Here is a 55,817-nt window from a genome sequence, read left to right as displayed (position 1 = left end):
TAGTAGACCAGGAACAGTTGAACCAGCAACGGCGTGCCACGGAAAAAGAAGATGTAGGCGTAGGGCACAGCGCGCACGTACCACAGCTTCGAAGAACGGGCGATGCCCAGCGGAATTGCCAGCAGCAAACCGGCGATCACGGCGATGGCCACCAGCTCCAGGGTCAGCGTCGCGCCCTGGGCCAGTTTCGGCAGCCACTTGATGATGACTTCCCAATTCATTGAGCGCTCCTCGCGAAGCCGCGTGCGGCGCGTTTCTCCAGCAGGTGCATGCCGATCATCGCCAGCACGGTCAGGCACAGGTACATGAGCGCCGCCACCATATAGAAGGTGAATGGCTGCTTGGACACGGTCACGCCGATCTGCGCGTGACGCATGATTTCTTCCAGGCCAATGACCGACACCAGCGCGGTGTCTTTCATCAGGATCATGAACAGGTTGCCCAGGCCGGGCAGGGCGATGCGCCACATCTGCGGCATGATCAGTTTGGTGAAGATCCGCCATTTCGACAGGCCCAGGGCCACGCCAGCCTCGCGGTGGCCTTTGGGAATGGCGAGGATCGCGCCGCGAAACACTTCCGTGGCGTAGGCGCCGAAGCACAGGCCCAGCGCAATGACGCCGGCGGCGAAGGCGCTGAGTTCCAGTCCGGGATTGCCGATAAACTCACCGAGCGCGCGCATGGCGTTGACCGTACCGAAGTAGATCAACAGCACCCAGAGCAATTCCGGGACGCCGCGCACCAGGGTCGAATAGGTTCCGCCAAGCCATTGCAACGGCTTGTACGGGGAAGTCTTGGCCAAGGCGCCGAGCAGACCGAGCACCAGCCCCAGGCACAGGGCCGAGAGTGCCAGTTTGACGGTCATCAGCGCGCCGGCGAAGAGCGCCGGGCCGAATCCGTAGAGGTCGATAATCATGGATTTCTTTTCAAATCGCGGCAGGCAAGGCCGGGGATCGGCACCGTCATGTGACGGCGCCGATCCGGCAGGTCAGGATCAGTAGATGCTGAACGGGAAGTACTTGTCGTTGATCTTCTTGTAGGTGCCGTCGGCAACGATTTCCTTCAGCGCAGCGTTCAGCTTCTCGCGGATCGGGTCGCCTTTACGTACAGCGATACCGATCTTGTCGCTTTCTTCCACCGGATCGCCCTTGAATTCATAGGCTTTGCCGGCGTCGCTTTTCAGCCACTCGTAGTTGACGTATTTGTCGGCGAGGATGCCGTCCAGACGACCGGAGGTCAGGTCGAGGTAGGCGTTTTCCTGGGTGTCGTAGAGTTTCACTTCGACGCCCGGCATGTTGTCTTCCATGAAGGTGCCGGCGAGGGTCGCGCGCTGGGCGCCGATCACTTTGCCTTTCAGGGAGTCCTTGTCGGTCTTGAACTCTTTATCCTTCGGCGCGATGAACTGCAGCTTGTTGGAGTAGTACGGGTCGGTGAAATCCACCGCTTGCTTGCGCTCGTCGGTGATCGACATCGAGGAGATCAGGAAATCGAACTTCTTGGCGTTCAGGGCCGGGATGATGCCGTCCCAGTCCGAAGTGACGACGGAGCATTCAACTTTCATCTTGGCGCACAGGGCGTCGCCGATGTCTTTGTCGAAGCCGACGACGTTACCGCTGGCGTCTTTGTTGTTGAACGGCGGGTAAGCCGCTTCGATGCCCATCTTCAGGGTCTCGGCCATGGCACCGGCGCTGAACGCGAGGGTGACGGCGGCGGCCAGGAAGACCTTTTTGTAGTTCTGCATGCGGGTAGCTCCGTTAGCGGTTGCTGGACATGAATTGTTTGCAGCGCGCCGAAAGCGGGTTTTCGAACACCTGCTGTGGCGATCCTTGCTCTTCTACCAGGCCCTGGTGGAGGAACACCACTTCGCTGGAGACCTGACGGGCAAAGCCCATCTCGTGGGTCACGAGCAGCATGGTGCGGCCTTCTTCGGCCAATGCGCGGATGACATTAAGTACTTCCTGGACCATTTCCGGGTCAAGGGCGGAGGTGGGCTCGTCGAACAGGATCACCTTGGGCTGCATCGCCAGCGTGCGGGCAATCGCCGCGCGCTGTTGCTGGCCGCCGGACAGTTGCGCCGGATAGGCGTGGCGCTTGTCGGCGATGCCGACCTTGGCCAGCAGCGCTTCGGCGACTTCGATGGCTTCGGCCTTGCTCTGGCCGAGCACGCGGCGCGGGGCTTCGATGATGTTGTCGAGCACGCTCATGTGCGGCCACAGATTAAAGTTTTGAAACACAAAACCAATCTCGGAGCGCAGGCGGTTGATCTGCTTGCCGTCTGCGGCAACCAGTTCGCCATTCTTGGCGGCCTTGAGCTTGAGTTCTTCCCCGGCCACCAGGATCTGGCCCTGATGCGGGTTTTCCAACAGGTTGATGCAACGCAGGAACGTGGACTTGCCGGAACCGGAGGAACCCAGGATCGAGATCACATCGCCGTCGCGGGCGGTCAGCGAGATGCCTTTGAGCACCTCAAGCTGTCCGTAGCGTTTGTGCAAGTTGCGGATTTCAAGCGCGGGCGTGGCCTCAGCCATGTGCGTTCCTCATATATGTTGCGCTCCTGCTGTTGGTTGGCCTTCCTGGCGAGGCGGCCAAGCTAGCATAGCGTTTCAATGGCAGCCAACAGCGCTACGAGCGGTAAACGGATGGCGTGTGGCAGGTTGTCGCATCGGCGCAGCAGACTGTCGCCCCATCAACAACCGAACGGGTGTTTGAACGTGGATTCCCGTGGGTGTCGCTTAAAAAAAGGCGCGATGTTGCCACCTTTGGCGGGGTGTTGGAAGCGCTATCCGGCCGATCGTTCCTCATTCGCCCTTTTATTGTGCATCCCGCACTTTTTCAGTGTGTTTCTGGTGCGCTCGTTCGTTTGAAAAGTGAGTCGCAGGGTAACGCTTTGGCGAAAGGCCATTATTCTCAAGGACTTGCGATGACTGTCCGGTCGCGCGGAAAACCGCACGGCAGAAGAGTTTGAAACATTTTGGCGCATTTATTGCGTGCAGAATCCGGAACGCCCCGTTGGATTCTTTTTACGAGAAGGAACGCCAGACGGGCCGGACGCAATCGCTTTCCTCGCAAAGGTAGTTCCAATGAGCAGTACCCAAAGCTCCAATGGCCTCGAACAGGGGCTCAAACCGCGTCATGTGACCATGCTGTCGATCGCCGGGGTGATCGGTGCAGGTCTGTTCGTCGGCTCCGGCCACGCCATCGCCGCTGCCGGTCCCGCTGTTCTACTGGCTTACGCCGCTGCTGGCGCGCTGGTTGTGTTGGTGATGCGCATGCTCGGCGAAATGGCGGTTGCCTCGCCTGACACTGGCTCGTTCTCGACTTACGCCGACCGCGCTATCGGTCACTGGGCCGGTTTCACCATCGGCTGGCTGTACTGGTGGTTCTGGGTTTTGGTGATTCCGCTGGAAGCCAACGCCGCCGCAACCATCCTGCACGCCTGGTTCCCGGGTGTGGAAATCTGGGCCTTCGCCCTGATCATCACCATGCTGCTGACCGTGACCAACCTGTTCAGCGTGAAAAATTACGGTGAGTTCGAATTCTGGTTCGCCCTGCTCAAAGTCGTGGCGATCATCGGTTTCATCATTCTTGGCGTCGCGGCCATTTTCGGCTTCCTGCCGAACAGCCAGGTCAGCGGCGTTTCGCACATCTTCGACACCCAGGGCTTCCTGCCGAACGGCATGGGCGCGGTGCTGGGCGCGATCCTGACCACCATGTTCTCCTTCATGGGTACCGAGATCGTGACCATCGCGGCCGCGGAATCGAAGAACCCTGGCAAGCAGATCTCCAAGGCCACCAACTCGGTGATCTGGCGGATCGGCTTGTTCTACCTCGTTTCGATCTTCATCGTCGTGGCCCTGGTGCCATGGAACGATCCGGTTCTGGCCAGCGTCGGTTCCTACCAGACCGTGCTTGAGCGCATGGGCATCCCGAACGCCAAGATGATCGTCGACATCGTGGTTCTGGTCGCTGTAACCAGCTGCCTGAACTCGGCGCTGTACACCTCTTCGCGCATGCTGTTCTCCCTCGGCAAGCGCGGCGATGCCCCGGCCATGGCGACCCGCACCAACAAAAGCGGCACCCCTTACTGGGCGGTAATGCTGTCCACTGGCGCGGCGTTCCTGTGCACTTTCGCCAACTACGTAGCCCCGGCGGCGGTGTTCGAGTTCCTGCTGGCCAGCTCCGGCGCGATCGCGCTGCTGGTGTACCTGGTGATCGCGATTTCGCAACTGCGCATGCGTAAACAGCGCATGGCTCGCGGCGAGAAAATCGTCTTCAGCATGTGGCTGTTCCCGGGCCTGACCTACGCGGTGATCGTGTTCATCGTGGCGGCCCTGACCATCATGCTGTTCCAGGATGCCCATCGCGTGGAAATCCTCGCGACCGGCCTGCTCAGCCTGCTGGTGGTCGCGGCCGGTCTGCTGGTGGCCCGCCGCCGCAATCTGGAAAAGCGTGGCGCCGCGGTGCTGAACTGATCCGCAACGCGTAACGCAAAACGGCCGCTGTCAGTGATGACAAGCGGCCGTTTTTGTTACTGCGAGCGGTTTATTCGCTCTTCTCTTCCTGCGCTTCCACCGACTGACCGTAGGTGTCCAGCGCAATCCCGAAATCGCTGATGAACTGCGGTTCGCTCAGCCAGGCCTGGGCGGTCTCGCGATCCATGCCATCGGCCCACATGCGGTAGTCGATCAGCATGTCGGCGGCCAGGTGAGTGGCGGCCATGCCTTCGTTCTCGGCATTTTCCATGTCCAGCAGTTCAGGATGGTCGACGATGATGAACGCCAGCTCACGCAGCAGCGTCAGCAGCATTTCGTTGCGGCTGACGGCTTCGGCGTCGCGCATCTTGCTGAACATCGCCAGGGTGTATTCCGGGATCGGCTCGGCCAGGTGACCGAGGTCATCGTCCTGCGCCAGGGGTTTGCGACCGACCATGCGGATCTGCTTGGCTTTGGCCTTGGCGCGTTTGGCGCGTTTCTGTTGCTTGTTCAGGGATGCCATGGGAACTCAGTTTTTCTGTTGGGTTTGTGCGGCGATTGCGTCGGACGCGGCCACATAGTCTTTCTGGAAATCCGGCGATTCGATCCACGCCAGAGCGCCAGCCTCGTCAGTCTCGGTGGCCCACTGGCGGTACTCGATCAGCGCGGCGAGGATGAAGTCCATCGCGCCTTCTTCGCCTTCCTGCTCGTACACCAGCTCCAGCAGCGGGTCTTCGAGGAACGCGGTGCACAGGGCCTGCTGGCTGATCTTTTCGGCGTCGATCATTTTCTTGAACAGTTCGGTCAGGTCCACCGACTCAAAATCGATGCGGTCGTCGTTCGGGTCCAGCTCGACCGGCGCTTCCGCACGTTTGGTGCGGTTCTGCTTGGCCTTGGTCTTGGCCCGGGCGGCGCGTTTTTGCTGCTTGTTGGCGGAAGCCATGGTGTGTGTTCCGTGGTGCGTTAAAGGGCTTGGCTGCGTGGGATCTTGCGCCCCGGTGTGTCGGAGGCCAGTTCGCCGGTCTGCAGCCAGGTCAGAGCGATGGGCCATAGTGTGGCTTGGTATGCGCTGCGAAAAAAGGCGAAATGTCCGACTTGCTGTTCGCCGATGTCCTGCGGCTCGATTCGCAGGTGGGTCTTTTGCGCATTGTGGAAGTAAGCCAGCAGGCGTTCGATGGCGGGAATCGTGCCGTAGGGATCGTCACTGATGCTGATTGCCAGGGCTTTGGCCCGGACGTTGGCGAAGGGCAGGTTGCGGATCGTTCTACCGCTCGGACGCCGCTCATAACGTGCGGCAGGTGTGCTCCAGTCGCGCACCACGCCGGCGGGCGTGTCTTCCAGCCAGCCAAGTCGCTTGCCCGGAAAATATCCACAGAACAGCGTGACCAGCGGCATCAGCAGATGCCATTTGCCGAACATCCGCCAGCGATGCTCGGGCGCGTAATCGCGCCAGTAAGCGAACTGCGCGCCGACGGTCACCAGTCGTCGGATTATCTTCCCGGACGCCCCCAGGCCTGCTGCGCAGCCGCCGAAGCTGTGCCCGACCACATCGATCGGCTGACCGGGAAACTCTCGCTGCGCGCGTTTGAGCATCGCCTCGAAATCCAGCGCGCCCCAATCCGTCCACGAAGCCTGCAAATGCCTCATCGACTTTGGCCGCGATTCACCAATGCCGCGGTAGTCGAAAATGATCACGTCGAACCCATTGGCGAACAGATACGCCGCGAAGCGCGAGTAGTGGCGGCAGCGCACGGACGTGGCGGCGTTGATGATGACCACGGGGCGTTGTGGATCCGGTGACGCGTGACGCCAGGTGAAACCGCCGAGCAGATAGCCGTCGGCGGCGGGCTCTTGGAAAGGCTCGCTTTCTGCTGACAGCTGACCGAGTGGCAGTGGCACGCTTTGGAGGTTCATGGCGATTCAGACTTTCGGGGACGGGTCGAGGATGAACTTCAAGCGGGTGGGTATGCAACGAATTGGAACGCAGTGAGTACCCAATTCGCGGGTTCATCAGGCAATTGCTGATTCGAGACGCAATGCGGCGCGAATCGTTGGTGGAATTTTCTGTAGTCCTTTTCGTATCAACCGCAACTCCCAATCGTTCTAAAACCCACCCCGCAAGACAAAATCTAAAAAGAGGTAACGATTGGGTTCCGCGAGAGCCCGGGAGTCGTCCTCATGAAACGCGTTCTTTCATTCGTGCTGCCCGTTGCCGCTGCTGCGGTGCTGCTGTTTCCGATCATGGCGCAGGCTGCGAGTCTGGCTCCGATCGACAGTTCCGCCGTGCAGGTTCAGCAGCAGGAGCAAAACGGTGTTCGTTATCTGGCCGGCGGGATTGGTGAAGATGAGTCGAAAGCCATTCAGCAATCCGCGGGCTACAACCTGCACATGACCTTCGCTGTCGGTACGCAAAACGAATATACCGCCGATGTCGACGTGGCGATCCAGAAAGCCCCCGGTCAAACCGTGCTGACGCTCAATCAAACCGGGCCATTGGTGTACGTTCAGTTACCGCCAGGCAAGTACACGGTCGTCGCCACCCGCAAGGGTGAAACGCGTCGGGATGTGGCGCAAGTAGGCGGCGGTGCTGCGCGCAATCTGGTGTTCCACTGGAACGACAACAGCTAACGTCGCCGACGGTCACGCCCGGGTGGCGTGACCGTCGCGGTGCGTCCCATCCAGATCAGAAGCCAGGCAGCGCCCGACAGGAAGAGTGCGAAGAGGCAGTGCGTGGCAACAGTGAACCAGAAGTCGAAGGACTGTTCGGCCTGTGAATACACGGCGAAGTGTTTCCCCCGCGCCATGTTGCTGATGCGTCCCTGAATCAGGCCGTTCACCGTTTCATAAGTGATCAGGCCTACGCAGAGGGTCAGTACGATGCCGAGAGCGATCATCAGCCAGTCGGTGCGCTTCGCGGGTGGCGCGGGGTGGGGCAGGGGGACGCGGGTTCTTTTCTGGTTCATCGCGGTGATGACCCTCTTCCGTAAGGGTTGAGCAACGTATCGCCAATTCCGGCCTGCAAGAAGGGCGGAATCGGGCCGTGATCAAATCGCAGGCATAAAAAAACCCTGAATCTTGCGATTCAGGGTTTTCGGTATTTGGTGCCCAGAGACGGAATCGAACCGCCGACACGGGGATTTTCAATCCCCTGCTCTACCGACTGAGCTATCTGGGCAACGGGGCGCATTAAAAGGGTTTTTCGGATTTACGTCAAACACTTTTTTAAAATTTCTTAAATTAATTCCGTCGCTTACGATCCGACCCCCGATTTCGCGGGGTTTACTCTGCGGGCGGAACGTAGCCTTCGGCCTGAGCGTATTCCTCGCCGGAGAAGTACTTGTCCATTTCGCCCTGAAGAAATTTGCGGTCTTCGGCGTTCATCATGTTCAGGCGTTTTTCGTTGATCAGCAGGGTCTGGTGTTTCTGCCAGTCAGCCCAGGCCTTGGCCGAGACGTGTTCGAAAATATCCTGGCCCTTGGCGCCCGGGTACGGTGGGCGCTCCAGACCTTCGAGTTGTTCTTTGTACTTGCGGCACATTACGGTGCGGGTCATGTCGACTCTCCTGCATTCAAGACGGCGGCCGCGCGTTCGAGCAAGGTCTTGACCGGGGCGGCGAGGCCCAGGCGCGGCGGGGTGGCGAGGTTATACCAGAGCCAGTCGGTCTCGGCCACGTGACCGCCGGCTTCCTGCACCTGAACCAGCCAGGGTTCGATGGACAGCTGGAAGTGGCTGAAGGTGTGGACAAGGCTCGGCAGTGCCTGCTGCTCGCCCAGTTCCAGCGAGTGTTGCGCGGCGAGGTGTTGCAGGTCGTCGAGGTCGTCGAGTTCCGGCAGGCTCCACAAACCGCCCCACAATCCGCTGGACGGGCGGCGATAAAGCAGAATCGCGCCGTCCTCGTTGGCCAGCAGCGGCATCAGCGTGCGTTTCTGCGGGATGGCCTTGCGCGGCTTGGGGATCGGGTAGCGCGTTTCCAGCCCCAGCATGTGCGCTTCACAGCCGTTTTTCAGCGGACACAGCAGGCAGCTCGGTTTGCTGCGGGTGCAGAGCGTGGCGCCCAGGTCCATCATCGCCTGGGTGTAGGCGTTGACCCGATCCTGCGGCGTGAAGCGCTCGGCGTTGGCCCACAGTTGCTTGGCGACCTTCGGCTCGCCGGGGTAACCCTCCTGCGCGGTAAAACGCGCCAGCACCCGTTTGACGTTGCCGTCGAGGATCGGCGCGCGCAGGCCCATGCTGATGCTGGCGATTGCGCCGGCGGTGGACAGGCCGATACCCGGCAGCTCGGTGAGTTTCTCGACATCCCGGGGAAACTCGCCGCCGTACTGGCCGACGACGATCTTCGCGGTCTTCTGCAGATTGCGCGCGCGGGTGTAGTAACCGAGCCCGGTCCACAGGTGCAGCACTTCGTCTTCCGGCGCTTCGGCCAAGGCTTCGACCGTCGGCAGGGCGGCCATGAAGCGGTCGAAGTAATTGAGCACGGTGCTGACCTGGGTCTGCTGCAACATGATCTCGGACACCCACACCCGGTACGGGTTGATGTTCTGTTGCCAGGGCAAATCATGGCGGCCGTGGCGGTCGAACCATTCCAGCACCGCCGTGGAAAACTGCTCCGCTCTCATCGCTTGAACAGCCCCTTCAATGCGTTTTTCAGTTCCGGGCTGACTTTGTCGCCCAGTTTCTCGTCAATTTTTTCGCTGATCTTGTCGCCGGCCAGTTTGCTCGCGACCTGGCCCATGCGTTCGTTGTCCACGCGGCAGGCCTTGGCACCCAGCTCCAGCGGGCCTCGGCAACGCAGCGGCCATTCGATGCCGACGAATTTGTCGCCGACCTGGCAGGCCGGATCCGGCATGGCGCTGGTATCGCCTTCGACGATGATGCCGACGCGGTAGTCCATGCCCAGCACCTTGAGGTCGATATCGCCATCACCGTTGACGCTCATGCCGGGGATGCGCACTTTCAGGTCCGGGTTGCTGGCCACCCCGTTGCGGAACGTGAGGTTGCCCTTGAGCTCCTGGAACGGTGTGTCCTTGCCGCGCGGTTCGCTGCTCAGGGATTTACGGTTGAGGGTGGCGATGCCTTTGCACAGTTGCTGCTCAAGGTTGGCGTTGAGCAGCACGCCGTTGTTGATCACGAAACTGGCGTTACCGTTGAGGGTTTCGATCAGCGCCTGCTGGCTGTTGCCGCTGCCGGTAACGGTGCTGGTGAGATTGACCAGACCTTTGACCGGAGGATTCTTGCCCTGGCTTTCGAGGATTTTCTCCACCGGCACCCGGTTGATCCGGGTTTGCAGGTTCAGCACCGGCGCCGTCTGGCGCACGTCCAGTGTGCCCTTGGCTTCGAAGTCGCCGTTGTACAGCTCGCCGCGCAGGTTCTCCAGGGTCAGCAGGCCGCCCTGGCCGGTGGCTTTCAGTGCGGCGTTCTGGATCGGTAACTTGTCGAGGGTCAGCTGGCCGAAGGTCAGGTCGGCGTTGACGTCGAGCTTGCTCAGGCGCTCAACAGGGAGCAGGCGCTCGGTGCTCCAGGCGCTTTTGCTCGGTTTTTCCGGCAGCGGGGTGCTGCCGGCCCCGGCCATCGCATCGGCTTCGGTGCTGGCGACTTCGGCCTGACGGACCTGGGTAGCGGTGTTGGCTTTTTCCGATTTCGGCGGCAGGTAGCGGTCGACGTTGAAGGTGTCGGCCTTGAGGACCGCCCGCAGCGATTGCTTGGCGAAATCTTCGACGGCGATGCGGCCGCTGAAGCTGCTGTCGTCGAGTTTCAGGTTGATGTTGTCCAGCGCCAGGCTGGTCGGCGTCGCGGCGACACGGCTGACCAGTTCAACCTTGCTCAGGCTGCCTTCGGCCATGGCTGGCAGGGTCTGGCCGATGCTGTCGACGAATTTCGCCAGATCGAACTGGGCAATGGAAATTCCGCCGCTGATCTGTGGCGTCTTGTCCAGGTCATTGGCCTTTAACTCGCCCAAGGCACGCAGCTGATTGACCGAAAGCTTGATGCCGGTCCATTCGGCGACGTTGGCGGCCTTGTCCAGCAGCAATTGCCCTTGGGCGGCGAAGGTCACGGTCTTGCCCTGCAACGGATCGCCGGCGACTTCGCCGGACAGCTTCAGGTCTTCGAACTTGTAGCGTTGCAGGGCGCGCTCGAAGCGCAGCTCGCCGTTGAGCTCGGTGCGCACCCGCAGCACTGGCTGGTTGGTGCCGAGGAACGCGGTGGCCTTGACCGGGATGTTGGTCGAATCGTGAACAGCGCCGGTGCTCAACTGGATGCTTTCGGCGCTGAATTGCTTGCCGGTCAGCTCGTCGTTGTATTCCACGCGGGCGTTGTTGACGGTCAGGCTGTCGATGTCGAGGCGAATCGGCTGGGCCGGTTTTTCCACCGGGGCCGGTGTTGCTGGAGAGGCTTCCCCGGCGGTCGCAGGCGGTGTGCTTCCGGCGGGAGCCGGCACCTTGCCGATGTCTTCCCAGTTGCCGTGACCATTCTTGTCACGGTTCAGGCGCAGGTTCAGGCCTTCGACGCGCACGTCGCTCATTTGCACCTCGCGTCGCAGCAGCGGCAGCACGCGCACGGACAGGCCGAGCATCTGCAGATCGGCGAACGGTTCGGCAGGCTTGGCCAGGGTCGCGACGCTGGCCTCGTGCAGTTCCAGGCCCAGCCACGGGAACAGGCTCCAGCCAATGTCGCCATTGAGCGTCAGCTCGATGTGGGCCTTGTCGCGGGCAATCTGGCGGATCTCGTCCTTGTAGTCGTTGGGATCAAACAGGTGGGTCAGGGCGAAGCCTGCCGCCACAATGATCAGCAACAGCCCGAGAAGTACCAGACCCAGGATTTTGCCGAACGCTTTCATGGGCGAGTCCTTGTAAGTAGTCGATTTCGTAATTTAGCCGGGGAGTATAGCGCTGCATCAACCCTCGCTGTCGCGGTGCCCCGTCAAGGCTGCTGAGCCGCGATATACAGCGCTTCGACAACGATCGGCATCGGGGTTCCCGAAAGGCCTGAGATCAGATGACATGAAAAAGGTGATATCAGTTTGGTTTTTCTGTCACGTGCAAATGGTAACCTTCGCCCGTTCGTCCGCCCATCTGCGACTTAACGTCGCGCTTTCAAGGAGCTTCACCCGCAAAAAACGGTCATGCCTGCGTGCATAAAGGCCGGGGTGGGCAGTGGCTGGCGAACCATACTAATAATTGGGGGATACACAATGAGCACGACCATTACGGCGGACGGCTTCAAAGCCGATCAGCCCGGGTTCCTGTCCAAGGAACGCATCATCGCCAAGCCCGGTTTCAACCGTTGGCTGGTCCCGCCGGCCGCTCTGGCCATTCACCTGTGCATCGGCATGGCCTACGGCTTCTCGGTGTTCTGGTTGCCGCTGTCCAAGGCGCTGGGCGTCACTGCTCCGGTGGCTTGCGCACCGGACATGAGCTTCATCGCACAAGTCTTCTCGTCGCAATGCGACTGGCCGATCTCCATGCTCGGCTGGATCTACACCCTGTTCTTCATCTTCCTCGGCTGCTCGGCAGCGATCTGGGGCGGCTGGCTCGAACATGCAGGTCCTCGCAAGGCCGGTGTTGTATCGGCACTTTGCTGGTGCGGCGGTCTGCTGATTTCTGCGCTGGGTATCTATACCCACCAGATCTGGCTGATGTGGATCGGCTCCGGCGTGATCGGCGGTATCGGTCTGGGCCTGGGCTACATCTCGCCAGTGTCGACCCTGATCAAGTGGTTCCCGGACAAGCGCGGCATGGCGACCGGCATGGCGATCATGGGCTTCGGCGGTGGCGCGATGGTCGGTGCGCCACTGGCGACCGCTCTGATGAGTCATTTCGCTTCGCCAACCGGTGTCGGCGTGTGGCAGAGCTTCGTGGCCATGGCCGCGATCTACTTCGTGTTCATGATCGGTGGCGCGCTGGCGTACCGCGTACCGCCAACCGGCTGGAAGCCTGAAGGCTGGACCGCGCCGGCGAAGAAAGCGTCGAACGCGATGATCACCCACCGTCACGTTCACGTGAATGTAGCGTGGAAAACTCCGCAATTCCGTCTGGTGTGGCTGGTGCTGTGCCTGAACGTGTCCGCCGGTATCGGCATCCTCGGCATGGCTTCGCCACTGTTGCAGGAAGTGTTCGGCGGCAAGCTGCTGGGTAACGATCTGCCGTTCGGTCAGCTGGACGCCGGTCAACTGGCTTCCATCGCTGCAATTGCGGCCGGTTTCACCGGTCTGCTGAGCCTGTTCAACATCGGCGGCCGTTTCTTCTGGGCCTCGTTCTCGGACTACCTGGGCCGCAAGAACACTTACTTCGTGTTCTTCGCACTGGGTTTTGCGCTGTACGCGCTGATCCCGAACCTCGGTCACCTGGGCAACGTTGCGCTGTTCGTGGCGGCGTTCTGCATCATCCTGTCGATGTACGGCGGTGGTTTCGCCACCGTTCCGGCGTATCTGGCCGACCTGTTCGGTACGCAAATGGTCGGCGCGATCCACGGTCGTCTGCTGACCGCCTGGGCTGCCGCTGGCGTGCTGGGTCCGGTGCTGGTGAACTACCTGCGTGAGTATCAGCTGAGCATCGGCGTTGAACGCGCCGCCGCTTACGACATCACCCTGTACATCCTCGCCGGCCTGCTGGTGCTGGGTTTCCTGTGCAACCTGCTGGTGCGCCCGGTGGCCGACAAGTACTTCATGACCGACGCTGAACTGGCGGCCGAACAGGCGCTGGGCCACGACAAGGGTGCTGACGCCAGCACCGTGCTGGAGTGGAAAGCCGCGCCGGGCAGCAAGCCGTTGGCGATCGCTGCGTGGCTGGTGGTGGGGATTCCGTTGGCGTGGGGTGTGTGGGTGACCCTGCAGAAGACGGCGGTTCTGTTCCACTAAGTAGCCAAGCGCTGGCCTGAAAATCTTCAGGTCAGCGCCAAATCCTGTGGGAGCGAGCCTGCTCGCGATAGCGGTCTGACAGTCGACAGTGATGTTGAATGTACGACCCTCATCGCGAGCAGGCTCGCTCCCACAGTTGTTTTGGGCTGTCCGAAATGGCTTGTATGGACATGTCTATCCCCGACAGCACGGGGTTCTATCCGTCAGTCATTCCACCTATCGTGTTTCTGTTTCGGCCCCGCGCCCCTATAATGGCTGCCTTTTTCGCCCAATGATTTTGCGGAGCTGGTGATGGCCGAACGTAAGGCGTCTGTCGAGCGCGACACTCTGGAAACCCAGATCAAAGCCTCGATCAACCTTGATGGCACCGGAAAGGCCCGATTCGATATCGGTGTTCCTTTTCTTGAGCACATGCTGGATCAGATCGCCCGTCACGGGCTGATCGACCTGGATATCCAATGCAAGGGCGATCTGCATATCGACGACCACCACACGGTGGAAGACGTCGGTATCACCCTCGGCCAGGCCTTCGCGCAAGCCATTGGCGACAAGAAAGGCATCCGTCGCTACGGCCACGCCTACGTGCCGCTCGATGAAGCGCTGTCGCGCGTGGTGATCGACTTCTCCGGCCGTCCGGGTCTGCAGATGCACGTGCCGTACACCCGCGCCACCGTTGGCGGCTTCGACGTCGACCTGTTCCAGGAATTCTTCCAGGGCTTCGTCAACCACGCGCTGGTCAGCCTGCACATCGACAACCTGCGCGGCACCAACACCCACCACCAGATCGAAACCGTGTTCAAGGCATTCGGCCGCGCGTTGCGCATGGCCGTCGAGCTGGACGAGCGCATGGCCGGCCAGATGCCTTCGACCAAAGGCGTCCTGTAATGCAGACGGTTGCAGTTATCGATTACGGCATGGGCAACCTGCACTCGGTGGCCAAGGCCCTCGAGCACGTCGGTGCCGGCAAGGTGCTGATCACCAGCGATGCGGCAGTGATCCGCGAAGCTGACCGTGTGGTATTCCCCGGTGTCGGTGCGATTCGCGATTGCATGGCGGAGATCCGTCGCCTCGGTTTCGATTCGCTGGTGCGTGAAGTCAGCCAGGACCGTCCGTTCCTCGGCATCTGCGTCGGCATGCAAGCCTTGCTCGACTCCAGCGAAGAAAACGACGGCGTCGACTGCATCGGCCTGTTCCCGGGCGCGGTGAAGTTCTTCGGCAAAGACCTGCATGAAGACGGCGAGCACCTGAAAGTCCCGCACATGGGCTGGAACGAAGTGAAGCAGGCGGTGGATCACCCGCTGTGGCACAACATTCCGGACCTGGCGCGTTTCTACTTTGTGCACAGCTATTACATCGCCGCCGGTAACCCACGGCAGGTGGTCGGCAGCGGTCATTACGGCGTCGATTTCGCTGCGGCACTGGCCGAAGGTTCGCGTTTCGCCGTGCAGTTCCACCCGGAGAAGAGCCATACCCATGGCCTGCAATTGCTGCAGAACTTCGCGGCGTGGGACGGTCGCTGGTAAATGGCCGTCAAGAAATCCAAACCGCCGATCCTGACCCTCACTCCCGAGCAGGAGAGCGAGGCCAACCGCAAGATTCAGCGGTTCATGGAGGATCGTTTCGAACTGGACCTGGGTTCGTTCGAGGCGGCGGAAATTCTTGAGCTGTTTACCCGCGAAATTGCTCCGCACTATTACAACAGGGCGATTTTCGATGTGCAGACCCACCTCAAGGAGCGGTTTGAAAGCATCGAAAGCGACCTGTGGGCGCTCGAGAAAAACTGATTTCCGAGCCAAGCTGAACATTCAAATTTGAAGGTTTGCCAGATGCTGATTATTCCCGCTATCGATCTCAAAGACGGTGCCTGCGTACGTCTGCGCCAGGGCCGCATGGAAGATTCCACAGTGTTCTCCGATGACCCGGTGAGCATGGCTGCCAAGTGGGTGGAGGGCGGCTGCCGTCGTCTGCATCTGGTCGATCTGAACGGCGCTTTCGAAGGCCAGCCGGTCAACGGCGAAGTGGTGACCGCGATCGCCAAGCGCTACCCGACCCTGCCGATCCAGATCGGCGGCGGCATCCGTTCGCTGGAAACCATCGAGCATTACGTCAAGGCTGGCGTCAGCTACGTGATCATCGGCACCAAAGCGGTGAAGGATCCGGCGTTCGTTGCTGAAGCCTGCCGTGCGTTTCCGGGCAAGATCATCGTTGGTCTGGATGCCAAAGACGGTTTTGTCGCCACCGATGGCTGGGCTGAAATCAGCACCGTGCAAGTCATCGACCTGGCCAGGCAGTTCGAAGCCGACGGCGTGTCCTCGATCGTTTATACCGACATCGCCAAAGACGGCATGATGCAGGGCTGCAACGTGCCGTTTACCGTTGCGCTGGCTGCTGCCACGAAGATCCCGGTGATCGCATCCGGCGGCATTCACAACCTGGGTGACATCAAGTCGCTGCTCGACGCCAAGGCACCGGGCATCATCGGTGCCATCACCGGCCGGGCGATCTACGAAGGCACTCTCGACGTCGCTGAAGCGCAAGCTTTCTGCGACTCGTACCAAGGCTGAGGACTGACCATGGCGCTGGCCAAACGCATCATCCCTTGCCTGGACGTGGACAACGGCCGGGTCGTCAAAGGTGTGAAGTTCGAGAACATCCGTGACGCCGGCGATCCGGTGGAAATCGCCCGTCGCTACGACGAGCAGGGTGCCGATGAGATTACCTTTCTCGACATCACCGCCAGCGTCGATGGCCGTGACACCACGCTGCACACCGTCGAGCGCATGGCCAGCCAGGTGTTCATCCCGCTGACCGTCGGCGGCGGCGTGCGGACCGTGCAGGATATCCGCAACCTGCTCAACGCCGGTGCGGACAAGGTGTCGATCAACACCGCTGCCGTGTTCAACCCGGAATTCGTCGGCGAAGCGGCGCAGCATTTCGGCTCGCAATGCATCGTCGTCGCCATCGACGCCAAGAAGGTCTCCGGCCCGGGCGAAACCCCGCGCTGGGAGATCTTCACCCACGGCGGCCGCAAGCCGACCGGCCTCGACGCGGTCGAGTGGGCGAAGAAAATGGAAGGCCTGGGCGCCGGTGAAATCCTCCTGACCAGCATGGACCAGGACGGTATGAAAAACGGTTTCGACCTCGGCGTGACTCGCGCCATCAGCGATGCGCTGGGGATTCCGGTGATCGCTTCCGGTGGCGTCGGCAATCTGCAGCATCTGGCTGACGGCATCCTCGAAGGCCACGCCAGCGCGGTGCTGGCGGCGAGTATTTTCCACTTCGGCGAATACACCGTTCAGGAAGCAAAGGCCTACATGGCTCACCGCGGTATCGTAATGCGTTAAACATCCATACAGGCCAGTGGACAGCATGGCGTACCCAAGGCACTCTTGGGCACGCCATGGATTTCGGTAGCCCGACATGATCAAACGCCTGCTTCTCGCCCTCGCCAGTGCCTCTGTGTTGTTGATCAACAACGGCCACGCCGAAGAAAGTCCCGACACCGATCTGGTGCTCCTCACCGAAAACTTCCCGCCGTACAACATGGCGAAGAACGGCAAGAATTTCGCCCAGGACGAAAACATCAACGGCATCGCCACGGACATCGTGCGCGAGATGTTCAAGCGTGCCGGCATCACTTACAGCCTGACCCTGCGCTTCCCTTGGGAGCGGGTCTACAAGCTGGCGCTGGAGAATCCCGGTTACGGCGCGTTCGTCATGGCGCGGCTGCCGGATCGCGAAAAACTCTTCAAGTGGGTCGGCCCGATCGGCCCGGACGACTGGGTCATGCTGGCCAAGGCCGACAGCAAGATCACCCTCGAAACCCTCAACGACGCGCGCAAATACAAGATCGGCGCCTACAAGGGCGATGCGATTGCCGAGACCCTGACCAAGCAGGGGTTGAAGCCGGCAGTGGTGCTGCGTGATCAGGACAACGCCAGAAAACTGGTCAGCGGCCAGATCGACCTGTGGGCCACCGGCGACCCGGCCGGGCGCTATCTGGCGCGGCAGGATGGCGTGACCGGGCTGAAAACCGTACTGCGCTTCAACAGCGCCGAGTTGTATCTGGCACTGAACAAGGACGTACCGGACGAAGCCGTTGCCAAGCTTCAAACCGCGCTCGATCAGATGCGCAAGGAAGGCGTGGTCGACGAAATCATGGGGCGCTATCTGTAGCGGTCGACGAGCCCGGCGACGATTGCGCAACAACGTCGGCGCCGCTCGTGATGGTTTCCGTCGACGGGTTTGCCGCCATGACAGGCATCGGGGTTGCTGTCTCGACGGCTTCTGGCGGGTATTCACTCATGACAAGACGGGTGTCATCGGTGTAACCAAGCGGGACGGTGACTTCAGTGCCATCCTCCCGGAACAGCTCGTATCGACTTTCCATCTGATACACCGCGACCGATTTGAGTTTCGCCGCCATGGCGATGATGACCCGAGGGCCCGATTCGCTCCACTCGCTGGAGGACGTTTCGGTGTGAGTGAAATCCCGCGGCAGGCACGCCGAAAACTTTGTTGCCCGGATATCACTGAGCATCGCAGCCGGCCAGGCCTTGGTGAATTCGACGGCGGTATGGCGATTGAATAGCCGCATGGCCGCTGCATTTTGCGCCCTTGGCGCTTTCCATTTGATCGACTGAGCCTGCTCCGTGGCATTTCGGCCGTACCCGACCAGCACATATTGGTCGGTTCTTTTCAGATCGTAGTAACGCGAATGGTGAAATCCATCATTGGGTTGAGCGTAATCCCTGACTGCAAACCACGGCAGGCGGGCAGTCTGCGTGACCCTCGCCACTGCACTTTCGGGACTCATGTGTGCAGTCAGTACCGGAGCTTCTGCAGGTACGCTGACTTGAACCGGAATCGGTATCCGTAATGCATACGCGAAAGGGCCGGTTGCCGGTTTGTTGTGGCTCGGGGCGCCGATGAAGGTGCCGGGCGCAAAGCAGATTTCGCCCGCCGCGGCGGTCGGGGGATCAATGCTCCAGGCGCTGAAGTTCAGCTTTGCACCACTGCCTTTGTCATCCCAGAGCAGATCGCCGAGGTCGGCAGCAACGACCAGATCGGCCCTGACGCAACGGATGGCGTTGAGTGAGGGTTTGCCGTGATCGCTGGAGCAGGTCATACCCAGCGCGACATAGCCTTGCGGCGCGATCGGGCGCCAGATCGAAGTGCGCGTCGCGGCTCCCGATCCGGATTCTTTCCAGACAAGTTCGAAGTCGGTGGGTCGGCTGAGTGCTTTGCCCTTGGTGTTACCGTCGTCTTGTAACGTTGCCTCGCAGACCACTGCGGCGACAATTTCGCCGTTGATGGAGGTGGTGTTGGGGATGAGGATGTCTCCCAGCGGAAAGTATCCCGGCAGAAGATCGGGGGCCGGCGCAGGGCGCCAGAAGGTGGCGGGCCTGGCCCGTGTGCCGTTGCTGTTCCAGATACGGTTGAATTCGCTGGTGAAGTTGATCAGCAGGTTGTCGAGCCTGATCGGCTCCATTGGCCTGTCTCGCAATGAAGCATTGTCGTTGGTAGTCATAGTCAATCCTGATAATTGAATGGCAACTCGAAAGAGTTGCGACCTGTGGCAGGTCTGACTATCCGGAAAGAGGGCAGGCGTCAGGCGGTAACTATTTATGGGCGTGTGTCGGTTTGTTACCGATAAATCCCGTCTTTGCCATGCGCGGCCGTGGCGCGATTGCTGCGCACACTGATCATCTGCTTGATGTCGATCCACTCGATGCCTTGGGCTTTCAGCTTCGGCAGTTCCCGCTCCAGCACTGCCAGCGTCTGTGGATAAGGGTGCCCGATCATCACGGCCGAACCCTGCTTGTGCGCCAGACTGATCGCTGTCTGCAATTGAGTCAGGATCGCCGCTTCTGTGCGCTCGTCATCGAGAAACACATCCCGCGAAACACTCGCCAGATCGATCTTTTGCGCTTGCTGCGCTGCCACAGTCTGCGCGCTGGTGCGGCTGTCGACGAAGAACTTGTGGCGGCGCTGCAACTCGCCCATCAACCACTCCATGGCCACCGGCTGTGCGGTCATGCGACTGCCCATGTGGTTGTTGATACCGGCGGTGTAGGGGACCATTTTGAACGCGGCATTCAGCCGTTTTTCGAGTTCTTCGATGGGCAGTTCGGGATGCCAGGCGAACGGGCCGGTGGCCGGGTCCATCGGCATGTGCAGGATCACGACCTTGCCGGCGCGATGGGCTTCGCGGGCGAATTCGGTGGCGTGCGGGGTGTCGGGCATGATCGCTGTGGTGACCGGGCCGGGCAGGGCCAGCACGCGGCGATCCCGGGGCAGGTTCTGCCCCAGGTCGTCGATGATCAGCGTCAGGTAGGCTTTTTGAGGTGTGGGTCTGGCAGGTTCTGCGTAAGCAGCACCCGCCAGACAGCACAGCAGGACAAAGAGGAAACGCAAAGACATCCTCAACGGCCGGACGTGATGCTCAGGCCTTTGAGCAGGCTCAGGGCCTGGGCCAACTGGTAATCGTCATCCTGCGGCATCGCCTTGGCCTTGCCGCCGGAGCCGGTCGGTTTGTCCGCGCCGCCGTTGCCGTTGCCCAGGTGACCTTGCAGGTCGGCTTCCTTGAAGTAGTCGCTGTCCGCCTCGTTGGTGATCTTGGCGCGGCGCACTTCGATGTCCGGGACGATGCCCTGGGCCTGGATCGAGCGGCCGTTCGGCGTGAAGTACAGCGCCGTGGTGATCTTCAGCGCGCGGTCGTTGTTCAGCGGCAGCACGGTCTGCACCGAGCCCTTGCCGAAACTGGTGGTACCCATGACCACGGCGCGTTTCTGATCCTGCAGGGCGCCGGCGACGATTTCCGAAGCCGAGGCACTGCCACCGTTGATCAGCACGACCATCGGCACCGCTTCGCTTTCGTCCTTGCCGGTGGCGGAGAAGCGCAGTTCGGAATTGGCGATTCGGCCCTTGGTGTAGACGATCAGGCCTTTGGTGATGAAGTGATCGACCACTTCCACCGCCGCTTGCAGCACACCACCCGGGTTGTTGCGCAGGTCGAGGATGATGCCGTTGAGTTTCTTGCCGTTGTCCTTGCGCAGCTTGGCCAGGGCCTTGGAGACCTCCTCGCCGGTCTTGACCTGGAACTGGGTGATGCGGATCAGGCCATAGCCGGATTCGAGCAGCTGTGCCTTGACGCTCTTCACCTGAATCACCGCGCGGGCGAGGGTCACGTCGAACGGCGTGCCGCCGTCGCGCACCAGGGTCAGGGTGATCTTCTGGCCGATCTTGCCGCGCATCTTGTCCACGGCTTCGGTCATGGTCTGGCCGCGGGTCGGCGCCCCGTTGATCTTGACGATGAAGTCGCCGGCCTGGATGCCGGCCTTCGACGCCGGGGTGTCGTCGATTGGCGACACGACCTTGATGAAGCCGTCTTCGGCGCCGACTTCGATGCCCAGACCACCGAACTCACCGCTGGTGCTTTCCTGCAACTCGGCGAAGTCTTCAGGGCCGAGGTAGGCGGAGTGCGGATCGAGGTTGCTGAGCATGCCCTTGATCGCGTTTTCCAGCAGGGTCTTGTCGTCCACCGGCTCGACATAGGCGGCCTTGATCCGGTCCATGACCTCGGCAAAGGTGCGCAGCTCTTCCAGCGGCAACGGCGCCTTGGAAGTCGCGGCAGTACCTGCCGGAGCGACGGCCGGAGCCGGTTGAGCGGCGAACGCCAGAGGCGCGCCGATCACCAGGGCGATCGTCAGGGCCAGCGAGGTAAGGCGGGACAAATGCAGCATGTCGAACGAACTCCTGAATTAGATGGCGTGCTTATCCTTGCGCACGGCACCATTGCGCCGGATCACTCGGGTGACCCTGCTGACGAATTGCGAAATACAGCGCTGGTGTGTCCTGGCCGCCACTGTTACCCACAGTGGAGATGGACTCACCGGCTTTTACCACGTCACCTGCCGACTTCAGTAGCGTCTGGTTGTGACCGTAAAGACTCAGAAAACCGTTGCCGTGATCGAGGATCACCAGCAGCCCGGCGCCGCGCAGCCAGTCGGCAAACACCACGCGCCCGCCGTGTACGGCATGCACCTGGCTGCCGGCGGAGGCGCTGATCATCACGCCGTCCCACTTGGTGCGGGCATCGTCGCCACGGGTTTCGCCGAAGCGTGCCAGCAGTCGACCATCAACCGGCCATGGAAGTTTTCCCCGACTTGATGCAAAAGGGCCACCGAAGGTCTCGCCGCCGCTGGACACCAGAGCGCCGGGTGTCGATCTGACCGGTTTGCGTGGGGCGTCGGAGTTTTCCGCCTCGGCCTCACGCAAGCGCTTTTTTTCGGCTTCCTGCTGGGCGATGAGCGCTTTCTGCCGCGCTTCTTCTGCCTCACGAGCCTGGCGGGCCAGGGTTTCTTCAATGGTTTTAAGGACTTTAGACAGGTCTGCCTGATCCTGCTCGCGGGCGGCCAGTTTCTGGTCCCGGGCTTTCACGTCGTCATTGAGCTTGGCAAGGGCCTGCTGGCGCTCCTTGCGGACCTTGTCGAGCGCTTCGCGCCGAGTGTCGAGATCGCTTTGCTGCGCCAGCAACTGCGCCTGCTGCACGCCGATGTCTTTTTCGACGTTGGCCAGTTGGCGCAGGGTTTCGTTGAAGCTTTTAAGCTGCTCCAAGCGAGCCTGGCTCAGGTAGTCGTAATAGGTGAGGGTGCGGGCGAATTTCTCGGGATTCTGCTGGTTGAGCAGCAGCTTGAGGTATTCCTGGCGACCGTTCTGGTAGGCGGCGCGGGCCTGGATGGCGATCAGTCGCTGCTGTTCAGTGCGTGCGCTCTGGAGTTTTTTTTTCTCCGCATCGAGCCGCTGCAGCTCGGACTCGCTCTTCTTGAGCTCTTTCTGCAGGGCTTCGACCTGCTTCTCGAGCTTGCCCATCTCGGTTTCGGTGCCCTTGAGCTCCTTTTGTACCCCGGATTTTTCCTCCTGGAGCTTGCCCAGCAGTTTTTTCAGCTCGGCAATGTCCTGGCGCGTGGCGTCCAGTTGCTGTTGGGTTTGCGCGCGCTCATCCGCGAAGGCCGGTTGGAGCAGGCATGTCAGAGCGAGGGCGATCAGGACGCGAAGCATAGAGGCGGGCGGCACCAGGGTAAGGGACGGCCTAGTATGCCCGCCCGACGCGGCAAAAAAAACGCCTCAAAGCCAACTGCTTTGAGGCGTTCGTCATAAAAAGCCGTTTCAGGCTGATTACAGGGCGTTTTTGATATCAGACCAGAATCGAAGTGCCAGTCATTTCCGCCGGTTTTTCCAGGCCCAGCAGTTTCAGCATGGTCGGCGCCACGTCCGCCAGCACGCCGCCTTCGCGGACTTTCAGGTCACGCTTGCCGACATAGATGAACGGCACCGGTTCGGTGGTGTGCGCGGTGTGCGCCTGGCCGGTGGATTCGTCGGCCATCTGCTCGACGTTGCCGTGGTCGGCGGTGATCAGTGCTTCGCCGCCGACCTTTTCCAGTGCCTCGACGATGCGGCCGACGCAGGTGTCCAGGCATTCCACGGCTTTCACAGCGGCTTCGAACACGCCGCTGTGGCCGACCATGTCGCCGTTGGCGTAGTTGACCACGATCACGTCGTAGCGCTGGTTCTCGATGGCCTCGACGATGTGGTCGGTGACTTCCGGTGCGCTCATTTCCGGCTGCAAGTCGTAGGTAGCGACTTTCGGCGACGGGATCAGGATGCGTTCTTCGCCCGGGAACGGTTCTTCGCGGCCGCCGGAGAAGAAGAAGGTCACGTGGGCGTACTTCTCGGTTTCGGCGATGCGCAGCTGGGTCTTGCCGTTTTTCGCCAGATAGTCGCCGAGCACGTTTTCCAGGCTGCCGGGGGCAAAGGCTGCGGGTGCCGGGATGCTGGCGGCGTACTGGGTCAGGCCCACGTACTGCACTTTTGGCTGGCGTGCGCGCTCGAATTCCTTGAAACCGTCTTCGACAAACACGCGGCTCAGCTCGCGGGCGCGGTCGGCGCGGAAGTTCATGAACACCACGGCATCGCCGTCTTCGACTTTCACCGGCTCACCGATGCTGGTGGCCTTGACGAATTCGTCGCTCTCGCCACGGGCGTAAGCGGCTTCCAGCCCTTCCTGGGCGGTGGCGGCGTTGAATTCGCCCTTGCCGTCAACGATCAGATTGTAGGCCTGGGCCACGCGATCCCAGCGGTTGTCGCGGTCCATGGCGTAGTAGCGGCCGATCAGGCTGGCGATGCGGCCCTTGCCGAGGGCCTGGAAGGTCGCGTCGAGCAGTTCGATCGACGAGGCGGCGCTTTTCGGCGGCGTGTCACGGCCGTCGAGGAAGGCGTGCAGGTAGATCTTTTCGGCGCCGCGCTTGAAGGCCAGTTCGGCCATGGCGATCAGGTGATCCTGGTGGCTGTGAACGCCGCCATCCGACAGCAGGCCCATGAAGTGCACGGCCTTGCCGGCGGCCACGGCCTTGTCCACGGCGGCGCAGATGGTCGGGTTCTCGAAGAACTCGCCGTCACGGATCGCTTTGGTCACGCGCGTGAAGTCCTGATACACCACGCGCCCGGCGCCGAGGTTCATGTGGCCGACTTCGGAGTTGCCCATCTGGCCGTCCGGCAGGCCGACGTCCATGCCGCTGCCCGAGATCAAGCCGTTCGGCACGGTGGCCCACAGGCGATCCAGCACAGGCTTTTTGGCTGCATAGACGGCGTTGGATTCGGGGCTGTCGCTGTGACCGAAGCCGTCGAGAATCATCAGGACCAAAGGTTTAGGCGTGGTAGTCATGGAATCCACTCGTGGCTAATAAGAAGAGGGCGATGGAAAAGGGAGTTGGAGTTTAAAGCGAAGTTCCGGCGGCGTCACCGCCGGACGGGGTTTGGCCGACCATAGTGGCTGTGTATACTGGCCGACATTTTAACGCCCTGGAACCTCCTTCGATGGTTGCTCACCTGATTGAATTTGCCACTAACCACTACATTCTTGTCGGTATCTTCGTCGTACTGCTGGCTTTGCTGCTGGCGCATACGGTGCAGGGCGGCGGTAAAAGCCTGAGCACGGGCGAGCTGACCGCACTGGTCAACAAGGAAGCCGGCGTGGTGGTGGACATCCGTCCGAGCAAGGACTACGCCGCCGGTCACATCGTTGGCGCGGTGAACATTCCCCAGGACAAACTGGCCGCCCGCATCGGCGAGCTGGAAAAACACAAGGCCAAGACCATCATTCTGGTCGACGCCCTGGGCCAGACCGCCGGCACCCACGCCCGCGAGCTGATGAAGGCCGGCTTCACCGCCGCCAAGCTGTCCGGCGGGATTTCCAGCTGGAAAGGCGACAACCTGCCGTTGGTGAAGTGACATGAGCGACGTCATCGTCTACTCCAGCGATTACTGCCCTTACTGCTCGCGCGCCAAGTACCTGCTCGCGAACAAAGGCGTGGCCTTCGAAGAGATCAAGGTCGATGGCAAGCCGCAGGTGCGCGCCGCCATGGCCCAGAAGGCCGGACGCACGTCCGTGCCGCAGATCTGGATCGGCGACACCCACGTCGGCGGATGTGATGATTTGTATGCCCTGGAGCGCGCCGGCAAGCTCGACGCGCTGCTCAAGGCCTGACCTGCTGCACACGTAAAGAACCCTAAAAGACCCAAGATCAGAAAGGATCTGAGATGACTGACCAACAGAACACTGCAGCCAGCGAAGAAGAAACCGCACCGCAATTCTCCTTGCAGCGCATCTACGTACGCGACCTGTCCTTCGAAGCCCCGAAAAGCCCGGCGATCTTCCGCCAGCAGTGGGATCCGGCGGTCGCTCTGGATCTGAACACCCGCCAGAAAGCCCTGGAAGGTGATTTCTACGAAGTCGTGCTGACCCTGTCCGTCACCGTGAAAAACGGTGAAGAAGTGGCCTTCATCGCTGAAGTGCAACAGGCCGGTATCTTCCTGATCAAAAACCTGGACGCGGCTTCCATGAGCCACACCCTGGGTGCGTTCTGCCCGAACATCCTGTTCCCGTACGCGCGCGAAACCCTGGACAGCCTGGTGACCCGCGGTTCGTTCCCGGCCCTGATGCTGGCCCCGGTGAACTTCGACGCCCTGTACGCGCAAGAGCTGCAGCGCATGCAGGAATCCGGCGAGACCCCGACCGTTCAGTAAATGATCTGAGCGTTGACGCAAGTCCAATGTGGGAGCGGGCTTGCTCGCGAAAGCGGTGTGTCAGGTGGCATAAATGTCATCTGATGCGGCCCCTTCGCGAGCAAGCCCGCTCCCACATTTGTTATGCGGTGTTATTTGAAGTCGTTCTGCCGCCACGCTTCGTACACGGCCACTGCCACGGTGTTGGACAGGTTCAGGCTGCGGCAGCCTTCGCGCATCGGCAGGCGCAGGCGCTGTTCGCCGGGCAGGGCGTCGAGCACTTCCGGCGGCAGGCCACGGCTTTCCGGGCCGAAGATGAATGCATCGCCGGGGACGAACGCGGCATCGTGAAACGGCCGCGAACCCTTGGTGGTGAAGGCGAACAGCCGTGGATGACCGAGGCTTTCGAGGCAACTGGCGAGGTCGGCATGGCGCTGCAAGGTGGCATACTCGTGGTAGTCGAGACCGGCACGGCGCAAGCGCTTGTCGTCCATCTCGAAACCCAGCGGTTCGATCAAATGCAGGTGGCAGCCGCTGTTGGCGCACAGCCTGATAACGTTGCCGGTGTTCGGCGGAATTTCCGGTTGAAAAAGGATGACGTGAAACATGCACGGCTCCGAAGGTAAAGATGACGCGCATTCTACGCCGCAAGCGGATCCGCGTTCGAAACTATTCCCGCGGGTGATGGCCTCACTGGCGATCGTCGGTGTGATGGTCGGGATGATGATCGGCCGTTTGACCACGCCTGACCCGACCGTTTTGCAGCAGGTCGAGGTCATCGATGGCGGGCTGGCGGTCTGGTTCAACAACGAGCCGAAGCTGCATGGCGAGATCGTCGATGGCAGCGTTGCGCTGTTGTTCGAGGCCGAAGGCCAGGCGCAGAAAGGCCAGCTCAAGTTCAACGGCAAGGACGTGAACTGGCGGACGCGGTTGAGTGACGGGGGATTGTTGCTGACGCTGGTGGCGGCGCGGCCGCTGCAGGGCGATTGGGCCGGCCAGGCGGTCGATGACCGCTGGCGGCTGGAGATCCATCTCCGGGAGCAATAAAAGAGGGAATCCCCGGCCTGCCTGTACCAAGGTTCCCGAAACGGGCGGGCTCATCGCATCGCGTTCTGAGCCGGTGTAAAGAAGGAACCCCTGACCTGCCTGTATCAAGGGCCCCAAAAGGGTGGACTCGATGAGTCCGGTGTAAAGAGGGGAATCCCCGGCCTGCCTGTACCAAGGCCCCCGAAAGTGTGGGTGAATCGAATCACCTGATGGAGTTATTGCAGGGGGCGTGCCAGTTTTTCTCGTTTTGAAACAAAAAAGCCCGACATGACGACGAAGGCCCCGTAATACGGGGCCTTCGTCTTTTCACAGGATAGGATTTTCAGCTGTTTACAGTGCAAGCCTGGGCCAATGACCGTGCCCGATTAAGGGTCACGGTGCCTTGCGGCGGTGCAGGCTGGCGCTGAGTCTCAGCCTTCATCGCCCTCATCGTCATCCCCGCCATCGACCTTCATGCCGAGCTCCTTGATCTTGCGGGTCAGGGTGTTCCGGCCCCAGCCCAGCAGCACGGCAGCGTCGCGACGACGCCCGGCGGTGTGCTTCAGAGCCGTTTCGATCATGATTCGCTCGAACGCCGGCACCGCGCTGTCGAGCAGGCTCGACTGCCCGCGTGCCAGGGCCTGATCGGCCCATTGGCGCAGCGCCTGTTCCCAGTTGGTCACCGGCGCCGAGTCCTGCGGCAGGCTCAGCAGTTCCGGCGGCAGGTCGCTGATGTGCACCTCCCGCCCGGACGCCATCACGGTGATCCAGCGGCAGGTGTTTTCCAGCTGGCGCACGTTGCCAGGCCACGGCAGGTTCTTCAGGTATTCCTCGGTCTCGCTTTTCAGCAGCTTCGGCTCCACCGCCAGTTCTTGCGCGGCGCGGCTGAGGAAGTGCTTGGCCAGGGTCGGGATGTCTTCGCGACGGTCCGACAGGCGCGGGATGTGGATGCGGATCACGTTGAGGCGGTGGAACAAGTCCTCACGGAATTTCCCGGCGTGAACCAGGGTTTCCAGATTCTGGTGGGTCGCCGCGATGATCCGCACATCGACTTTGACCGGCACGTGCCCGCCAACGCGATAGAACTCGCCATCGGCCAGTACCCGCAGCAGGCGAGTCTGGGTGTCCGCCGGCATGTCGCCGATTTCATCGAGGAACAGCGTGCCGCCATCGGCCTGTTCGAAACGGCCGCGACGCAGGTTGGCCGCGCCAGTGAACGCGCCTTTCTCGTGGCCGAACAGCTCGGATTCCATCAGGTCTTTCGGGATCGCCGCCATGTTCAGCGCGATGAACGGCGAGGCCGCGCGCGGGCTGTGGCGGTGCAGGGCGTGGGCCACCAGTTCTTTACCGGTGCCGGATTCGCCGTTGATCAGCACGGTGATGTTGGAGTGGCTCAGGCGCCCGATGGCGCGAAACACTTCCTGCATCGCCGGCGCTTCGCCGATGATTTCCGGGGTGCGGGTCAGAGTCGGGGCGACTTCCAGGCCTTGTTGTTCCTGGGCGTGCTGATTGGCGCGTTTGACCAGCGATACCGCTTCGTCGACATCGAACGGCTTGGGCAGGTATTCGAACGCGCCACCCTGATAGGAGGCGACAGCGCTGTCCAGATCGGAATGAGCGGTCATGATGATCACCGGCAGCCGCGGGTGCTGCTCGCGGATCCGTGCCAGCAGGTCCAGGCCACTGGCGCCGGGCATGCGGATGTCGGAGATGATCACGTCCGGCTGCTGGCGCGCGAGGCGGCTCATCACGCCATCGGCGCTGTCGAAGCTCTGGGTGGTCATGCCTTCCTGTTGCAGGGCTTTTTCCAGAACCCAACGGATAGAACGGTCGTCATCGACGATCCACACGGTTTCACTACGGCTCATGTCGATGTGGCTCCTTGTTCCAGTGGCAGAAAGATCGAGAACGTGGTGTGGCCTGGATGGCTGTCACACTCGATCAGGCCCTGGTGCTGGCTGATGATGTTCTGGGTGATGGCCAGGCCCAGCCCGGTACCGTCCGGACGGCCGCTGACCATGGGAAAGAAGATGGTTTCCTGCAGTTCCGCCGGAATGCCCGGACCGTTGTCGATGATCTCGATCTTGGTCACCAGGCGATGACGGACGTGGCCGATGGTGAACTGGCGCATGGCGCGGGTGCGCAGGCTGATGCGGCCCAGGCGCAGCTCGTTCTGGCTGCTGATGGCCTGCATCGCGTTGCGCACGATGTTCAGCACCGCCTGAATCATTTGTTCACGATCGATCAGGACGTCGGGAATGCTCGGGTCGTAATCGCGCACCAGCGTGATGCAGCCCTGGCTTTCGGCCTCGACCAGTTGGCAGACCCGCTCCAGCACTTCGTGGACGTTGCACAGGGCCAGCGACGGCAGTTTGTTCGAACCGAGCATGCGGTCGACCAGATTGCGCAGGCGGTCGGCCTCTTCGATGATCACGTTGGTGTAGTCGCGCAGGCTGTCTTCCGGCAGTTCCCGGGCCAGCAGTTGCGCGGCGCCACGAATGCCGCCCAGCGGGTTCTTGATCTCGTGAGCGAGGCCGCGCACCAGCATCTTGCTGGTTTCCTGTTTCGACAGTTGCGCCTCTTCCTTGGTGATGCGCAACAGGCGGTCACGGGGATGGACCTCCAGCAGGAGCAGGGTCGCGCCGTTGCTGAGGATCGGCGTCACCGCGTAATCCACGGTCAGGGTCTGGCCGGTGAGGGCAGTGAGCATCGCTTCGCGCTTGGTGAACGGGTGCGCCTGCTCCACCGCCTGGCGCAACGAATTGAGCGCCTCGGTGGACTCGGTGAACAGCTCGCTGATGAACTGCCCATGGCTGCGCTGGCCGCTGATGGCCAGCAGCATCTCCGCCGCCGGGTTCATGTACTCGAGGCGCAATTCGCTGTCGAGCAGGATGGTGGCGGTGGTCAGGTTGTCGAGTAGCAAGCGATGCAGTGCGTCACTGATGGTCATGAGGACCTCTTTTGGAGCATGGCGCGCGCAGGGATACAGCGCTGATGCGAGGAAAATGCAAAAACCAAACCAAGGCTCCGAAAAGAAGCGTTCAACCCCTGAAACGGGCGTTTGACGCTCGTTTGCGTGGCAGTCAAACCGCTCTGGCGGGTACTTTCGAACCAAAATGGGTTGGAATGTGAGTACGGTGCAATGTATTGCACCAATATAGTGCGCAAAGCTGAACGGCGTCAGAAGAAACGCAGGAAAGGATTTTTCGGTTCGGCGGGTTTGTCTTTCAGCGGGCATTCCGGGCGCACGCCGTAGTCGGCGCTGACGCAGGGTTTGACCTGACGCTTCTGTGCCAGGGAAATGCGCTGCATGTGGAACGGCTGGTTGGCGGTTTTCTCCACCGTTCGACCCTGAGCATCGAGGATCTCCACCGACAGGTTGTGGCTGCCACGATCGATGTTGCTCAGCGGGAACACCGGGCTTGGGCCGGGTTCGCCGACGGCCTGGCCATCCAGCAGCAGGCGATACCGATGACCTTTTTGCAGGCCTGGCTCGCTGGTGACGCTGACGATCAGTTCGCCGGCGCTGCTGCGAATGGTCGCGTCCGGCTCGGGGATCAGCACCCGCAGCATGTCGTAGCGAAACAGCGTCGGCTCCCCTGATTGCTTCGACGGCGTGACCGGTGCAGCGGCGGTCGGGTTCGAGGCCATGCGATTGCTGGTGGCCAGCGGCACACGCTTGGCGTTGCCCCGTGGTTGATCGGTGTAGACCCGATTGCCCTGTGCGTCGACGTAAGTGAACACCTCGGCCGATGCGCCAAACGCGATCAGCGACAGGCACAAGGCAATCAATCCTCGCATCATGGCCTGTGCACCCGCTGCACGGTGAACACCACCGCCGGACTCTGCTGAATGATCGCCTCGCCATTGATTACCTGCACCGCGAGCCGATGCTCGCCCCGGTCAACGTTCACCAGTTGCAGGATCGGTACATTGCTCGGCTGGCCATAAGGCGCATCATCCAGCAGCAGACGCAATTGATGCGGCGGTTGCAGGCGCGGCTTGATCAGCACGCTGACCGTGAAGGTGCCGTTGTTGGCGCGCAGGGCTTCTTCGGTGGGCAGGCCGGTCAGCTCCAGCGCTTCGTAGGCATTGCGTGCTGGCGCCGGACTGGGGGTGACTGAAGAGGGCGGGCTCGGTGCCTGGGGCTGGACGCTGTTGAGTGGCGGCAACTCCACCGGCTGCGCCTGCACGCCGTCCGGCGCGTGATCGCTGTACACCCTGTTGCCGCTGGCGTCGGTGTACTTGTAGATCTGCGCGGCGGCGGGCAGGGCGATCAGCAGCAAAATACAGAGAAGGGTGCGACCCATGAAATCGACCGGAAACGAAAACGATGGGTTGCAGCATAGGCCAGTCGCCGCGGTTGGCCCAACTCGCTGCACATCCAGAAATGTATTCAAACACCACAAGCCCGCTCCCACAGGGTGGTGCATCGCCAACAAATTCCGGCCAATAAAAAAAGGCCTCCCGAAGGAGGCCTCTCTTTTGTCACGCCGCGTGGCGCGGCGCTACCGGATCAGCAGCTGTAGTACAGCTCATATTCCAGTGGGTGTACGAAGGTGCGGACCTTGATTTCTTCTTCGGATTTCAGCGCGATGTAAGCGTCGATGAAGTCGTCGGAGAACACGCCGCCCTTGGTCAGGAACGCACGGCCCTTGTCCAGCTCTTCCAGAGCTTCTTTCAGGCTGCCGCAAACTTGCGGGATCTCTTTCGCCTCTTCAGGCGGCAGGTCGTACAGGTTCTTGTCGGCAGCATCGCCTGGGTGGATCTTGTTCTGGATACCGTCCAGACCTGCCATCAGCAGCGCTGCGAAAGCCAGGTACGGGTTGGCAGCCGGATCCGGGAAGCGGGCTTCGATACGACGGCCTTTAGGGCTGTTGACGTAAGGAATACGGATCGAGGCGGAACGGTTGCGAGCCGAGTAGGCCAGCATCACTGGAGCTTCGAAGCCTGGCACCAGACGCTTGTAGGAGTTGGTGGCCGGGTTGGTGAAGCCGTTCAGGGCCTTACCGTGCTTGATGATGCCGCCGATGAAGTACAGGGCGGTGTCGGACAGGCCGGCATAACCTTCACCCGCGAAGGTGTTCTTGCCATCTTTGGAGATGGACATGTGAACGTGCATGCCCGAACCGTTGTCGCCGTACAGCGGCTTCGGCATGAAGGTCGCGGTGCGGCCGTAGGCGTCGGCAACGTTGTGCACAACGTACTTCAGGGTCTGGGTTTCGTCGGCTTTCTTCACCAGGGTGTTGAACTTGACGCCGATTTCGTTCTGGCCGGCAGTTGCCACTTCGTGGTGGTGAACTTCAACGGTCAGGCCCATTTCTTCCAGTGCGTTGCACATGGAGGTACGGATTTCGTGGTCGTGGTCGAACGGCGGAACCGGGAAGTAGCCGCCTTTCACGCCTGGACGGTGGCCTTTGTTGCCGCCTTCCACGTCCTGGTCGGACATCCACGAGCCTTGCTCGGAGTAGATCTTGAACATCGAACCGGAGATGTCGGACTTGAACTTCACTTCGTCGAAGATGAAGAACTCAGGCTCTGGACCGGCGAATACGGTGTCACCGATACCGGTGGTCTTCAGGTATTCCTCGGCGCGGCGGGCGATGGCGCGCGGGTCGCGATCGTAACCTTGCATGGTCGAAGGTTCGATGATGTCGCAGACCAGGATCAGGGTCGGCTCTTCGGTGAACGGGTCCAGAACGGCGGTTTCGTCGTCCGGCAGCAGGATCATGTCGGAGGCTTCGATGCCTTTCCAGCCAGCGATGGAGGAACCGTCGAACATCTTGCCAACTTCGAAGAAGTCGTCTTCCAGCGCATCGCGAGCCGGCATGGTCACGTGGTGCTGAGTGCCTTTGGTGTCCGTGAAGCGCAGATCAATCCACTTGACGTCATGATCTTTGATGAGTTGAACCGACTTCGACATAGTGTCCTCCGGGTGAATTAGGGCGGGTAGTGGATGCCCTTAATAGTGGTGATGCCGGCGCGAATACTCTGCCAAGGCAACCTGCCTCACAAGGGAGCAAATTGCATGCCAGTGCCCCAGCATGGGTTTTTTGCCCCAAATTCACGCTTCTAAAGGTCGAAAGTGCCTTAAAGGCGAAAATCTCGCCCTGTAATGTAGCGCTCAAATCGAAAAATGATCCGTTTTGGTGCGTGCAAAACCTTCTGCACATTAACTGGTTAAACCTTGAGCAATTTCCGCTATAATCCGCGCCCCCCTTTTTCGGCTGGCCCTGCGCGCGCTGTTTTCATGAAACTAATCGTAAAAGTCTTCCCCGAGATCACCATCAAAAGCCGACCTGTCCGGACGAAATTCATCCGCCAGTTGGCCAAGAACATCCGCACCGTGCTCCGCGACCTGGACCCGGCCGTGGTGGTGAACGGTGTGTGGGACAACCTCGAGCTGGAAACCCGCGTCACCGACCCCAAGGCCCTGAAAGAGATGGGCGAGCGCCTGACCTGCATGCCGGGCATCGCGCACTTTCTGCAGATCGACGAGTACCCGCTGGGCGACTTCGACGACATCACCGAAAAGTGCAAGCAGCACTACGGCGATGCATTGGCCGGGAAGATCTTTTCGGTGCGCTGCAAGCGTGCGGGCAAGCATGCGTTCAGCTCGATGGACGTCGAAAAATACGTCGGCAGCAAGCTGCGCCGTGAGTGCGGCGCTGCCGGAATCGACCTGAAACAGCCGGAAATCGAAGTCCGCATCGAAGTTCGCGACAAACGGTTGTTCGTGATTCACAGCCAGCACAATGGCATCGGCGGCTACCCGCTCGGTGCGCTGGAGCAGACGCTGGTATTGATGTCCGGCGGCTTTGACTCGACGGTGGCCGCGTACCAGATCCTTCGTCGCGGCCTGATGACGCACTTCTGCTTCTTCAATCTGGGCGGTCGTGCCCACGAATTGGGCGTAATGGAAGTCGCGCATTTCATCTGGAAGAAGTACGGCAGCTCGCAACGCGTGCTATTTGTCAGTGTTCCGTTCGAAGAAGTCTTGGGCGAAATTCTCGGCAAGGTCGACGACAGTCATATGGGCGTCGTATTGAAGCGTATGATGTTGCGCGCAGCGTCGAGCATTGCCGAACGCCTGCACATCGATGCGCTGGTCACCGGTGAAGCGATTTCCCAGGTGTCGAGCCAGACGCTGCCGAACCTGTCGGTCATCGATTGCGTCACCGACAAACTGGTCCTGCGGCCGCTGATCGTCGCCCACAAGCAGGACATCATCGACACGGCCGACCAGATCGGTACCGGTGATTTCGCCCGGCACATGCCGGAATACTGCGGCGTCATCTCGGTCAACCCGAAGACCGCCGCCAAGCGTGGCCGGGTCGAGCACGAAGAGCAGGAATTCGACATGGCGGTGCTTGAGCGTGCGCTCGCAAACGCCAGACTGGTGCCGATCGATCGGGTGATCGACGAATTGGGCCAGGATTTGCAGATCGAAGAAGTCAGCGAAGCGCTGGCCGGTCAGATCGTCATCGACATCCGCCACCCGGATGCCGCCGAGGATGACCCGCTGGAACTCGCCGGCATAGAGGTACAGACGATGCCGTTCTACGCAGTGAACGCTCGTTTCAAGGAACTGGACCCTACTCGCCAGTACCTGCTGTATTGCGACAAAGGCGTGATGAGTCGCCTGCATGCCCACCATTTGCTCAGTGAGGGGCATGCCAATGTGCGCGTTTATCGACCGAGCTAAGTGCCCGGGGCTGTTTGCCTGTGGCCTGCGTCACCGGCCCCCCGACACCGCCGTCAAGCTGTAACGGCCATGCCGGACACTACTGTCAATCGCTGCCAAGACTTGTCAGCAAACCGAATCCTCTGATCGAGATACACAAGTGATCGAAAATCTACGCAACATCGCCATCATTGCCCACGTTGACCATGGTAAGACCACCCTGGTAGACAAACTCCTGCGTCAATCCGGCACCCTGGAGCGCAACGAGCTCAACGACGAGCGCGTGATGGACTCCAACGACCAGGAAAAAGAGCGCGGCATTACCATTCTGGCGAAAAACACCGCCATCAACTGGAACGGCTACCACATCAACATCGTGGACACCCCGGGCCACGCCGACTTCGGCGGCGAAGTTGAGCGCGTAATGTCCATGGTTGACTCCGTGCTGCTGCTGGTCGACGCCCAGGACGGCCCTATGCCGCAAACCCGTTTCGTGACCAAGAAGGCTTTCGAAGCCGGCCTGCGTCCGATCGTGGTCATCAACAAGGTTGACCGTCCGGGCGCGCGTCCTGACTGGGTTCTGGACCAGATCTTCGATCTGTTCGACAACCTGGGCGCCACCGAAGAACAACTGGACTTCCAGGTTGTTTACGCTTCGGCCCTGAACGGCATCGCCGGTCTGGACCACACCGCCATGGGCGAAGACATGACCGCGCTGTACCAGGCGGTAGTCGACCACGTTCCGCCTCCGGCTGTTGACCGTGACGGTCCGTTCCAGATGCAGATCTCCGCTCTGGACTACAACAGCTTCCTGGGTGTTATCGGTGTTGGCCGTATCGCTCGTGGTCGCGTCAAGCCGAACACTCCGGTTGTCGCTATCAGCGCCGACGGCAAGCGCCGCAACGGTCGTATCCTGAAGCTGATGGGTCACCACGGCCTGCACCGCGTTGACGTTGAAGAAGCAGCGGCCGGCGACATCGTCTGCATCAGCGGTTTCGACGAGCTGTTCATCTCCGACACCCTGTGCGACATCAACAACGTCGAGGCGATGAAGCCTCTGACCGTTGACGAGCCAACCGTTTCCATGACCTTCCAGGTAAACGACTCGCCATTCTGCGGTAAAGAAGGCAAGTTCGTGACTTCCCGTAACATCAAGGATCGTCTGGACAAAGAGCTGCTGTACAACGTTGCACTGCGCGTTGAAGAAGGCGACTCGGCTGACAAGTTCAAGGTTTCCGGCCGTGGTGAGCTGCACCTCTCGGTACTGATCGAAACCATGCGTCGCGAAGGCTTCGAGCTGGCCCTGGGCCGTCCTGAAGTGATCATCCGTGAAGTCGACGGCGTGAAGCAGGAACCGTTCGAAAACGTAACCATCGACATCCCTGAAGAATCCCAGGGCAAGGTCATGGAAGAGATGGGTCTGCGTAAAGGCGACCTGAGCAACATGGTGCCGGATGGCAAAGGCCGTGTTCGTCTGGAATACAACATCCCTGCTCGCGGTCTGATCGGTTTCCGTAACCAGTTCCTGACCCTGACCAACGGTGCTGGCATCCTGACCTCGATCTTCGACCGTTATGCTCCAGTGAAGTCGGGCCACATGTCCGGCCGTCAGAACGGCGTTCTGGTTTCGGTTGAAACCGGCAAGGCGCTGACCTACTCCCTGGAAACCCTGCAGGCTCGTGGCAAGCTGTTCGTAGAACACGGCCAGGAGATCTACAACGGTCAGATCGTTGGTCAGAACTCCCGCGACAACGACCTGGGTGTGAACCCGACCAAAGGCAAGAAGCTCGACAACATGCGTGCTTCGGGTAAAGACGAAACCATCGCTCTGGTCCCACCTGTTCGCTTCACCCTGGAACAGGCTCTGGAATACATCCAGGAAGACGAGCTGTGCGAAGTGACTCCTAAGTCCATCCGTCTTCGCAAGAAGATCCTGGACGAAAGCGAGCGTACCCGCGCTGCCAAGAAAGCCAAGGCATAAGATTTAGCCAAGGCTGAAAAAAACGCCCCCGGTCGAGAGATCGGGGGCGTTTTTGTTTGTCTGGGGTTTATGCAGTGTCTGTTCCGTCGCTATCGCGGGCAAGCCCGCTCCCACAGTGTTTTGAGTCGTACCTAAAGTTTGTGTACAGCAAAAAAACCTGTGGGAGCTGGCTTGCCAGCGAAGGCGGCCGATCAGCCGCCGAACATCTCAGGGCAGATCAGAATTTCTCGATCGAACGGGAGTTCTGCACCCGCTCCACTTCCTTCGGCTTGTACGCGCAATAACCCGGGCGCGGGCCGATCTTCGGGTGGTTGCGGCAAGTGTCCGGGCGCTTGTCATAAATGGTGCACAGGCGGCTCTTACGATCCAGGTAGTAGCAATCGTTGTTGCTCATGCGCTGCAGGGTGAAAATCCCCGACTTCTGGTTGAAGCGCTCGACCAGACCTTCCTTTTGCAGGCGCTTGGCGATGTTCTTCGGCGGGTCGCCCAGTTCGAACTCGTCGACCACGCCGATGCGCACCAGGTCCTTGATCTTGACCTCGACCGGCAGCGTGCAGCAGCTGGAAACGCACGAGCCGCACATCGGGGCCGAATATTTGGCCCAGGTATCGAGACGGTCGATCTCGGCTGCGGCGATCAGGTTGGGCTTCATCATCGGTGTTTACCAGGCGTGTGCATCAGGGCGCGCGATCATACCGGGACGGGTGGAATTTTGAACAACCTTTCGCCAGATTTTTTCTTCGCGCGTTTGCAGGGGCGACAATTCGGCACGGCCCCTGCATTCATTGAGGCATATGACAAAGTAATGCCGGTCGATCTCACACTCTCGGTAAAAACTGCCGAACCAGAGCCCTTACCGTCGGTCAGACCGTCTAGGCTCTGACAACTCCCCGCTCGCTCGAGGTCCTATCGATGACTCAAGAACCACTAGTTCGCGAAGCAGAGGTGGCCGCATTCCGCGACGCCGTCCTGACCAAACTCACCTATGCGGTGGGCAAAGACCCGGATCACGCCTTCGACCATGACTGGTTCGAAGCCATCGCCCTGGCGGCGCGCGATCACATGGTCGAGCACTGGATGGACCACACCCGGCAGATTTACCGCAAAGGCCAGAAGCGGGTGTATTACCTCTCGCTGGAATTTCTCATCGGCCGTTTGCTGTACGACAGCCTGAGCAACCTCGGTTTGCTGGACGTCGCCCGTGAAGCCTTGACCGAACTGGGCGTCGATCTCGAGCGCATCCGCATCCTGGAGCCGGACGCGGCGCTGGGCAACGGTGGCCTCGGACGATTGGCGGCGTGCTTCATGGAAAGCATGTCGACCCTCGGTATCGCCGGCCACGGCTACGGCATTCGTTATGAGCACGGGTTGTTCCGCCAGGCCATCGTCGACGGCTGGCAGCAGGAACAGACCGAACACTGGCTGGATTTCGGCAACCCCTGGGAGTTCGAGCGGCCGGAGGTGGTCTATCCGATCGGCTTTGGCGGCAGCGTCGAGACCGTCACCGACGCCAGCGGCAAGTCCCGGCAAGTCTGGCACCCGGCGGAAACCGTCCGGGCCATTGCCTACGACACCCCGGTGGTCGGCTGGCGCGGGGCGAGCGTCAACACCTTGCGCCTGTGGCGGGCGCGGGCGATGGAAGACCTGCACCTGGAGCGCTTCAACGCCGGTGACCACCTCGGAGCCGTCGCCGAAGTGGCCCGGGCCGAAAGTATCTCCCGCGTGCTTTACCCGGCGGACAGCACTGAAGCCGGGCAGGAACTGCGCCTGCGTCAGGAATACTTCTTCGTCGCTGCGTCGCTTCAGGACTTGCTGCGCCGTCATCGCAACATGCACACCTCGGTGCTGACCCTCGGCGATCACGCGGCGATTCAGCTCAACGACACCCACCCTTCGATTGCCGTTGCCGAATTGATGCGTCAACTGGTCGACGTCTACGATGTGGCCTGGGACGCGGCGTGGCAAGTCACCGTCGACACGCTGTCGTACACCAACCACACGCTGTTGCCCGAAGCCCTGGAGACCTGGCCGGTGGGGCTGATGGAGCGCATGCTGCCGCGGCACATGCAGATCATTTACCTGATCAACGCCCAGCACATCGATTCGTTGCGGGCCAAGGGCATCCACGATTTCGACGTGCTGCGCGCGGTGTCGCTGATCGAGGAAGACAACGGCCGTCGGGTGCGCATGGGCAACCTCGCGTTTCTCGGCTCGCACAGCGTCAACGGCGTGTCCGGGCTGCACACGCAACTGATGCGCAAAACCGTATTTGCCGAGCTGCACAAGCTGTATCCGGAGCGAATCAACAACAAGACCAACGGCATCACCTTCCGCCGCTGGCTGTACCAGGCCAACCCGGAGCTGACGTCGATGTTGGTCGATGCCCTTGGCGCCGACGTGCTGGACAACCCTGAAGAGCGTCTGCTCGATCTTGAGCCGTTCGCCGAAAAACCCGCCTTCCGCAAAGCCTTCGCCGAGCAGCGGCTGCACAGCAAAAAAGCCCTCGCTTACCTGATCCATGAACGGCTGGGGATCGCGGTCAATCCGGCGGCGATGTTCGACGTGCAGGTCAAACGGATCCACGAATACAAACGCCAGTTGCTCAACCTTATGCACACCGTCGCGCTGTATCAGGCGATCCGCGCCGAGCCGGAAATCGACTGGGTGCCGCGGGTGAAAATCTTCGCCGGCAAAGCCGCGGCGAGTTATCACCAGGCCAAGCTGATCATCAAGCTGACCAACGACATCGCCCGGGTGGTGAACAACGACCCGACCGTGCGTGGCCTGCTCAAAGTGGTGTTCCTGCCCAACTACAACGTCAGCCTGGCGGAGAGCATCATTCCGGCGGCGGACCTGTCGGAGCAGATCTCCACCGCCGGTTTCGAAGCCTCGGGCACCAGCAACATGAAGTTCGGCCTGAACGGCGCGCTGACCATCGGCACCCTCGACGGTGCCAACGTGGAAATGTGCGAGAGCATCGGCGCCGAGCACATGTTTATCTTTGGCCTGAGCGCTCAACAGGTCGAAGCGCGCAAGCAGAACCACGAGTTCAGCGCGGTGCCGGACATTGCCGCGTCCCATCGCCTCAATGATGTGTTGCAGGCGATCCGCAGCGGGGTGTTCTCGCCGGACGACACGTCGCGCTACACCGGGCTGATCGATTCGCTGGTGGATTACGACCGGTTCTTCGTCTGCGCCGATTTCGACTCCTACTGGGAGGCGCAGATGCGCGTCGATGCGCTCTGGCACGACGCCAATAACTGGTGGCGTTCGGCGGTGCTGAATACTTCGCGCATGGGCTGGTTCTCCTCCGACCGGACGATCCGCGAGTACGCTACGGATATCTGGAAGGCACTGGAGTAACTTTTAGCGACAAATGTGCGCCCGGCCCCACGATTGTTGGGCCGGGCCGATATACTGAGCCTTGGTTCCGCCCCGCTACGGGGCTGCTCAGGGATATCGACCATGCAATGGATGTTCATGTTGATCGGGCTGCTGCTCGGCTGGCTGCTCGACGAGTCGTTCAGCGATGCGCTGTTGGGCGCGTTGCTGGGGCTCGCCATCGGCCAGGCGATGCGTATCGCGCGGCTCGGTTCACAGGCTGCCGAGCAACAGCGTCAGCTGGATCACGCGAAGATCGCGTTGCAGGGCGTCGAGCAGCGACTGTTTCTGCTGGAGGGTGCTCCGGCGTATTCGCCAGCGCCGCCGAGTGTCGCCCCGGCCAGCGCAACGGTCGTTGAGCCCGTCACGGTAGTTGAACAACCCTCTGCCGCAGAACCCGAGCTGGTCTGGGAACTGCCACCCGAACTCGAACCTGTTGCCGTCGCCGCCAGCGAATCCAGCCAGCCGCTGCCGGTCGATGTCTGGCGTCTGGACGCCGTTACGCCTGAACCTGAACCCCGACAACCCGCCGAGCCCCGTGGCCCGAACCTCATCGAACGCGGTATCAGCGCTGCGCGAAACTGGCTGTTCGGGGGCAACACTGTGCTGCGTGTCGGCGTGGTGCTGTTGTTCTTCGGTCTGGCGTTCCTGCTGCGCTACGCCACCGAAGGCATGGTGGTGCCGATCGAATTGCGTTACGCCGGAGTTGCGGCAGCAGCGTTGGGCTTGCTGGCGCTGGGCTGGTGGTTGCGCCATCGCAACAACAGCTACGCCTTGATGCTCCAAGGCACCGGGATCGCGGTGCTATACCTGACGGTGTTTGCGGCGATGCGTCTGCATCCGCTGCTCGATCCGTCTGCCGCGCTGGGCTTGCTGGTGGCGGTGACGGTGTTTTCGGCCATTCTGGCCATCACCCAGGATTCCCTGGCCCTGGCCTGCGTCGCCGCACTGGGCGGTTTCGCCGCGCCGATCCTGACCTCCACCGGGGCCGGCAACCACGTCGCGCTGTTCAGTTATTTCGCGCTGCTCAACGCCGGTATTCTGGCCATCGCCTGGTTCAAGGCCTGGCGCCTGCTCAACCTGATCGGCTTCGTGGGCACCTTCGGCATCGGTTTCGCCTGGGGCTTGCGTTTGTACACGCCGGAACTGCTGTGGAGCACCGAACCGTTCCTGCTTCTGTTCTTCCTGATGTACCTGGCCATCGGTCTGCTGTTCGCCCGGCGCAAGTTGCTGGACATGCCGGATGCCCCGGCGGACGGTGACCGCGAGGCGCTGCTGCACTGGTCGGCGCGCAAGGGCGATTACGTCGACGGGACGATGCTGTTCGGTCCGCCGCTGGTGGGTTTCGGCCTGCAATTCGCGCTGGTCCAGCATCTGGAATTCGCTGCCGCGTTCAGTGCGCTGGCGCTGGGCATGATCTACATGGCCCTCGCCAGAATGCTGATAGGCGGTCGGGCGATGTTGCTGGGCGAGACTTGCCTGGCGCTCGGGGTGATTTTCGCCAGCCTGGCGATTCCGCTGGGGCTGGATGCACGCTGGACGTCCGCGGCCTGGGCGGTGGAGGGCGCGGGGATTTTCTGGCTCGGTTTGCGTCAGCAACGGCCGTTGGCCCGGGCTTTCGCATTGCTGCTGCAACTGGGTTCGGCGCTGGCGTTTCTCAGTCAGTTGCGGGTTGGCGAAAGCAGCCTGCTCGACGCTGCGCCGCTGGGCGCATTGATGCTCGGCGCGGCCTTGTTGTTCAGCTTCTATCAATTGCGCAAGGCGTCGCCGGAGCAAACCTCGCTGTGGGAGCGTCAGGGCTTGCCGGTGCTGGCGTGCCTGGGGCTGACCTTCCTGTATTTGCTGGCGCCGCTGTTCTTCTTCATTCAGGGCACGGCGATCAGTTGGGCATTGGCCGGGCTGGCGACCTTGTTCGTCGGCTTGCGCCTGCAATCGCGCACGTTCCTGTTCACCGCGTTTGCCGTGCAACTGCTCGGCGGGGCGTTGTTCCTGTTGCGCCTGCAAGGGGCGGGCGAGGATTCGGCGGCGGTGTTCAGCGCTGGCTGGAGCGGTCTGTTCAGCGCCTCATTGATCGGTCTGGCGTTGATCGCCGGCATGCTGCTGGCGGCGCGCGACGAGATGGTGCGCAGCGATGTTCGTCTGCTGCGCGGGTTGTCGGTGGTGCTGCTGGCGGGTCTGGTGCTGATCAATCTGGCAGTGTTGTTCGTGCTGCCATGGCAGACCGCGAGCGCGGTATGGGCGGCCAGTGGCTTGCTGATCATCTGGCTCAGTCTGTACCTCAAGCAGCGCGTGAGTTTTGTCTTCGGTCTGCTGTTGCAACTGATCGGCGGCGCGGCGTTTCTGCTCGCCGGCCCCGAGTTGTTGGGGCCGTTGTCCAGCGAGGGGCTGCGACCGCTGGCCCATGGCGGATTCTGGACGCCACTGGTGTTGGGCCTGGCGGCGATGATCGGGGCGTGGCGCCTGCAACTGGGCAATCACGCCTCGGCGTTTGACGTGCTGAGTCTGCAGCGCCTGTCCGACGTGTTGCTGGTGTGGGGCGCTGGTTGGTGGGCGCTGGCGTGGGTCAGCGAAGTGCTGCGGTTTGCGCCGCTGAATCTGCAGGGGCCGCTGTTGCTGCTGGTCGCTGCGCTGAGCGCCGCGTTGTGGACACTGTTGGCCTTGCGCCTGAAATGGCCGTCGCTCGGGTTGCTCTGCACCTTGCTGATTCCGGCGGCCGGGCTGGTGTTGCTGGCCGCGTGGCATTCGCGTTATCACCCGGCGGCGGATTTCGGCTGGCTGGCGTGGGCGGCGGTGTTCGTTGTGCATTTCATCAGCCTGCGACGTCTGGCACCGATGCTGCCGGCACGGGCCTTGAGCACGGCTCATGTGCTCGGTTGCTGGCTGCTGATCGGCGTGCTGGCGCTGGAATTACGCTACGGCCTGCTGCTGTTGTCCGAGCAATACAACGCCTGGCGCTGGCTGGGCTGGGCGATTCTGCCGAGCGTGTATCTGTTGCTGATGGCCGCGCCGCGTCAGTGGCCATGGCCGGTGGCGGCGTTCCCTCGCGAATACCGTTTGTATGCGGCGGCGCCGCTGGCGGTGCTGATGCTGATCTGGTTCTGGCTGGCCAATGGCATCAGCGATGGCAATGCCGAGCCGCTGCCTTATGTGCCGCTGCTCAACCCGCTGGAATTGGGTCTGCTGTTTGCGCTGTTCGGTGTCTACGTCTGGTCGCGCAGCGCCGTCGCCGAGCTGTCGATCCGCCAGGATTACGCCGCTTACGCGACGCAACTGATTGCTGGCGTTTCCCTGTTTGCGTTCTGCACCGCGCTGGTGACCCGCGCCGCGCACCATTGGGCGGGCATTCCGTTCGAGCTGGATCTGTTGCTCGACTCGATGCTGGTGCAGGCCGGCTTGTCCATTGTCTGGACGTTGATGGCGCTCGGGCTGATGATCGGCGGGCACCTGCGCCATCGCCGCGAAGTGTGGCTGATCGGCGCGGCGCTGATTGCGCTGGTGGTGGCCAAACTTATTTTTGTCGAATTGAGCAACCGTGGCGGACTGGCCCGGATTGTCTCGTTCATCGGCGTTGGTGTGTTGTTGCTGGTGGTGGGTTATTTTGCGCCGCTGCCGCCCAAACGCGTCGAAGCTGCACCGGCGGCGGACCAACCGGCCCCGGAAACCGAAGGAGTGTCGTCTTGAGTCGCAAGCTTAATCTCGGGTGGCTGTTGCTGGGCGTGGCCATGGCGGCCGGCGCCCAGGAAAAACCGGCGGACTTCGCCGCGCAGGTACCGTTGTCGGTCAGCGGTTCCGGCCCGTGGTATCGCCTCGAACTGCCGCTGAGCGTGCAGTTGCAGGCGCGCCAGACTGATCTCAGCGATCTGCGAGTGTTCAACGCCGCCGGAGAACCGCAGGCCTATGCGCTGGCCCGGGAATCAGCGCAGACCCGCGACGACGGTCAGTTGCATGAGGTGAAGTGGTTCCCCCTGTACAACTCGGCGGATGCCACCGAGCGCGCGCCGAGCGTACGCGTGCAATCCACCACCACCGGTACGCTGGTGGAAGTGCAGCCGTCCAGCCAGCTCGAAGCCGGGGAAGAAGTGCTGCGCGGCTGGCTGCTCGACGCCAGCGCGATCAAGGCGCCGTTGCAGCAACTGATCCTCGACTGGACCAGCGAGCGCGACGGCTTCCAGCGTTTCAGCATCGAGGCCAGCGACGACTTGCAGCACTGGCAAGCCTGGGGCGAAGGTCAGGTCGCGCGCCTGACCTTTGCCGACGAACGGGTCGAGCAGCATGAAGTGGCGCTGCCCGGGCAATCGGCGCGCTATCTGCGTCTGCTGTGGGATTCGCCGGCTTCGGCGCCGGTCCTGACGTCGGCGCAACTGAAAAGCAGCGACCCGCGCAACCTGCCGCTGCCATTGGTCTGGTCGCCGGCACTGGCCGGCAGCAGCGGCAAGGCCGGGGAATACACCTGGCAGTTGCCGATGGGGCTGAACATCGAGCGGGTGCAGGTCGAACTGAAACAGGCCAACAGCCTGGCGCCGGTGACCCTGTCGGGGCGGCGCGACAGCAGTCTGCCGTGGCAACCGCTGAGCAGCGGCTTGCTCTATCGCCTGACCCAGAACGGCCAGGACGTGGTGCAGAACGAATTGCAGCTCTACGGCCAAACCGTGCAGCAGTTGAAACTGACGGTCGACGAACGCGGTGGCGGTCTCGGCGAGCAGGCGCCGAGCTTGAAATACGCGGTGCGCGCCACTCAGGTCATTTTCCTCGCGCGCGGCGACGGACCGTACAGCCTGGCGCTGGGCAATCCGACCGTGAAGACGGCGAACCTGCCGCTGACCACGCTGATCCCCGATTTCAAACCGGAGAAACTGGCCACACTGGGCAAGGCCACGGTGCAGGGTAAAGCGCTGGCGACTCAGACCTCGACGGCCACCACGGCTGCGACCACCGATATCAACTGGAAGAAATTCGGCCTGTGGGCGGTGTTGCTGCTCAGTGTGCTGTTTCTGGCGGCGATGGCCTTCAGTCTGCTGCGCAAGCCGTCGGCCAAGTCGTGAATATGACGGGTGTGACCTCCACACCCGTCGGGTTTGCATCTACGCTGAATCCGGTGCCTGAACTCTCTCGGTTCGATCACGTCTGATAGCAGGAATTGCCCCCGACGCACGTTACCGGCGTCATTGCTCGCTACGGTTTCAGACTCCCTGTAAACTGCGCGGGTTTTTAGCCCCCCATTCCACCGGAGCCGTCCATGTCCCGCGTTACCCTGAGTCGCTATTTGATTGAGCAGACCCGCAGCAACAACACTCCTGCCGATCTGCGTTTCCTGATCGAAGTGGTGGCGCGCGCCTGTAAAGAGATCAGCCACGCCGTGTCCAAAGGCGCCCTGGGCGGTGTTCTGGGCAGCATGGGCACGGAAAACGTGCAAGGCGAAGTGCAGAAGAAGCTCGACGTGCTGTCGAACGAAATCCTGCTCGAAGCCAACGAGTGGGGCGGTCACCTGGCCGGCATGGCGTCCGAAGAAATGGACAATGCCTACCAGATCCCGGGCAAATACCCGAAAGGCGCCTACCTGCTGGTATTCGACCCGCTGGACGGTTCGTCGAACATCGACATCAACGCCCCGGTCGGCACTATCTTCTCCGTGCTGCGTTGCCCGAACGAATACCTGAGCCAGAACGAAGCGCTGGATGAAAAGGCCTTCCTGCAGCCAGGCACTCAGCAGGTTGCCGCCGGTTATGCGATCTACGGCCCGCAAACCATGCTGGTGCTGACCCTGGGCCACGGCGTCAAAGGCTTCACCCTGGACCGCGAAATGGGCAGCTTCGTCCTGACTCACGAAGACATCACCATTCCTGAATCCACCCAGGAATTCGCCATCAACATGTCCAACCAGCGTCACTGGGAAGCTCCGGTACAGCGTTACGTTTCGGAACTGCTGGCCGGTGAAGAAGGTCCGCTGAAAAAGAACTACAACATGCGTTGGGTCGCGGCGATGGTTGCCGACGTACACCGCATCCTGACCCGTGGCGGTCTGTTCATGTACCCGCGCGACAGCCGCGAGCCGTCCAAGCCGGGCAAACTGCGCCTGATGTACGAAGCCAACCCGATGTCGTTCCTGGTGGAACAGGCGGGCGGCGCTTCCACCGACGGCCACCAGCGCATTCTCGACATCAAGCCTGAAGGCCTGCACCAGCGTGTAGCGGTGTTCCTCGGCTCGAAAGAAGAAGTCGCCCGCGCCACGGCTTACCACAAGGAATAAACCATGACCGCGCCCTGGCAGCCGTTGCTCGATTGGTGGTTCGGTCATGCCGAATCAGCCACTGAAGTTTCGGCGCAACAGGGCAAGTTGTGGTTCGGCAAGAAAGACAGCCAGGACCTCGAAGCGCGTGAGCGTTTCGGGGTCTTTGTCGATCAGGCCCTCGCTGGCGAATTGACCGAGTGGACGCAACATCCCGAAGGTTGGCTGGCGCTGGTGCTGCTGCTCGACCAACTCCCGCGAATGATCTTTCGCGACACACCCAAGGCTTTTTCCGGTGATCTACGGGCACAGAAACTGGTGGCTCAGGGGATTGCCGCAGACTTCGATCGGCAGTTGAAACCGATCCAGCGACTCTTCATCTACCTCGTCTTCGAACACTGCGAAAACCTCGCGGTGCAGAATGAAGCGGTCTCGCGATTCATCGAACTGGTGGCTGAACAGCCGGAAGCGGAGCGTGGGGTGTTTGCCGACAACCTGGATTATGCCGAGCGGCATCAGAAGGTGATTGCGCGGTTTGGACGGTTTCCGCATCGCAATGTGGTGTTGGGGCGGGAGTCTACGGTTGAGGAGCTGGAGTTTCTTTCGCAGCCGGGGTCGAGTTTCTGAAGCTGCATCAGACTCACGGATTGCCTTGAAGCAAACGCTTCATCAAGAGTGCAGGCAGGTTTTTTCTCGTATCGGCGATGATATGGATATAGATGGTTTGCTCTCGGACTTCATAAATGATGCGATTCAAGCCAGAGATGACTTGTCGATATTGACCAAGGTTCAGCCTTTCTATTTCTTCGGGAATGGAACCTGAATAGGGTAAGGATGCGAGACTGCGAATAGCGATCTTCAAGCTGGCATAAGTGCTATGCCAGGTTTGAGGTGAGAACTGTTTGATGAGGTAGGTGCGAAGATCTTTGAGATCTGTTTCGGCGGACTGAAGAATAACGACCTTCAAACTCATTGGGGGTCGATCCTGTCCAACTCTGCGAAAACGTCTTCAACGTCCCTGTACTTGCCTTCCTCAATTTCTCGATTTCCCATGGCAAGCAGTTTGAGCAGAGCCATTGTTTCTTCCTGCTCTTCAAAACTTTTGACGTCCATGACTACAAGCTTCGCTTCGCCGTTCTGGGTAATCACCAGCGGCTCACGGCTTTCGCTAATCGTTTTGACGATTTCGGCGGTATGGCTTTTCAGGTAGCTGATGGGTTTGATCTGGGATGAAAGCTTCACGGGCTGCGCCTCGCTGAGTGGACTAGGACTGAGTTTAGTCTTAATTCAGTCCTGAGTCAGTCCGAGGTGACAAGCGTGTCTAGCGTTGTTCCGTCTTCGCGGGTTCAAGCGCGAAGACGGCTTCGAACGACTTAGATTCGGAAGCTGCCAACCAACTGCTTCAACCGCGCAGCCTGCTGCTCCAGATCCGCACAAGCCCGCAACGTCGCCTGCAAGTTCTCCACACCTTCCTGGTTCAGCGTGTTGATCTCGTTGATATCAACGTTGATCGACTCGACCACCGCCGTCTGCTCTTCCGTCGCCGTCGCCACCGACTGATTCATGCCGTCGATCTCGCCGATACGCTGGGTCACGCTGCCCAGGCGTTCGCCGGCCTGGTTGGCGATGCCGACGCTGCTTTCGCTCTCACGCTGGCTCTCGGTCATGATGCCGACCGCCTGACGCGCGCCGACTTGCAGCTCTTCAATCATCTTCTGCACTTGCTGCGCCGAATCCTGGGTGCGGTGCGCCAGGTTGCGGACTTCGTCGGCGACCACCGCGAAACCACGACCGGCCTCACCGGCACGGGCCGCTTCGATCGCGGCGTTGAGCGCCAGCAGGTTGGTCTGCTGGGAGATGCTGGTGATCACTTCCAGAATCTGCCCGATGTTCACGGTGTTGCTGTTCAGGGTTTCGATGTTGCCGCAGGAGTCGCTGATCTTCGCCGACAGCTGCTGCATCGCGTGGATGGTTTTATCCACCACCTGCTGGCCGTCTTCGGCCAGGCTGCGTGCATCACTGGAGTGCTGCGAGGCGAGGGCGGCGTTCTGGGCGATTTCCTGGGCGGCGGCGCCGAGCTGGTTGATCGCGGCGGCCACGCTGTTGGTGCGCGAGGCCTGCTGGTCGGAGTTGAACATCGACGAGTTCGACGCCGCGACCACGCGCAGCGCGACTTCGTTGACCTGGCCGGTGGCCGAGGAGACTTCGCGGATCGAGGTGTGGATGCGCTCGACGAAACGGTTGAACGACAGCCCCAGCGCACCGAATTCATCGTGACCGTGGATGGTCAGGCGTTTGGTCAGGTCACCTTCGCCTTCGGCGATGTCGTGCATGGCACGGCCCATGGTCAGCAGCGGCTGCATCAGGACGCGGATCAGCATGCCGAGCAGGGCGATGATGATCACTACGGCAATGACCATGGCGATCAGCGCCGAGGTGCGGAATTCGCTGAGCATCGAGAACGCGGTGTCCTTGTCCAGCACCAGCGCGACGTACCAGTCGGCCGACGGCACGCCGTTGACGCGGGTGAAGGAGATCAGTTGGGTCTTGCCGTCGAACTCGACTTCTTTCAGACCCGGGCTGACTTTCGGCGCGCCGTTGGGGTAGGCCTCGGCGAGGGTCTTGAGCACCAGCTTGCTGTCCGGGTGGATCAGGATCTTGCCGTCGGCGCTGACGATGAACGCATGGCCGTGGCCGCCGAAGTTCAGCGAGTTGATGATCGCGCTGACGCTGGACAGATCAATGTCGGCGCCGGCCACACCGATCATCTGGCCCTGGCGCTGCACCGGGGTGGCGACCGTGATCACCAGTTTGCCCGACGAGGCGGCGATGTACGGTTCGGTGACGATGGTCTGTTGCGCAGCGTTGGCTGCCTTGTACCAGCCACGGGCGCGCGGGTCGTAATCCGGCGCGCGGTTGCCGGCCGGGACCGAGAACATCACGCCGTCGGCGCCACCGAAGTAGCTGAGCTGGAAGTTGCCGGTGTAGGCCGGCAGGTCGATGATGCGTTTCAAGCTGGCCGGGGCGTTGCCGTCGGCGACAACCTGTTGCGCCATCGATTGCAGCAACTGGATGCGGCTTTCCAGCCAGGTCTGGATGTTGCTGGTGGTCAGGCTGCCCAGTTCCTGCATCGACGCTTCGGTGCTGCTTTGCAGGGCTTCGCGCTGGCGATAGTCGTTGAACAAAATGAAACAGGCGAATGCAACGGCCACCACGAGGGCGGCAGCCAACAAGATCTTGTGGCTGAATTTCATGTTTCTGGTCATTAAGAGAGCTACCGCGAAGGGGCTGGTCAAGAAAGGGCGGCAATTTGCCACACTATCGGGCTTTGCGCTGCTCTTATTTCGACCGCGGCGCGCCAAAGATTAGGCGGCTTTTGCGAAAGTCGACGAAATGCTCAATAGCCCCACAAAGTGTCTGATTTACCGATGAATGCCGGACGAGCGGGCGAACAAATAGCCGGTCTGCCAGGGAACCAGACAGGGGTTTTCTCTTCTAAGCTTCTGGTTGGCGCCATGCCATCCCCCTTCCGCTCCAGGAGTTACACCATGTCGCTGCGATCTATCGCCCTGCTGTCGTTTTGCGTGCTGTTGGCCGCATGCAGCAAGGTCAATCAGGAAAACTATTCGAAGCTCTCGGCCGGCATGGCCAAGGCCGAAGTCGAGACGCTGCTTGGCAAGCCCACCGATTGCTCGGGCGCGCTGGGCATGTCCAGTTGCACCTGGGGCGACAAGAACAGCTTTATCAGCGTGCAGTACGCCGGTGACAAAGTGCTGATGTTTTCCGGCCAAGGCCTGAAGTAAACCGGGGCCACGCGCCCACGGGAGAAAAACAATGAAGCGGTTATTGCTTGTCCTTTTGGCCGGCCTGGTATTGGCTGGCTGCGCCACGTCCGGTGAAGATCCGCTGGCGCCGAAGACGGTCAACAGTGTCAATCTCAAGCGTTACCAGGGCACCTGGTACGAGCTGGCGCGTCTGCCGATGTATTTCCAGCGCAATTGCGCGCAATCCGAAGCCCGTTACTCGCTCAAGCCCGACGGCAATATTGCGGTGTACAACCGCTGTCTGACGGCAGACTGGAAGTGGGAAGAGGTCAAAGGTACGGCTTATCCACAGGTGCCGGGCAAGACCGACAAGCTGTGGGTTGAGTTCGATACCTGGTTCTCGCGCCTGATTCCGGGTGTGGCGAAGGGTCAATACTGGGTGCTGTATGTCAGCGATGACTACAAGACCGCCCTCGTGGGCGACCCGAGTCGTCGCTATCTGTGGCTGTTGTCCCGCACGCCGACCGTCAACGGTGTGGTGCGTGAGGAACTGCTGAGCAAGGCGCGTCAGCAGGGTTACGACACCACGCGCCTGATCTGGCGGGCGTCGGATCAGCAGATGGCCAAGACGTCCAACTGACGCGCAACAAAAAACCTGTGGAGGTTGCCCTCCACAGGTTTTTTTATGTCAGCCCAAAAGGTCTCGCAGAACCTGGGTGAAGGCGCGATTGCTGTCCTCTTCCCCGGCATGTCGCCCCTCGCGCACGACCCACTGACCATTGACCAGCACATCGCGCACCTGACGGTCGCCGCCGGCAAACAGCCAGCGATTGAGAATCCCGTCACCGCTGGCCGTGGCCAGATACGGATCGCTGCCATCGAGCACAATCCAGTCGGCACGCTTGCCGACCTCCAGCGCACCGATCGGCTGGCCCAGCGCCTGAGCACCTCCATCCAGCGCCGCGTCATACAACGTGCGGCCGACCATCGGCTGATCCGCGCCATACAAGCGGTTGCGCCGCTGATCGCGCAGGCGCTGGCCGTATTCCAGCCAGCGCAGTTCTTCCACCACGCTCAACGACACATGGCTGTCGGAGCCGATGCCCATGCGCCCGCCCTGAGCGAGGAAATCCACCGCCGGGAAAATCCCGTCGCCGAGGTTGGCCTCGGTGGTCAGGCACAGGCCGGCGATGGCGCGACTCTTGGCCATCAGGGTGACTTCTTCCGGATTGGCGTGAGTCGCGTGGACCAGGCACCAGCGCTGATCGACTTCGGTGTTTTCGTACAGCCATTGCAGCGGGCGACGACCGCTCCAGCTCAGGCAGTCGTCGACTTCCTTCTGCTGTTCGGCGATGTGGATGTGCACCGGGCATTGCTGGTTGCTGGCCGCCAGCACTTCGCTGATCTGCTGCGGCGTGACCGCGCGCAACGAGTGGAAGCACAGGCCCAGCGACTGCGCCTTTTGCTGTGCCAGCAACGGTTGCAGACGCGATTGCAGCTTCAGGTAACTTTCGGTGCTGTTGATGAAGCGGCGCTGGCCTTCGTTCGGCGTCTGGCCGCCGAAACCGCTGTGGCTGTAGAGCACCGGAAGTAACGTCAGACCGATGCCGGCCGAGCTGGCCGCCTGGCTGATACGCAGGGCCAGCTCGGCCGGATCGGCGTAAGGCTGGCCGTTGTTATCGTGGTGGACGTAATGGAATTCGGCGACCGAGGTGTAACCGGCCTTGAGCATTTCGATGTACAGCTGACGGGCGATCACACCGAGCTGGTCGGGGCTGATTTTTCCGACGAGCCGATACATCAGATCGCGCCAGGTCCAGAAACTGTCGTTGGGATTGCCGGCCACTTCCGCCAGTCCCGCCATCGCTCGCTGGAACGCGTGGGAGTGCAGATTCGGCATCCCCGGCAGCAGCGGACCGCTCAGTCGTTCGGCGCCGTCTGCAGTGGAATCGGCCTGGATTCGGGTCAACACGCCATCGGCGCTGACCTCGAGACGTACATTGTTGGCCCATCCGTTAGGCAGCAGCGCGCGTTCGGCAAAGAAGGCGGACATGGTTCAGCACCCCATCGTGTGTTATTTGTATATACATATACAGACGTTTGCCTGCCCGGTAAACTCCGGCAAGCTAGCCACTTTCACCAATGAACAGGGATCCACCGTGCCGACTCCGCCTCCAGTCTCCCCGTTGGCCGCGAACATGGGCGACAGTCCGGCGCCCTTGTACGCCCGCGTCAAACAGATGATCACCCAGCAGATCGACAGCGGTAACTGGCCGCCGCATTACCGCGTGCCGTCGGAAAGCGAGCTGGTCAGCCAGTTGGGCTTCAGCCGCATGACCATCAACCGCGCACTGCGGGAAATGACCGCCGACGGTCTGCTGGTACGCATGCAAGGCGTCGGCACGTTTGTCGCCGAACCGAAGAGCCAGTCCGCGCTGTTCGAGGTGCACAACATCGCCGACGAAATCGCCTCCCGTGGCCATCGCCACACCTGCCAGGTGATCACCCTGGAAGAAGAGGCCGCCGGCTCCGAGCGCGCGCTGGCGCTGGATATGCGCGAAGGGCAAAAGGTCTTTCACTCGCTGATCGTGCACTACGAAAACGATATTCCTGTGCAAATCGAAGACCGCTTCGTCAATGCGTTGGTCGCCCCGGAATACCTCAAGCAGGACTTCACCCTGCAAACGCCTTACGCCTACCTGAACCAGGTCGCGCCGCTGACCGAAGGCGAGCACGTGGTCGAAGCGATTCTTGCCGAAGCGTCCGAATGCAAATTGCTGCAGATCGAAAAAGGCGAGCCTTGCCTGCTGATCCGCCGCCGTACCTGGTCGGGTCGTCAGCCGGTCACGGCGGCACGCCTGATTCACCCCGGTTCCCGTCATCGTCTGGAAGGACGGTTCCATAAATAGAGAGCATAAATGAATGGTTTGAAGGTTTTACGCGCCGAAGGCTACCCGCGCATGCCGTGGAAAAACGGCGGCGGCAGCACCGAGGAAATCACCCGTGACGCCGGCGCCGGCCTCGACGGTTTTGGCTGGCGTCTGTCGATTGCCGACATCGCCGAATCCGGCGGCTTTTCGACCTTCGCCGGTTACCAGCGGGTCATCACGGTGTTGCAGGGCGACGGCATGACCCTGTGTGTCGACGGCGACGATACCCAACCGTTGTTACCCCTCGACCCGTTTGCCTTCAGCGGCGAAAGCCAGGTGTCCTGCACCTTGCTCGGCGGCGCGATCCGTGACTTCAACCTGATCTACTCGCCCCAGCGTTATAGCGCACGCCTGCAATGGCTGGACGGCGAACAGCGGTTTTTCAGTTCGGCGAGCACCGTGCTGGTCTTCAGCGTCAGCGAATTGCTGGAGGTCACGGTCGGTGACAGTGCGTCGCAACTCGGCCGCCATGACTGTCTGCAACTGGACGGTAACACCGGGCTGACCGAGATCGCCGTCAATGCCGGCTGCTGCGTGATCGAACTGTCCCCGCGCTGATCCTTCACACGCTCTTCGTGGGAAACGATCAAAAACCGCTGCTTTGAAAGCAGCGGTTTTTTTTCGTCCCGACGTTCCCGAAATGCGCACCAACTTGTTACCGAACGCCCCAGCGTGGCGCAGAACCACGCTTCCGTAACAACCTCTCGCCACCCTCAATCCACCCCGCGAAAAATTTCATGGACGCCAGAGCCCTTGATTCAGGCGCTCTGCAGCCCTGTTCGGAATTTTTATTGAACAGCCCTCCAACAAGTTGGCCGCTTGATTGCATATGCTTGTATGTACAAGTAAAGACGTATGCGTATGAGTCGATCGAGACTCTCCGCGGCGTCCACTGATTCGCTTGTCGCGCACTGAGGCGCACAGGCTGCTTGCCCACTGCCAGGGTTGGTTTGAATTGATCGCTGAGGAGTCTTTTTCGTGACTGACAATAAGCCTACAACTGCCGTTTATACAAAGAGACGTGATGTTGAGATCCGCGCCGCCCGCGGCAACAAGCTGACCGCCAAGAGCTGGCTGACCGAAGCGCCGCTGCGCATGTTGATGAACAACCTCGACCCGGAAGTCGCCGAGAACCCGAAAGAGCTGGTGGTCTACGGTGGCATCGGTCGCGCGGCGCGTAACTGGGAGTGCTACGACAAGATCGTCGAGAGCCTCACCAACCTGAACGAAGACGAAACCCTGCTGGTGCAATCGGGCAAGCCGGTCGGCGTGTTCAAGACCCACAGCAACGCCCCGCGCGTACTGATCGCCAACTCCAACCTGGTGCCGCACTGGGCGACCTGGGAACACTTCAACGAACTCGACGCCAAAGGCCTGGCCATGTACGGCCAGATGACCGCCGGCAGCTGGATCTACATCGGCAGCCAGGGCATCGTCCAAGGCACCTACGAAACCTTCGTTGAAGCCGGTCGCCAGCACTACAAAGACAACCTCACCGGCAAGTGGGTCCTGACCGCCGGCCTCGGCGGCATGGGCGGTGCCCAGCCACTGGCCGCGACCCTCGCCGGTGCCTGCTCGCTGAACATCGAATGCCAGCAGATCAGCATCGATTTCCGCCTCAAGACCCGCTACGTCGACGAGCAGGCCAAAGACCTCGACGACGCGCTGGCCCGCATCGCCAAATACACTTCCGAAGGCAAGGCGGTTTCCATCGCCCTGTGCGGCAACGCCGCCGAAATCCTTCCGGAACTGGTCAAGCGCGGCGTGCGCCCGGACATGGTCACCGACCAGACCAGTGCCCACGACCCGCTCAACGGTTACCTGCCGGCCGGCTGGACCTGGGACGAATACCGCGCCCGCGCCAAGACCGAGCCAGCCGCTGTGGTCAAGGCCGCCAAGCAATCGATGGCCGTCCACGTCAAAGCCATGCTCGACTTCCAGAAAATGGGCGTGCCGACCTTCGACTACGGCAACAACATCCGTCAGATGGCTCAGGAAGAAGGCGTCGAAAACGCATTCGATTTCCCTGGCTTCGTACCGGCCTACATTCGTCCGCTGTTCTGCCGTGGCATCGGCCCGTTCCGCTGGGCTGCGCTGTCGGGTGATCCGCAGGACATCTACAAGACCGACGCCAAGGTCAAAGAGCTGATCCCGGACGACGCGCACCTGCACAACTGGCTGGACATGGCCCGCGAGCGCATCAGCTTCCAGGGTCTGCCGGCGCGTATCTGCTGGGTCGGCCTGGGCCTGCGCGCCAAGCTCGGTCTGGCGTTCAACGAAATGGTGCGCAGCGGCGAGCTGTCGGCGCCGATCGTGATCGGTCGCGACCACCTCGACTCCGGCTCGGTCTCCAGTCCGAACCGTGAAACCGAGTCGATGCAGGATGGCTCCGATGCCGTTTCCGACTGGCCGCTGCTCAACGCGCTGCTGAACACCGCGAGCGGTGCGACCTGGGTGTCCCTGCACCACGGCGGCGGCGTCGGCATGGGCTTCTCCCAGCACTCGGGCATGGTGATTGTCTGCGACGGTACTGACGAAGCGGCCGAGCGTATCGCTCGCGTGCTGCACAACGACCCGGGCACCGGGGTCATGCGTCACGCCGATGCCGGTTACCAGATCGCCATCGACTGCGCCAAGGAACAAGGGCTGAACCTGCCGATGATTACCGGCAAGTAATGCTTGCCCTGTAGGAGCGAGCCTGCTCGCGATAGCGGTTTGTCAGTCAACGAAAATGTTGCATGAACCGCCCTCATCGCGAGCAGGCTCACTCCCACAGGTACCAAAACAGCAAAATCCAGAACAATCCACAGAGGTTGAATCATGGCGGGCAACACCGATCGTGCAGGCAGTAAACCGTTGATCGAAAGGCGTTCGATCGACTACATCCCGGAAGCGGAAAGACACGGTCGTCTGTTCAGTCAGTTCACCCTGTGGATGGGTGCCAACCTGCAAATCACTGCGATTGTCACCGGGGCCCTGGCCGTGGTGCTGGGCGGCGATGTGTTCTGGTCGTTGATCGGTCTGCTGATCGGTCAACTGCTGGGCGGCGGGGTGATGGCGCTGCACGCGGCGCAAGGGCCGAAGCTTGGCCTGCCGCAGATGATTTCCAGCCGGGTGCAGTTCGGCGTCTACGGGGCGGCGATTCCGATCGTGCTGGTGTGTCTGATGTACCTCGGCTTCACCGCCACCGGAACGGTGTTGTCCGGTCAGGCGCTGGGCCAGTTGTTCGGGGTCAGCGACACCATCGGCATCCTGCTTTTCGCCAGCGTCATCGTGGTGGTCACGGTGCTCGGCTATCGGGTGATCCACTGGATCGGCCGCATCGCCAGTGTCATTGGCGTGATCGCTTTCGTGTACCTGTTCAGCCGCTTGATGAGTCAGGTGGACGTCGGCGCACTTCTGGAAATCCGCCACTTCAGCTGGAGCAGTTTCCTGC

The 55,817-nt window shown here is 61.2% G+C and carries 53 protein-coding genes and 1 tRNA gene (2 of these 54 cut by a window edge); 26 read left to right on the top strand and 28 right to left on the bottom strand.

The window, feature by feature from the left end; translation table 11 throughout:
• From CAG25_RS04735 to CAG25_RS04720, 4 genes are all read right to left on the bottom strand, one after another.
• On the bottom strand, positions 1-221 hold the start of the coding sequence (locus tag CAG25_RS04735) for an ABC transporter permease (protein ID WP_039764656.1). 469 nt of this gene lie to the left of the window's left edge; only the first 221 of its 690 coding nucleotides appear in the window; it begins with the start codon at positions 219-221; its stop codon lies off the left edge, out of view.
• On the bottom strand, positions 218-913 hold the full coding sequence (locus CAG25_RS04730; RefSeq protein ID WP_085611179.1) for an ABC transporter permease: 696 nt from the start codon (positions 911-913) through the stop codon (positions 218-220). The genes CAG25_RS04735 and CAG25_RS04730 overlap by 4 nt, the downstream gene beginning before the upstream one ends.
• A 78-nt stretch (positions 914-991) precedes the next feature.
• Complete coding sequence (locus tag CAG25_RS04725) at positions 992-1,738, bottom strand: ABC transporter substrate-binding protein (RefSeq protein ID WP_064592811.1); 747 nt, start codon at positions 1,736-1,738, stop codon at positions 992-994.
• 13 nt (positions 1,739-1,751) lie between these two features.
• The gene (locus CAG25_RS04720; RefSeq protein WP_007897462.1) at positions 1,752-2,525 is read right to left on the bottom strand and encodes an ABC transporter ATP-binding protein; all 774 of its coding nucleotides are present in this window, start codon (positions 2,523-2,525) and stop codon (positions 1,752-1,754) included.
• 552 nt (positions 2,526-3,077) lie between these two features.
• On the opposite strand from CAG25_RS04720, the gene gabP reads away from it, so the two are divergent.
• Entirely contained in the window at positions 3,078-4,469 is a 1,392-nt protein-coding gene (gabP, locus tag CAG25_RS04715; protein ID WP_085611178.1) for a GABA permease, read from the top strand.
• A gap of 70 nt (positions 4,470-4,539) precedes the next feature.
• On the opposite strand, the gene CAG25_RS04710 is transcribed toward gabP, so the two are convergent.
• From CAG25_RS04710 to CAG25_RS04700, 3 genes are read right to left on the bottom strand one after another with little or no spacing between them, the layout of a single operon-like run.
• On the bottom strand, positions 4,540-4,992 hold the full coding sequence (locus CAG25_RS04710) for a hypothetical protein (protein ID WP_039764661.1): 453 nt from the start codon (positions 4,990-4,992) through the stop codon (positions 4,540-4,542).
• Between the two features lie 6 nt (positions 4,993-4,998).
• Complete coding sequence (locus tag CAG25_RS04705; RefSeq protein WP_064592813.1) at positions 4,999-5,412, bottom strand: hypothetical protein; 414 nt, start codon at positions 5,410-5,412, stop codon at positions 4,999-5,001.
• A 20-nt stretch (positions 5,413-5,432) separates the two neighbouring features.
• Positions 5,433-6,383: an alpha/beta fold hydrolase gene (locus CAG25_RS04700; protein ID WP_085611177.1), complete on the bottom strand. Its 951-nt coding sequence runs from the start codon at positions 6,381-6,383 to the stop codon at positions 5,433-5,435.
• Positions 6,384-6,647: 264 nt separating this feature from the next.
• On the opposite strand from CAG25_RS04700, the gene CAG25_RS04695 reads away from it, so the two are divergent.
• A complete protein-coding gene (locus CAG25_RS04695) occupies positions 6,648-7,097 on the top strand; it encodes a hypothetical protein (RefSeq protein WP_085611176.1) in 450 nt (149 codons plus the stop codon).
• On the opposite strand, the gene CAG25_RS04690 is transcribed toward CAG25_RS04695, so the two are convergent.
• From CAG25_RS04690 to CAG25_RS04670, 5 genes are all read right to left on the bottom strand, one after another.
• Positions 7,094-7,432, bottom strand: coding sequence for a hypothetical protein (locus tag CAG25_RS04690; RefSeq protein WP_085611175.1), 339 nt, complete (start codon positions 7,430-7,432; stop codon positions 7,094-7,096). The genes CAG25_RS04695 and CAG25_RS04690 overlap by 4 nt on opposite strands.
• A 136-nt stretch (positions 7,433-7,568) precedes the next feature.
• A tRNA-Phe gene (locus CAG25_RS04685) sits at positions 7,569-7,644 on the bottom strand.
• A 104-nt stretch (positions 7,645-7,748) separates the two neighbouring features.
• Complete coding sequence (locus CAG25_RS04680; RefSeq protein ID WP_007952551.1) at positions 7,749-8,021, bottom strand: oxidative damage protection protein; 273 nt, start codon at positions 8,019-8,021, stop codon at positions 7,749-7,751.
• Positions 8,018-9,085, bottom strand: a complete 1,068-nt coding sequence (mutY, locus tag CAG25_RS04675) for an A/G-specific adenine glycosylase (protein WP_085611174.1) — start codon at positions 9,083-9,085, stop codon at positions 8,018-8,020. The genes CAG25_RS04680 and mutY overlap by 4 nt, the downstream gene beginning before the upstream one ends.
• A complete protein-coding gene (locus CAG25_RS04670) occupies positions 9,082-11,304 on the bottom strand; it encodes an AsmA family protein (protein WP_085611173.1) in 2,223 nt (740 codons plus the stop codon). The genes mutY and CAG25_RS04670 overlap by 4 nt, the downstream gene beginning before the upstream one ends.
• Before the next feature lie 354 nt (positions 11,305-11,658).
• Between CAG25_RS04670 and CAG25_RS04665 the strand changes: the two genes are divergently transcribed.
• From CAG25_RS04665 to CAG25_RS04635, 7 genes are all read left to right on the top strand, one after another.
• Entirely contained in the window at positions 11,659-13,323 is a 1,665-nt protein-coding gene (locus CAG25_RS04665) for an OFA family MFS transporter (protein ID WP_085611172.1), read from the top strand.
• Positions 13,324-13,614: 291 nt separating this feature from the next.
• A complete protein-coding gene (gene hisB, locus CAG25_RS04660) occupies positions 13,615-14,208 on the top strand; it encodes an imidazoleglycerol-phosphate dehydratase HisB (RefSeq protein WP_039764670.1) in 594 nt (197 codons plus the stop codon).
• The gene (gene hisH, locus CAG25_RS04655) at positions 14,208-14,846 is read left to right on the top strand and encodes an imidazole glycerol phosphate synthase subunit HisH (protein ID WP_007952546.1); all 639 of its coding nucleotides are present in this window, start codon (positions 14,208-14,210) and stop codon (positions 14,844-14,846) included. Before hisB ends, hisH begins: the two co-directional genes overlap by 1 nt.
• Positions 14,847-15,107, top strand: a complete 261-nt coding sequence (locus CAG25_RS04650; protein ID WP_011332018.1) for a DUF2164 domain-containing protein — start codon at positions 14,847-14,849, stop codon at positions 15,105-15,107.
• 42 nt (positions 15,108-15,149) lie between these two features.
• Positions 15,150-15,887 (top strand): 1-(5-phosphoribosyl)-5-[(5-phosphoribosylamino)methylideneamino]imidazole-4-carboxamide isomerase, encoded by a 738-nt coding sequence (gene hisA, locus CAG25_RS04645; protein ID WP_085611171.1) that lies wholly within the window; start codon positions 15,150-15,152, stop codon positions 15,885-15,887.
• 9 nt (positions 15,888-15,896) lie between these two features.
• Positions 15,897-16,667, top strand: coding sequence for an imidazole glycerol phosphate synthase subunit HisF (gene hisF / locus CAG25_RS04640; RefSeq protein WP_007897430.1), 771 nt, complete (start codon positions 15,897-15,899; stop codon positions 16,665-16,667).
• A gap of 76 nt (positions 16,668-16,743) precedes the next feature.
• The gene (locus tag CAG25_RS04635) at positions 16,744-17,499 is read left to right on the top strand and encodes an ABC transporter substrate-binding protein (protein ID WP_085611170.1); all 756 of its coding nucleotides are present in this window, start codon (positions 16,744-16,746) and stop codon (positions 17,497-17,499) included.
• Here the strand turns inward: CAG25_RS04635 and CAG25_RS04630 are convergent.
• The 5 genes from CAG25_RS04630 to gpmI all read right to left on the bottom strand — a co-directional run bounded on the left by CAG25_RS04630 (position 17,480) and on the right by gpmI (position 24,049).
• Positions 17,480-18,853, bottom strand: coding sequence for a Vps62-related protein (locus CAG25_RS04630; RefSeq protein WP_085611169.1), 1,374 nt, complete (start codon positions 18,851-18,853; stop codon positions 17,480-17,482). The genes CAG25_RS04635 and CAG25_RS04630 overlap by 20 nt on opposite strands.
• A gap of 116 nt (positions 18,854-18,969) precedes the next feature.
• Positions 18,970-19,746, bottom strand: coding sequence for a divergent polysaccharide deacetylase family protein (locus CAG25_RS04625; protein ID WP_085611168.1), 777 nt, complete (start codon positions 19,744-19,746; stop codon positions 18,970-18,972).
• Positions 19,747-19,748: 2 nt separating this feature from the next.
• On the bottom strand, positions 19,749-21,068 hold the full coding sequence (locus CAG25_RS04620) for a S41 family peptidase (protein WP_011332024.1): 1,320 nt from the start codon (positions 21,066-21,068) through the stop codon (positions 19,749-19,751).
• 31 nt (positions 21,069-21,099) lie between these two features.
• Positions 21,100-22,386 carry a murein hydrolase activator EnvC gene (locus CAG25_RS04615; protein ID WP_039764683.1) on the bottom strand — a complete coding sequence of 429 codons (1,287 nt, stop codon included), beginning with the start codon at positions 22,384-22,386 and terminating at the stop codon, positions 21,100-21,102.
• A 136-nt stretch (positions 22,387-22,522) separates the two neighbouring features.
• Entirely contained in the window at positions 22,523-24,049 is a 1,527-nt protein-coding gene (gene gpmI / locus CAG25_RS04610; protein WP_085611167.1) for a 2,3-bisphosphoglycerate-independent phosphoglycerate mutase, read from the bottom strand.
• A gap of 152 nt (positions 24,050-24,201) precedes the next feature.
• Between gpmI and CAG25_RS04605 the strand changes: the two genes are divergently transcribed.
• The 3 genes from CAG25_RS04605 to secB are packed head-to-tail and all read left to right on the top strand — an operon-like array spanning position 24,202 to position 25,410.
• Positions 24,202-24,615: a rhodanese-like domain-containing protein gene (locus CAG25_RS04605; RefSeq protein WP_007952524.1), complete on the top strand. Its 414-nt coding sequence runs from the start codon at positions 24,202-24,204 to the stop codon at positions 24,613-24,615.
• Between the two features lies 1 nt (position 24,616).
• Positions 24,617-24,871 (top strand): glutaredoxin 3, encoded by a 255-nt coding sequence (gene grxC, locus CAG25_RS04600; RefSeq protein ID WP_007952522.1) that lies wholly within the window; start codon positions 24,617-24,619, stop codon positions 24,869-24,871.
• A 53-nt stretch (positions 24,872-24,924) separates the two neighbouring features.
• A complete protein-coding gene (gene secB / locus CAG25_RS04595) occupies positions 24,925-25,410 on the top strand; it encodes a protein-export chaperone SecB (RefSeq protein WP_007909233.1) in 486 nt (161 codons plus the stop codon).
• A gap of 131 nt (positions 25,411-25,541) precedes the next feature.
• Here the strand turns inward: secB and CAG25_RS04590 are convergent, their stop codons facing one another.
• On the bottom strand, positions 25,542-25,997 hold the full coding sequence (locus tag CAG25_RS04590; protein WP_007952520.1) for a tRNA (cytidine(34)-2'-O)-methyltransferase: 456 nt from the start codon (positions 25,995-25,997) through the stop codon (positions 25,542-25,544).
• Between CAG25_RS04590 and CAG25_RS04585 the strand changes: the two genes are divergently transcribed.
• On the top strand, positions 25,996-26,436 hold the full coding sequence (locus CAG25_RS04585) for a hypothetical protein (RefSeq protein ID WP_064592837.1): 441 nt from the start codon (positions 25,996-25,998) through the stop codon (positions 26,434-26,436). The two genes, CAG25_RS04590 and CAG25_RS04585, sit on opposite strands and share 2 nt — an antisense overlap.
• A gap of 410 nt (positions 26,437-26,846) precedes the next feature.
• Here CAG25_RS04585 and ntrC read toward each other — a convergent pair whose 3' ends face one another.
• The 5 genes from ntrC to glnA all read right to left on the bottom strand — a co-directional run bounded on the left by ntrC (position 26,847) and on the right by glnA (position 32,338).
• Positions 26,847-28,283 carry a nitrogen regulation protein NR(I) gene (ntrC, locus tag CAG25_RS04580; RefSeq protein ID WP_007952518.1) on the bottom strand — a complete coding sequence of 479 codons (1,437 nt, stop codon included), beginning with the start codon at positions 28,281-28,283 and terminating at the stop codon, positions 26,847-26,849.
• On the bottom strand, positions 28,280-29,365 hold the full coding sequence (gene glnL / locus CAG25_RS04575) for a nitrogen regulation protein NR(II) (protein WP_007952516.1): 1,086 nt from the start codon (positions 29,363-29,365) through the stop codon (positions 28,280-28,282). The genes ntrC and glnL overlap by 4 nt, the downstream gene beginning before the upstream one ends.
• 230 nt (positions 29,366-29,595) lie before the next feature.
• On the bottom strand, positions 29,596-30,219 hold the full coding sequence (locus CAG25_RS04570; protein ID WP_085611166.1) for a DUF4124 domain-containing protein: 624 nt from the start codon (positions 30,217-30,219) through the stop codon (positions 29,596-29,598).
• Positions 30,216-30,725: a DUF4124 domain-containing protein gene (locus tag CAG25_RS04565; protein ID WP_085611165.1), complete on the bottom strand. Its 510-nt coding sequence runs from the start codon at positions 30,723-30,725 to the stop codon at positions 30,216-30,218. Before CAG25_RS04565 ends, CAG25_RS04570 begins: the two co-directional genes overlap by 4 nt.
• Positions 30,726-30,931: 206 nt before the next feature.
• Positions 30,932-32,338 (bottom strand): glutamate--ammonia ligase, encoded by a 1,407-nt coding sequence (gene glnA / locus CAG25_RS04560; RefSeq protein ID WP_011332032.1) that lies wholly within the window; start codon positions 32,336-32,338, stop codon positions 30,932-30,934.
• 327 nt (positions 32,339-32,665) lie between these two features.
• Between glnA and thiI the strand changes: the two genes are divergently transcribed.
• Both thiI and typA read left to right on the top strand, forming a co-directional pair.
• A complete protein-coding gene (gene thiI / locus CAG25_RS04550; RefSeq protein ID WP_011332034.1) occupies positions 32,666-34,120 on the top strand; it encodes a tRNA uracil 4-sulfurtransferase ThiI in 1,455 nt (484 codons plus the stop codon).
• A 139-nt stretch (positions 34,121-34,259) separates the two neighbouring features.
• Entirely contained in the window at positions 34,260-36,080 is a 1,821-nt protein-coding gene (gene typA / locus CAG25_RS04545; protein WP_007952502.1) for a translational GTPase TypA, read from the top strand.
• A 217-nt stretch (positions 36,081-36,297) separates the two neighbouring features.
• On the opposite strand, the gene CAG25_RS04540 is transcribed toward typA, so the two are convergent.
• Positions 36,298-36,735, bottom strand: coding sequence for a YkgJ family cysteine cluster protein (locus tag CAG25_RS04540; RefSeq protein WP_007961740.1), 438 nt, complete (start codon positions 36,733-36,735; stop codon positions 36,298-36,300).
• A 257-nt stretch (positions 36,736-36,992) separates the two neighbouring features.
• On the opposite strand from CAG25_RS04540, the gene CAG25_RS04535 reads away from it, so the two are divergent.
• The 5 genes from CAG25_RS04535 to CAG25_RS04515 all read left to right on the top strand — a co-directional run bounded on the left by CAG25_RS04535 (position 36,993) and on the right by CAG25_RS04515 (position 46,314).
• On the top strand, positions 36,993-39,443 hold the full coding sequence (locus CAG25_RS04535; RefSeq protein WP_039764697.1) for a glycogen/starch/alpha-glucan phosphorylase: 2,451 nt from the start codon (positions 36,993-36,995) through the stop codon (positions 39,441-39,443).
• Positions 39,444-39,545: 102 nt separating this feature from the next.
• On the top strand, positions 39,546-43,142 hold the full coding sequence (locus tag CAG25_RS04530; RefSeq protein WP_085611163.1) for a DUF2339 domain-containing protein: 3,597 nt from the start codon (positions 39,546-39,548) through the stop codon (positions 43,140-43,142).
• Entirely contained in the window at positions 43,139-44,503 is a 1,365-nt protein-coding gene (locus CAG25_RS04525; RefSeq protein ID WP_085611162.1) for a DUF3999 domain-containing protein, read from the top strand. Before CAG25_RS04530 ends, CAG25_RS04525 begins: the two co-directional genes overlap by 4 nt.
• A 194-nt stretch (positions 44,504-44,697) precedes the next feature.
• Positions 44,698-45,708, top strand: a complete 1,011-nt coding sequence (locus CAG25_RS04520) for a class 1 fructose-bisphosphatase (protein ID WP_007952492.1) — start codon at positions 44,698-44,700, stop codon at positions 45,706-45,708.
• A gap of 3 nt (positions 45,709-45,711) precedes the next feature.
• Positions 45,712-46,314: a DUF924 family protein gene (locus CAG25_RS04515; protein WP_085611161.1), complete on the top strand. Its 603-nt coding sequence runs from the start codon at positions 45,712-45,714 to the stop codon at positions 46,312-46,314.
• Between the two features lie 13 nt (positions 46,315-46,327).
• Here CAG25_RS04515 and CAG25_RS04510 read toward each other — a convergent pair whose 3' ends face one another.
• From CAG25_RS04510 to CAG25_RS04500, 3 genes are all read right to left on the bottom strand, one after another.
• Positions 46,328-46,660, bottom strand: a complete 333-nt coding sequence (locus CAG25_RS04510) for a type II toxin-antitoxin system RelE/ParE family toxin (RefSeq protein WP_039764706.1) — start codon at positions 46,658-46,660, stop codon at positions 46,328-46,330.
• Positions 46,657-46,929, bottom strand: a complete 273-nt coding sequence (locus CAG25_RS04505; protein ID WP_039764708.1) for a type II toxin-antitoxin system Phd/YefM family antitoxin — start codon at positions 46,927-46,929, stop codon at positions 46,657-46,659. The genes CAG25_RS04510 and CAG25_RS04505 overlap by 4 nt, the downstream gene beginning before the upstream one ends.
• A 131-nt stretch (positions 46,930-47,060) precedes the next feature.
• Positions 47,061-48,953, bottom strand: a complete 1,893-nt coding sequence (locus tag CAG25_RS04500) for a methyl-accepting chemotaxis protein (protein ID WP_218191693.1) — start codon at positions 48,951-48,953, stop codon at positions 47,061-47,063.
• 282 nt (positions 48,954-49,235) lie between these two features.
• Here CAG25_RS04500 and CAG25_RS04495 point away from each other — a divergent pair, with 282 nt between their 5' ends.
• Together CAG25_RS04495 and CAG25_RS04490 are read left to right on the top strand one after the other, a co-directional pair.
• On the top strand, positions 49,236-49,490 hold the full coding sequence (locus CAG25_RS04495; protein ID WP_007952486.1) for a hypothetical protein: 255 nt from the start codon (positions 49,236-49,238) through the stop codon (positions 49,488-49,490).
• A 31-nt stretch (positions 49,491-49,521) separates the two neighbouring features.
• Positions 49,522-50,091 (top strand): lipocalin family protein, encoded by a 570-nt coding sequence (locus tag CAG25_RS04490; RefSeq protein ID WP_064592853.1) that lies wholly within the window; start codon positions 49,522-49,524, stop codon positions 50,089-50,091.
• A gap of 48 nt (positions 50,092-50,139) precedes the next feature.
• On the opposite strand, the gene CAG25_RS04485 is transcribed toward CAG25_RS04490, so the two are convergent.
• On the bottom strand, positions 50,140-51,504 hold the full coding sequence (locus CAG25_RS04485; RefSeq protein ID WP_085611159.1) for a formimidoylglutamate deiminase: 1,365 nt from the start codon (positions 51,502-51,504) through the stop codon (positions 50,140-50,142).
• A 145-nt stretch (positions 51,505-51,649) separates the two neighbouring features.
• Between CAG25_RS04485 and hutC the strand changes: the two genes are divergently transcribed.
• The 4 genes from hutC to CAG25_RS04465 form a co-directional block, all read left to right on the top strand.
• Positions 51,650-52,360, top strand: coding sequence for a histidine utilization repressor (gene hutC / locus CAG25_RS04480; RefSeq protein WP_170844914.1), 711 nt, complete (start codon positions 51,650-51,652; stop codon positions 52,358-52,360).
• A gap of 9 nt (positions 52,361-52,369) precedes the next feature.
• Complete coding sequence (locus CAG25_RS04475) at positions 52,370-52,939, top strand: HutD family protein (RefSeq protein WP_085611158.1); 570 nt, start codon at positions 52,370-52,372, stop codon at positions 52,937-52,939.
• A 420-nt stretch (positions 52,940-53,359) separates the two neighbouring features.
• A complete protein-coding gene (gene hutU, locus CAG25_RS04470; protein ID WP_085611157.1) occupies positions 53,360-55,057 on the top strand; it encodes a urocanate hydratase in 1,698 nt (565 codons plus the stop codon).
• Between the two features lie 144 nt (positions 55,058-55,201).
• Positions 55,202-55,817: the 5' portion of a cytosine permease gene (locus tag CAG25_RS04465; RefSeq protein ID WP_085611156.1), read on the top strand. The gene runs 857 nt beyond the window's last position; the window shows 616 of its 1,473 coding nt (coding positions 1-616); it begins with the start codon at positions 55,202-55,204; its stop codon lies beyond the right edge, outside the window.

The organism is Pseudomonas sp. B16(2017), assembly GCF_002113205.1.
GTDB lineage: Bacteria > Pseudomonadota > Gammaproteobacteria > Pseudomonadales > Pseudomonadaceae > Aquipseudomonas > Aquipseudomonas pharyngis.
This window is presented reverse-complemented; position numbering and strand designations above follow the sequence as displayed.

What these genes read in the sequence shown, in the direction of transcription:
- CAG25_RS04495 (WP_007952486.1), top strand. Translation starts at nt 49,236, where the DNA reads ATGTCGCTGCGATCTATCGCCCTGCTGTCGTTTTGCGTGCTGTTGGCC.
- glnA (WP_011332032.1), bottom strand. Translation starts at nt 32,338, where the DNA reads ATGTCGAAGTCGGTTCAACTCATCAAAGATCATGACGTCAAGTGGATT.
- CAG25_RS04485 (WP_085611159.1), bottom strand. Translation starts at nt 51,504, where the DNA reads ATGTCCGCCTTCTTTGCCGAACGCGCGCTGCTGCCTAACGGATGGGCC.
- CAG25_RS04670 (WP_085611173.1), bottom strand. Translation starts at nt 11,304, where the DNA reads ATGAAAGCGTTCGGCAAAATCCTGGGTCTGGTACTTCTCGGGCTGTTG.
- CAG25_RS04605 (WP_007952524.1), top strand. Translation starts at nt 24,202, where the DNA reads ATGGTTGCTCACCTGATTGAATTTGCCACTAACCACTACATTCTTGTC.
- CAG25_RS04535 (WP_039764697.1), top strand. Translation starts at nt 36,993, where the DNA reads ATGACTCAAGAACCACTAGTTCGCGAAGCAGAGGTGGCCGCATTCCGC.
- CAG25_RS04665 (WP_085611172.1), top strand. Translation starts at nt 11,659, where the DNA reads ATGAGCACGACCATTACGGCGGACGGCTTCAAAGCCGATCAGCCCGGG.
- CAG25_RS04515 (WP_085611161.1), top strand. Translation starts at nt 45,712, where the DNA reads ATGACCGCGCCCTGGCAGCCGTTGCTCGATTGGTGGTTCGGTCATGCC.
- CAG25_RS04650 (WP_011332018.1), top strand. Translation starts at nt 14,847, where the DNA reads ATGGCCGTCAAGAAATCCAAACCGCCGATCCTGACCCTCACTCCCGAG.
- hutC (WP_170844914.1), top strand. Translation starts at nt 51,650, where the DNA reads ATGGGCGACAGTCCGGCGCCCTTGTACGCCCGCGTCAAACAGATGATC.
- CAG25_RS04680 (WP_007952551.1), bottom strand. Translation starts at nt 8,021, where the DNA reads ATGACCCGCACCGTAATGTGCCGCAAGTACAAAGAACAACTCGAAGGT.
- CAG25_RS04615 (WP_039764683.1), bottom strand. Translation starts at nt 22,386, where the DNA reads ATGCTTCGCGTCCTGATCGCCCTCGCTCTGACATGCCTGCTCCAACCG.
- CAG25_RS04590 (WP_007952520.1), bottom strand. Translation starts at nt 25,997, where the DNA reads ATGTTTCACGTCATCCTTTTTCAACCGGAAATTCCGCCGAACACCGGC.
- hisA (WP_085611171.1), top strand. Translation starts at nt 15,150, where the DNA reads ATGCTGATTATTCCCGCTATCGATCTCAAAGACGGTGCCTGCGTACGT.
- CAG25_RS04570 (WP_085611166.1), bottom strand. Translation starts at nt 30,219, where the DNA reads ATGATGCGAGGATTGATTGCCTTGTGCCTGTCGCTGATCGCGTTTGGC.
- CAG25_RS04695 (WP_085611176.1), top strand. Translation starts at nt 6,648, where the DNA reads ATGAAACGCGTTCTTTCATTCGTGCTGCCCGTTGCCGCTGCTGCGGTG.
- CAG25_RS04530 (WP_085611163.1), top strand. Translation starts at nt 39,546, where the DNA reads ATGCAATGGATGTTCATGTTGATCGGGCTGCTGCTCGGCTGGCTGCTC.
- mutY (WP_085611174.1), bottom strand. Translation starts at nt 9,085, where the DNA reads ATGAGAGCGGAGCAGTTTTCCACGGCGGTGCTGGAATGGTTCGACCGC.
- CAG25_RS04520 (WP_007952492.1), top strand. Translation starts at nt 44,698, where the DNA reads ATGTCCCGCGTTACCCTGAGTCGCTATTTGATTGAGCAGACCCGCAGC.
- hisH (WP_007952546.1), top strand. Translation starts at nt 14,208, where the DNA reads ATGCAGACGGTTGCAGTTATCGATTACGGCATGGGCAACCTGCACTCG.
- CAG25_RS04475 (WP_085611158.1), top strand. Translation starts at nt 52,370, where the DNA reads ATGAATGGTTTGAAGGTTTTACGCGCCGAAGGCTACCCGCGCATGCCG.
- CAG25_RS04705 (WP_064592813.1), bottom strand. Translation starts at nt 5,412, where the DNA reads ATGGCTTCCGCCAACAAGCAGCAAAAACGCGCCGCCCGGGCCAAGACC.
- CAG25_RS04565 (WP_085611165.1), bottom strand. Translation starts at nt 30,725, where the DNA reads ATGGGTCGCACCCTTCTCTGTATTTTGCTGCTGATCGCCCTGCCCGCC.
- CAG25_RS04730 (WP_085611179.1), bottom strand. Translation starts at nt 913, where the DNA reads ATGATTATCGACCTCTACGGATTCGGCCCGGCGCTCTTCGCCGGCGCG.
- CAG25_RS04630 (WP_085611169.1), bottom strand. Translation starts at nt 18,853, where the DNA reads ATGACTACCAACGACAATGCTTCATTGCGAGACAGGCCAATGGAGCCG.
- CAG25_RS04585 (WP_064592837.1), top strand. Translation starts at nt 25,996, where the DNA reads ATGCACGGCTCCGAAGGTAAAGATGACGCGCATTCTACGCCGCAAGCG.
- secB (WP_007909233.1), top strand. Translation starts at nt 24,925, where the DNA reads ATGACTGACCAACAGAACACTGCAGCCAGCGAAGAAGAAACCGCACCG.
- glnL (WP_007952516.1), bottom strand. Translation starts at nt 29,365, where the DNA reads ATGACCATCAGTGACGCACTGCATCGCTTGCTACTCGACAACCTGACC.
- CAG25_RS04725 (WP_064592811.1), bottom strand. Translation starts at nt 1,738, where the DNA reads ATGCAGAACTACAAAAAGGTCTTCCTGGCCGCCGCCGTCACCCTCGCG.
- gpmI (WP_085611167.1), bottom strand. Translation starts at nt 24,049, where the DNA reads ATGACTACCACGCCTAAACCTTTGGTCCTGATGATTCTCGACGGCTTC.
- CAG25_RS04490 (WP_064592853.1), top strand. Translation starts at nt 49,522, where the DNA reads ATGAAGCGGTTATTGCTTGTCCTTTTGGCCGGCCTGGTATTGGCTGGC.
- ntrC (WP_007952518.1), bottom strand. Translation starts at nt 28,283, where the DNA reads ATGAGCCGTAGTGAAACCGTGTGGATCGTCGATGACGACCGTTCTATC.
- hisB (WP_039764670.1), top strand. Translation starts at nt 13,615, where the DNA reads ATGGCCGAACGTAAGGCGTCTGTCGAGCGCGACACTCTGGAAACCCAG.
- CAG25_RS04690 (WP_085611175.1), bottom strand. Translation starts at nt 7,432, where the DNA reads ATGAACCAGAAAAGAACCCGCGTCCCCCTGCCCCACCCCGCGCCACCC.
- CAG25_RS04720 (WP_007897462.1), bottom strand. Translation starts at nt 2,525, where the DNA reads ATGGCTGAGGCCACGCCCGCGCTTGAAATCCGCAACTTGCACAAACGC.
- hisF (WP_007897430.1), top strand. Translation starts at nt 15,897, where the DNA reads ATGGCGCTGGCCAAACGCATCATCCCTTGCCTGGACGTGGACAACGGC.
- CAG25_RS04510 (WP_039764706.1), bottom strand. Translation starts at nt 46,660, where the DNA reads ATGAGTTTGAAGGTCGTTATTCTTCAGTCCGCCGAAACAGATCTCAAA.
- CAG25_RS04625 (WP_085611168.1), bottom strand. Translation starts at nt 19,746, where the DNA reads ATGTCTTTGCGTTTCCTCTTTGTCCTGCTGTGCTGTCTGGCGGGTGCT.
- CAG25_RS04500 (WP_218191693.1), bottom strand. Translation starts at nt 48,953, where the DNA reads ATGACCAGAAACATGAAATTCAGCCACAAGATCTTGTTGGCTGCCGCC.
- CAG25_RS04700 (WP_085611177.1), bottom strand. Translation starts at nt 6,383, where the DNA reads ATGAACCTCCAAAGCGTGCCACTGCCACTCGGTCAGCTGTCAGCAGAA.
- CAG25_RS04620 (WP_011332024.1), bottom strand. Translation starts at nt 21,068, where the DNA reads ATGCTGCATTTGTCCCGCCTTACCTCGCTGGCCCTGACGATCGCCCTG.
- gabP (WP_085611178.1), top strand. Translation starts at nt 3,078, where the DNA reads ATGAGCAGTACCCAAAGCTCCAATGGCCTCGAACAGGGGCTCAAACCG.
- grxC (WP_007952522.1), top strand. Translation starts at nt 24,617, where the DNA reads ATGAGCGACGTCATCGTCTACTCCAGCGATTACTGCCCTTACTGCTCG.
- CAG25_RS04540 (WP_007961740.1), bottom strand. Translation starts at nt 36,735, where the DNA reads ATGATGAAGCCCAACCTGATCGCCGCAGCCGAGATCGACCGTCTCGAT.
- CAG25_RS04710 (WP_039764661.1), bottom strand. Translation starts at nt 4,992, where the DNA reads ATGGCATCCCTGAACAAGCAACAGAAACGCGCCAAACGCGCCAAGGCC.
- CAG25_RS04635 (WP_085611170.1), top strand. Translation starts at nt 16,744, where the DNA reads ATGATCAAACGCCTGCTTCTCGCCCTCGCCAGTGCCTCTGTGTTGTTG.
- thiI (WP_011332034.1), top strand. Translation starts at nt 32,666, where the DNA reads ATGAAACTAATCGTAAAAGTCTTCCCCGAGATCACCATCAAAAGCCGA.